56 protein-coding genes, 4 tRNA genes and 3 pseudogenes (2 of these 63 running past the window's edge) are annotated in these 56,112 nt (G+C 57.0%); 34 read left to right on the forward strand and 29 right to left on the reverse strand.

Annotated elements, in window-relative coordinates:
- A protein-coding gene (locus tag P5706_RS10520) for a LysR family transcriptional regulator (protein WP_200432917.1) crosses the window boundary here: on the reverse strand, positions 1-321 show its 5' portion. Its footprint begins 570 nt before the window's first position; only the first 321 of its 891 coding nucleotides appear in the window; the start codon lies at positions 319-321; its stop codon lies beyond the left edge, outside the window.
- Between the two features lie 140 nt (positions 322-461).
- Between P5706_RS10520 and leuC the strand changes: the two genes are divergently transcribed.
- The 19 genes from leuC (at position 462) to P5706_RS10615 (ending at position 19,561) form a co-directional block, all read left to right on the forward strand.
- On the forward strand, positions 462-1,880 hold the full coding sequence (leuC, locus tag P5706_RS10525; RefSeq protein ID WP_219268743.1) for a 3-isopropylmalate dehydratase large subunit: 1,419 nt from the start codon (positions 462-464) through the stop codon (positions 1,878-1,880).
- Positions 1,881-1,890: 10 nt separating this feature from the next.
- A complete protein-coding gene (gene leuD, locus P5706_RS10530) occupies positions 1,891-2,535 on the forward strand; it encodes a 3-isopropylmalate dehydratase small subunit (RefSeq protein WP_094953214.1) in 645 nt (214 codons plus the stop codon).
- 128 nt (positions 2,536-2,663) lie between these two features.
- The gene (locus P5706_RS10535; protein ID WP_285679196.1) at positions 2,664-3,428 is read left to right on the forward strand and encodes a class I SAM-dependent methyltransferase; all 765 of its coding nucleotides are present in this window, start codon (positions 2,664-2,666) and stop codon (positions 3,426-3,428) included.
- A gap of 53 nt (positions 3,429-3,481) precedes the next feature.
- Positions 3,482-4,564, forward strand: coding sequence for a 3-isopropylmalate dehydrogenase (gene leuB / locus P5706_RS10540; RefSeq protein ID WP_285679197.1), 1,083 nt, complete (start codon positions 3,482-3,484; stop codon positions 4,562-4,564).
- Positions 4,565-4,628: 64 nt separating this feature from the next.
- Positions 4,629-5,741 carry an aspartate-semialdehyde dehydrogenase gene (asd, locus tag P5706_RS10545; RefSeq protein ID WP_285679199.1) on the forward strand — a complete coding sequence of 371 codons (1,113 nt, stop codon included), beginning with the start codon at positions 4,629-4,631 and terminating at the stop codon, positions 5,739-5,741.
- A 328-nt stretch (positions 5,742-6,069) separates the two neighbouring features.
- Entirely contained in the window at positions 6,070-7,080 is a 1,011-nt protein-coding gene (locus tag P5706_RS10550; RefSeq protein ID WP_200432912.1) for an aspartate-semialdehyde dehydrogenase, read from the forward strand.
- Between the two features lie 161 nt (positions 7,081-7,241).
- Complete coding sequence (locus P5706_RS10555) at positions 7,242-9,815, forward strand: FimV/HubP family polar landmark protein (RefSeq protein ID WP_285679200.1); 2,574 nt, start codon at positions 7,242-7,244, stop codon at positions 9,813-9,815.
- Between the two features lie 224 nt (positions 9,816-10,039).
- Positions 10,040-10,864, forward strand: coding sequence for a tRNA pseudouridine(38-40) synthase TruA (truA, locus tag P5706_RS10560; protein WP_200432924.1), 825 nt, complete (start codon positions 10,040-10,042; stop codon positions 10,862-10,864).
- 64 nt (positions 10,865-10,928) lie between these two features.
- The gene (locus P5706_RS10565) at positions 10,929-11,561 is read left to right on the forward strand and encodes a phosphoribosylanthranilate isomerase (RefSeq protein ID WP_285679201.1); all 633 of its coding nucleotides are present in this window, start codon (positions 10,929-10,931) and stop codon (positions 11,559-11,561) included.
- A 245-nt stretch (positions 11,562-11,806) separates the two neighbouring features.
- Positions 11,807-12,727: an acetyl-CoA carboxylase, carboxyltransferase subunit beta gene (gene accD / locus P5706_RS10570; protein ID WP_200432909.1), complete on the forward strand. Its 921-nt coding sequence runs from the start codon at positions 11,807-11,809 to the stop codon at positions 12,725-12,727.
- Positions 12,724-14,031, forward strand: coding sequence for a bifunctional tetrahydrofolate synthase/dihydrofolate synthase (gene folC, locus P5706_RS10575; protein ID WP_285679202.1), 1,308 nt, complete (start codon positions 12,724-12,726; stop codon positions 14,029-14,031). Before accD ends, folC begins: the two co-directional genes overlap by 4 nt.
- Positions 14,015-14,680, forward strand: a complete 666-nt coding sequence (locus tag P5706_RS10580) for an SPOR domain-containing protein (RefSeq protein ID WP_285679203.1) — start codon at positions 14,015-14,017, stop codon at positions 14,678-14,680. Before folC ends, P5706_RS10580 begins: the two co-directional genes overlap by 17 nt.
- A 226-nt stretch (positions 14,681-14,906) precedes the next feature.
- On the forward strand, positions 14,907-15,464 hold the full coding sequence (locus tag P5706_RS10585; RefSeq protein WP_138814682.1) for a CvpA family protein: 558 nt from the start codon (positions 14,907-14,909) through the stop codon (positions 15,462-15,464).
- Between the two features lie 41 nt (positions 15,465-15,505).
- Positions 15,506-17,011 (forward strand): amidophosphoribosyltransferase, encoded by a 1,506-nt coding sequence (purF, locus tag P5706_RS10590; protein WP_017138746.1) that lies wholly within the window; start codon positions 15,506-15,508, stop codon positions 17,009-17,011.
- Positions 17,012-17,076: 65 nt separating this feature from the next.
- A complete protein-coding gene (locus tag P5706_RS10595; RefSeq protein WP_017138747.1) occupies positions 17,077-18,288 on the forward strand; it encodes an O-succinylhomoserine sulfhydrylase in 1,212 nt (403 codons plus the stop codon).
- An 11-nt stretch (positions 18,289-18,299) separates the two neighbouring features.
- The gene (locus P5706_RS10600) at positions 18,300-19,064 is read left to right on the forward strand and encodes an SDR family oxidoreductase (protein WP_065911790.1); all 765 of its coding nucleotides are present in this window, start codon (positions 18,300-18,302) and stop codon (positions 19,062-19,064) included.
- A 107-nt stretch (positions 19,065-19,171) separates the two neighbouring features.
- Positions 19,172-19,247 (forward strand) — tRNA-Val (locus P5706_RS10605).
- Positions 19,248-19,302: 55 nt separating this feature from the next.
- A tRNA-Asp gene (locus tag P5706_RS10610) sits at positions 19,303-19,379 on the forward strand.
- 105 nt (positions 19,380-19,484) lie between these two features.
- Positions 19,485-19,561 (forward strand) — tRNA-Asp (locus P5706_RS10615).
- 230 nt (positions 19,562-19,791) lie between these two features.
- Here P5706_RS10615 and P5706_RS10620 read toward each other — a convergent pair.
- Positions 19,792-21,075, reverse strand: coding sequence for an NAD(P)/FAD-dependent oxidoreductase (locus P5706_RS10620; protein ID WP_017138749.1), 1,284 nt, complete (start codon positions 21,073-21,075; stop codon positions 19,792-19,794).
- 184 nt (positions 21,076-21,259) lie between these two features.
- Here P5706_RS10620 and P5706_RS10625 point away from each other — a divergent pair.
- Positions 21,260-21,336 (forward strand) — tRNA-Val (locus tag P5706_RS10625).
- A 116-nt stretch (positions 21,337-21,452) separates the two neighbouring features.
- Here P5706_RS10625 and P5706_RS10630 read toward each other — a convergent pair.
- Entirely contained in the window at positions 21,453-21,869 is a 417-nt protein-coding gene (locus tag P5706_RS10630; protein WP_285679204.1) for a winged helix-turn-helix transcriptional regulator, read from the reverse strand.
- Positions 21,870-21,968: 99 nt separating this feature from the next.
- Between P5706_RS10630 and P5706_RS10635 the strand changes: the two genes are divergently transcribed.
- The 6 genes from P5706_RS10635 to pcp all read left to right on the forward strand — a co-directional run bounded on the left by P5706_RS10635 (position 21,969) and on the right by pcp (position 27,018).
- Positions 21,969-23,090, forward strand: a complete 1,122-nt coding sequence (locus tag P5706_RS10635; RefSeq protein WP_285679205.1) for an NADH:flavin oxidoreductase — start codon at positions 21,969-21,971, stop codon at positions 23,088-23,090.
- A gap of 583 nt (positions 23,091-23,673) precedes the next feature.
- Positions 23,674-23,979 carry a hypothetical protein gene (locus tag P5706_RS10640; protein WP_285679206.1) on the forward strand — a complete coding sequence of 102 codons (306 nt, stop codon included), beginning with the start codon at positions 23,674-23,676 and terminating at the stop codon, positions 23,977-23,979.
- 59 nt (positions 23,980-24,038) lie between these two features.
- Positions 24,039-24,464: a GNAT family N-acetyltransferase gene (locus P5706_RS10645; protein WP_219268814.1), complete on the forward strand. Its 426-nt coding sequence runs from the start codon at positions 24,039-24,041 to the stop codon at positions 24,462-24,464.
- Positions 24,465-24,705: 241 nt separating this feature from the next.
- A complete protein-coding gene (locus P5706_RS10650; protein ID WP_017138754.1) occupies positions 24,706-25,422 on the forward strand; it encodes a DUF969 domain-containing protein in 717 nt (238 codons plus the stop codon).
- Positions 25,419-26,369: a DUF979 domain-containing protein gene (locus P5706_RS10655; RefSeq protein WP_169988581.1), complete on the forward strand. Its 951-nt coding sequence runs from the start codon at positions 25,419-25,421 to the stop codon at positions 26,367-26,369. The genes P5706_RS10650 and P5706_RS10655 overlap by 4 nt, the downstream gene beginning before the upstream one ends.
- Positions 26,370-26,376: 7 nt before the next feature.
- Complete coding sequence (gene pcp / locus P5706_RS10660) at positions 26,377-27,018, forward strand: pyroglutamyl-peptidase I (RefSeq protein WP_285679209.1); 642 nt, start codon at positions 26,377-26,379, stop codon at positions 27,016-27,018.
- A 15-nt stretch (positions 27,019-27,033) separates the two neighbouring features.
- Here pcp and P5706_RS10665 read toward each other — a convergent pair whose 3' ends face one another.
- The 4 genes from P5706_RS10665 to P5706_RS10680 form a co-directional block, all read right to left on the reverse strand.
- Positions 27,034-28,434, reverse strand: coding sequence for a heavy metal sensor histidine kinase (locus P5706_RS10665; protein ID WP_200432891.1), 1,401 nt, complete (start codon positions 28,432-28,434; stop codon positions 27,034-27,036).
- Positions 28,431-29,102, reverse strand: coding sequence for a heavy metal response regulator transcription factor (locus P5706_RS10670; RefSeq protein WP_017138758.1), 672 nt, complete (start codon positions 29,100-29,102; stop codon positions 28,431-28,433). The genes P5706_RS10665 and P5706_RS10670 overlap by 4 nt, the downstream gene beginning before the upstream one ends.
- A 42-nt stretch (positions 29,103-29,144) precedes the next feature.
- The gene (locus tag P5706_RS10675) at positions 29,145-29,405 is read right to left on the reverse strand and encodes a DUF2790 domain-containing protein (protein ID WP_056861265.1); all 261 of its coding nucleotides are present in this window, start codon (positions 29,403-29,405) and stop codon (positions 29,145-29,147) included.
- 110 nt (positions 29,406-29,515) lie between these two features.
- Entirely contained in the window at positions 29,516-30,286 is a 771-nt protein-coding gene (locus tag P5706_RS10680; RefSeq protein WP_285679211.1) for an alpha/beta fold hydrolase, read from the reverse strand.
- Between the two features lie 218 nt (positions 30,287-30,504).
- Here P5706_RS10680 and P5706_RS10685 point away from each other — a divergent pair, with 218 nt between their 5' ends.
- Positions 30,505-31,182, forward strand: coding sequence for an HAD-IA family hydrolase (locus P5706_RS10685; RefSeq protein ID WP_200432888.1), 678 nt, complete (start codon positions 30,505-30,507; stop codon positions 31,180-31,182).
- Positions 31,183-31,216: 34 nt separating this feature from the next.
- Here the strand turns inward: P5706_RS10685 and P5706_RS10690 are convergent, their stop codons facing one another.
- The 3 genes from P5706_RS10690 to csrA all read right to left on the reverse strand — a co-directional run bounded on the left by P5706_RS10690 (position 31,217) and on the right by csrA (position 32,259).
- Complete coding sequence (locus P5706_RS10690) at positions 31,217-31,498, reverse strand: DUF1652 domain-containing protein (RefSeq protein ID WP_200432887.1); 282 nt, start codon at positions 31,496-31,498, stop codon at positions 31,217-31,219.
- Between the two features lie 93 nt (positions 31,499-31,591).
- Positions 31,592-31,855 carry a hypothetical protein gene (locus P5706_RS10695; RefSeq protein ID WP_200432886.1) on the reverse strand — a complete coding sequence of 88 codons (264 nt, stop codon included), beginning with the start codon at positions 31,853-31,855 and terminating at the stop codon, positions 31,592-31,594.
- 209 nt (positions 31,856-32,064) lie between these two features.
- Entirely contained in the window at positions 32,065-32,259 is a 195-nt protein-coding gene (csrA, locus tag P5706_RS10700) for a carbon storage regulator CsrA (protein WP_003192511.1), read from the reverse strand.
- Positions 32,260-32,521: 262 nt separating this feature from the next.
- On the opposite strand from csrA, the gene P5706_RS10705 reads away from it, so the two are divergent.
- The gene (locus P5706_RS10705) at positions 32,522-32,887 is read left to right on the forward strand and encodes an SPOR domain-containing protein (RefSeq protein WP_069786629.1); all 366 of its coding nucleotides are present in this window, start codon (positions 32,522-32,524) and stop codon (positions 32,885-32,887) included.
- Between the two features lie 31 nt (positions 32,888-32,918).
- Here the strand turns inward: P5706_RS10705 and P5706_RS10710 are convergent, their stop codons facing one another.
- A complete protein-coding gene (locus P5706_RS10710) occupies positions 32,919-33,263 on the reverse strand; it encodes an endonuclease (RefSeq protein ID WP_285679212.1) in 345 nt (114 codons plus the stop codon).
- Positions 33,264-33,988: 725 nt separating this feature from the next.
- Complete coding sequence (locus P5706_RS10715; RefSeq protein ID WP_285679213.1) at positions 33,989-34,450, reverse strand: helix-turn-helix domain-containing protein; 462 nt, start codon at positions 34,448-34,450, stop codon at positions 33,989-33,991.
- A 170-nt stretch (positions 34,451-34,620) separates the two neighbouring features.
- Here P5706_RS10715 and P5706_RS10720 point away from each other — a divergent pair, with 170 nt between their 5' ends.
- From P5706_RS10720 to P5706_RS10730, 3 genes are all read left to right on the forward strand, one after another.
- The gene (locus P5706_RS10720; RefSeq protein WP_285679214.1) at positions 34,621-35,016 is read left to right on the forward strand and encodes a DUF6957 family protein; all 396 of its coding nucleotides are present in this window, start codon (positions 34,621-34,623) and stop codon (positions 35,014-35,016) included.
- 47 nt (positions 35,017-35,063) lie between these two features.
- A complete protein-coding gene (locus tag P5706_RS10725; protein ID WP_285679215.1) occupies positions 35,064-35,507 on the forward strand; it encodes a hypothetical protein in 444 nt (147 codons plus the stop codon).
- 91 nt (positions 35,508-35,598) lie between these two features.
- Entirely contained in the window at positions 35,599-35,982 is a 384-nt protein-coding gene (locus P5706_RS10730) for a hypothetical protein (RefSeq protein ID WP_258232368.1), read from the forward strand.
- A gap of 76 nt (positions 35,983-36,058) precedes the next feature.
- On the opposite strand, the gene P5706_RS10735 is transcribed toward P5706_RS10730, so the two are convergent.
- The 4 genes from P5706_RS10735 to P5706_RS10750 all read right to left on the reverse strand — a co-directional run bounded on the left by P5706_RS10735 (position 36,059) and on the right by P5706_RS10750 (position 41,792).
- On the reverse strand, positions 36,059-37,090 hold the full coding sequence (locus P5706_RS10735; RefSeq protein ID WP_285679216.1) for a DEAD/DEAH box helicase: 1,032 nt from the start codon (positions 37,088-37,090) through the stop codon (positions 36,059-36,061).
- Positions 37,075-38,640: an ATP-dependent nuclease gene (locus P5706_RS10740; protein WP_285679217.1), complete on the reverse strand. Its 1,566-nt coding sequence runs from the start codon at positions 38,638-38,640 to the stop codon at positions 37,075-37,077. The genes P5706_RS10735 and P5706_RS10740 overlap by 16 nt, the downstream gene beginning before the upstream one ends.
- A 58-nt stretch (positions 38,641-38,698) precedes the next feature.
- The gene (locus tag P5706_RS10745) at positions 38,699-40,129 is read right to left on the reverse strand and encodes a hypothetical protein (protein ID WP_285679219.1); all 1,431 of its coding nucleotides are present in this window, start codon (positions 40,127-40,129) and stop codon (positions 38,699-38,701) included.
- A gap of 130 nt (positions 40,130-40,259) precedes the next feature.
- On the reverse strand, positions 40,260-41,792 hold the full coding sequence (locus P5706_RS10750) for an SIR2 family protein (protein WP_285679221.1): 1,533 nt from the start codon (positions 41,790-41,792) through the stop codon (positions 40,260-40,262).
- A 580-nt stretch (positions 41,793-42,372) separates the two neighbouring features.
- Between P5706_RS10750 and P5706_RS10755 the strand changes: the two genes are divergently transcribed.
- A complete protein-coding gene (locus P5706_RS10755) occupies positions 42,373-43,278 on the forward strand; it encodes an EcsC family protein (RefSeq protein ID WP_285679222.1) in 906 nt (301 codons plus the stop codon).
- A 157-nt stretch (positions 43,279-43,435) separates the two neighbouring features.
- Here P5706_RS10755 and P5706_RS10760 read toward each other — a convergent pair.
- Together P5706_RS10760 and P5706_RS10765 are read right to left on the reverse strand one after the other, a co-directional pair.
- Positions 43,436-44,602, reverse strand: a pseudogene (locus P5706_RS10760) (Y-family DNA polymerase); the annotation flags it as partial.
- A gap of 229 nt (positions 44,603-44,831) precedes the next feature.
- Positions 44,832-45,080: a DUF1330 domain-containing protein gene (locus P5706_RS10765; RefSeq protein WP_285682699.1), complete on the reverse strand. Its 249-nt coding sequence runs from the start codon at positions 45,078-45,080 to the stop codon at positions 44,832-44,834.
- Between P5706_RS10765 and P5706_RS37170 the strand changes: the two are divergent.
- A pseudogene (locus P5706_RS37170) lies at positions 45,037-45,173 on the forward strand (DNA polymerase V subunit UmuC); the annotation flags it as partial. The gene P5706_RS10765 and the pseudogene P5706_RS37170 sit on opposite strands and share 44 nt — an antisense overlap.
- Positions 45,174-45,455: 282 nt before the next feature.
- Here the strand turns inward: P5706_RS37170 and P5706_RS10770 are convergent.
- The 9 genes from P5706_RS10770 to P5706_RS10810 form a co-directional block, all read right to left on the reverse strand.
- Positions 45,456-46,784, reverse strand: a complete 1,329-nt coding sequence (locus P5706_RS10770; RefSeq protein WP_198721194.1) for an OprD family porin — start codon at positions 46,782-46,784, stop codon at positions 45,456-45,458.
- Positions 46,785-46,852: 68 nt separating this feature from the next.
- A complete protein-coding gene (locus P5706_RS10775; protein WP_198721193.1) occupies positions 46,853-47,809 on the reverse strand; it encodes an electron transfer flavoprotein subunit alpha/FixB family protein in 957 nt (318 codons plus the stop codon).
- Positions 47,810-48,559 carry an electron transfer flavoprotein subunit beta/FixA family protein gene (locus tag P5706_RS10780; protein WP_198721192.1) on the reverse strand — a complete coding sequence of 250 codons (750 nt, stop codon included), beginning with the start codon at positions 48,557-48,559 and terminating at the stop codon, positions 47,810-47,812.
- 130 nt (positions 48,560-48,689) lie between these two features.
- On the reverse strand, positions 48,690-49,550 hold the full coding sequence (locus P5706_RS10785) for an HpcH/HpaI aldolase/citrate lyase family protein (RefSeq protein WP_198721191.1): 861 nt from the start codon (positions 49,548-49,550) through the stop codon (positions 48,690-48,692).
- Positions 49,547-50,032 carry a MaoC family dehydratase gene (locus tag P5706_RS10790; RefSeq protein ID WP_198721190.1) on the reverse strand — a complete coding sequence of 162 codons (486 nt, stop codon included), beginning with the start codon at positions 50,030-50,032 and terminating at the stop codon, positions 49,547-49,549. Before P5706_RS10790 ends, P5706_RS10785 begins: the two co-directional genes overlap by 4 nt.
- 120 nt (positions 50,033-50,152) lie before the next feature.
- The gene (locus tag P5706_RS10795; protein ID WP_198721189.1) at positions 50,153-51,451 is read right to left on the reverse strand and encodes a CitMHS family transporter; all 1,299 of its coding nucleotides are present in this window, start codon (positions 51,449-51,451) and stop codon (positions 50,153-50,155) included.
- Positions 51,452-51,557: 106 nt separating this feature from the next.
- Positions 51,558-52,703, reverse strand: a complete 1,146-nt coding sequence (locus P5706_RS10800; protein WP_198721188.1) for a CaiB/BaiF CoA transferase family protein — start codon at positions 52,701-52,703, stop codon at positions 51,558-51,560.
- Positions 52,704-52,763: 60 nt separating this feature from the next.
- Complete coding sequence (locus tag P5706_RS10805; protein WP_198721187.1) at positions 52,764-53,930, reverse strand: acyl-CoA dehydrogenase family protein; 1,167 nt, start codon at positions 53,928-53,930, stop codon at positions 52,764-52,766.
- A gap of 372 nt (positions 53,931-54,302) precedes the next feature.
- Positions 54,303-55,046, reverse strand: coding sequence for an IclR family transcriptional regulator (locus tag P5706_RS10810; protein ID WP_198721186.1), 744 nt, complete (start codon positions 55,044-55,046; stop codon positions 54,303-54,305).
- 175 nt (positions 55,047-55,221) lie between these two features.
- Here P5706_RS10810 and P5706_RS37175 point away from each other — a divergent pair.
- Positions 55,222-55,500, forward strand: a pseudogene (locus tag P5706_RS37175) (DUF4113 domain-containing protein); the annotation flags it as partial.
- Between the two features lie 9 nt (positions 55,501-55,509).
- On the opposite strand, the gene P5706_RS10820 reads toward P5706_RS37175, so the two are convergent.
- Together P5706_RS10820 and P5706_RS10825 are read right to left on the reverse strand one after the other, a co-directional pair.
- Positions 55,510-55,923 carry a TetR family transcriptional regulator gene (locus P5706_RS10820; protein ID WP_198721185.1) on the reverse strand — a complete coding sequence of 138 codons (414 nt, stop codon included), beginning with the start codon at positions 55,921-55,923 and terminating at the stop codon, positions 55,510-55,512.
- Positions 55,913-56,112, reverse strand: the end of a protein-coding gene (locus P5706_RS10825; RefSeq protein ID WP_232923561.1) for a site-specific integrase. It continues 1,630 nt past the right edge of the window; 200 of the gene's 1,830 nt are visible here — the last part of the coding sequence; its start codon lies off the right edge, out of view; the stop codon is at positions 55,913-55,915. The genes P5706_RS10820 and P5706_RS10825 overlap by 11 nt, the downstream gene beginning before the upstream one ends.

Raw genomic sequence — 56,112 nt, forward strand, 5'->3', positions numbered from 1 at the left:
CGGCAGGCGGTGCAGCCCGATGTGATGGCTGGTGGCCAATGTGAGCCGACCGCTGACTTCGCCGGTCAGGTTGGTCAGCGCCCGACGCGTATCGTCCAGCACATTCAGAATCTGATAAGCGCGTGGCAGCAGGGCGCGTCCGGCTTCGGTCAGGCCGACTTCGCGGCCCAGGCGGTCGAACAGGCGCACCTTTAATTGTTGCTCCAGCCCGGCGATGCGTTTGCTGATGGCCGGCTGGGTCAGGTGCAGGCGTTCACCGGCGCCGGAGAAGCTACCGGTCTCGGCGATGGCGATAAAGGCGTTGAGGTTGGCCAGGTCCATGGTGGTATTCCAGTTGGTAATCCAAAGCATAAAAAATATGAATTTGAGTTATTTAATGTAGCGCCATACCATCAGCCTCACAAGCCAAAGGGTTATTGAAAAGCCCGGCGTATAGATGCACCTGTGATGAGGACCGACTGATGGCCGGCAAAACGCTTTACGACAAGCTTTGGGATTCCCATGAAGTGAAACGGCGCGACGATGGCTCGTCGCTGATCTATATCGACCGTCACATCATCCATGAAGTGACCTCGCCCCAAGCGTTCGAAGGCCTGCGACTGGCCGGGCGCAAGCCTTGGCGCGTCGACTCGATCATCGCCACCCCGGACCACAACGTGCCGACCACCCCGGAACGCAAGGGCGGGATCGACGCCATCGTCGACACCGTGTCGCGCCTTCAGGTGCAGACCCTCGACGACTACTGCGACGAATATGGCATCACCGAATTCAAGATGAATGATGTGCGTCAAGGCATCGTCCACGTGATCGGCCCGGAGCAGGGCGCCACCTTGCCGGGCATGACCGTGGTCTGCGGCGACTCCCACACGTCCACCCACGGTGCGTTCGGCGCCTTGGCCCATGGCATCGGCACCTCCGAGGTGGAACATGTGTTCGCCACCCAGTGCCTGGTCGCCAAAAAGATGAAGAATATGTTGGTGAAAGTCGAAGGCACCTTGCCGTTCGGCGTGACCGCCAAAGACATCGTGCTGGCCGTGATCGGCAAGATCGGCACCGCCGGCGGTAACGGCCACGCCATCGAGTTTGCCGGCAGCGCGATTCGCGATCTGTCCATCGAAGGCCGCATGACCATCTGCAACATGTCCATCGAAGCCGGTGCCCGCGTGGGCATGGTGGCGGCGGACGAAAAAACCGTTGAATACGTCAAAGGTCGCCCATTCGCACCAGCGGGCGCCGATTGGGATGCCGCGGTTGAAGCCTGGAAAGACCTGGTTTCCGACGCCGACGCGGTGTTCGACACCGTGGTCGAACTCGACGCTGCCCAGATCAAGCCGCAAGTCAGCTGGGGCACCTCGCCGGAAATGGTCCTGGCGGTTGACCAGAACGTGCCGGACCCGGCTAAAGAAGCCGATTTGGTCAAGCGTGGTTCCATCGAGCGCGCTTTGAAATACATGGGTTTGAAAGCCAACCAGGCGATCACCGACATCCAGTTGGACCGCGTATTTATCGGCTCCTGCACCAACTCGCGGATCGAAGATTTGCGCGCTGCGGCGGTGATCGCCAAGGGCCGTAAAGTCGCCTCGACCATCAAGCAAGCCATCGTGGTGCCGGGTTCAGGCCTGGTCAAAGCCCAGGCTGAAGCCGAAGGCCTCGACAAGATCTTCCTCGAAGCCGGTTTTGAATGGCGTGAGCCGGGCTGCTCGATGTGCCTGGCGATGAACCCGGACCGTCTGGAGTCGGGCGAGCATTGCGCGTCGACCTCCAACCGTAACTTCGAAGGGCGTCAGGGCGCCGGCGGGCGTACTCACCTGGTCAGCCCGGCCATGGCCGCTGCGGCTGCCGTCAACGGTCGTTTCATCGACGTTCGCGAATTGATCTGAGGAATACCCGATGAGAGCTTTTACCCAACACACCGGCCTTGTCGCCCCTTTGGATCGCGCCAACGTCGACACCGACCAGATCATCCCCAAGCAGTTCTTGAAGTCGATCAAGCGCACCGGTTTCGGCCCTAACCTGTTCGACGAGTGGCGCTACCTGGACGTGGGCTACGCCTACCAGGACAACTCCAAGCGCCCGCTGAACAAAGACTTTGTGCTCAACGCCGAGCGCTACCAAGGTGCCAGCGTGCTGTTGGCGCGGGAGAACTTCGGCTGCGGTTCCAGCCGTGAACACGCACCTTGGGCTTTGGAAGAATATGGCTTTCGCAGCATCATCGCGCCGAGCTACGCCGACATCTTCTTCAACAACAGCTTTAAGAACGGCTTGCTGCCGATCATCTTGAGCGATGCCGAAGTGGATGAGTTGTTCAAGCAGGTGGAAGCGGATGTGGGCTACCAACTGACCGTTGACCTGGCCGCGCAAACCGTGACCCGCCCGGACGGCAAGGTGTATCACTTCGAGGTGGATGCGTTCCGCAAGCACTGCCTGATCAATGGTCTGGACGACATCGGCCTGACCTTGCAGGACGGCGACGCGATTGCCGCGTTTGAAACCAAGCACCGGGCGAGCCAGCCCTGGCTGTTTCGCGATGCCTGATTGGCGGTAACCGTGCGGGCCCCATCGCGGGCAAGCCCGACTCCCACCTTGGAATGCATTCCACTGTGGGAGCTGGCTTGCCGGCGATAGCGCCAGTACAACCACCCCAAAACCCAAGGAAAGCCACCATGACCACCACCGCCCACACCCAAGTCGTGCAAAAACAATTCGGCGAGCAAGCCTCGGCCTATCTGAGCAGTGCCGTGCACGCCCAAGGCACCGAATTCGCGCTGCTCCAGGCCGAACTGGCCGGGCAGGGCGCTGCACGGCTGCTGGATCTGGGTTGCGGTGCCGGTCATGTGAGTTTTAACGTGGCTCCGCTGGTTAAAGAAGTGGTGGCCTACGACCTGTCCCAACAGATGCTCGACGTGGTTGCGTCTGCCGCCAAAGACCGCAACCTGGCCAATATCCGCACGGTACACGGCGCCGCCGAGCGCCTGCCATTCGCCGACGGCGAGTTCGACTTCGTGTTCAGCCGCTACTCGGCCCACCACTGGAGCGACCTGGGCCTGGCGCTGCGCGAAGTGCGCCGGGTGCTCAAGCCGGGTGGCGTGGCGGCCTTCGTCGATGTCTTGTCACCGGGCAGCCCGCTGTTGGACACTTACCTGCAAACCGTCGAAGTGCTGCGCGACACCAGCCACGTGCGCGATTACTCCGCCGCCGAATGGATGCAACAGCTCAGCGAATCCGGCTTGCATGTGCGCACCAGCAGCCGTCAGCGCCTGCACCTGGAATACACTTCGTGGGTCGAGCGCATGCGCACGCCAGAAGTATTGCGCGCCGCCATCCTTGAGCTTCAGCAGGCAATGGGCCAGGAAGTGCGGGATTACTACGAGATTCAAGCCGACGGCACCTTCAGCACCGACGTGCTGGTGGTTTTCGCTGAACGCTGATTGATTTTTCCCGACCTGCCCACGGGCGGGTCGCTTGATGAAATGAGGAACGCATGAGCAAGCAGATTCTGATTCTCCCTGGCGACGGCATTGGTCCGGAAATCATGGCCGAAGCGGTCAAGGTCCTGGAACTCGCCAACAGCAAGTACAACCTGGGCTTTGAGCTGAGCCACGACGTGATCGGCGGCGCGGCCATCGACAAGCACGGCGTGCCGCTGGCCGACGAAACCCTGGACCGCGCCCGTGCGGCCGACGCCGTGCTGCTCGGCGCCGTGGGTGGCCCGAAGTGGGACACGATTGAGCGTGACATCCGCCCGGAACGCGGCCTGCTGAAAATCCGCGCGCAACTGGGCTTGTTCGGCAACCTGCGCCCGGCCATCCTCTACCCGCAACTGGCTGACGCGTCGAGCCTCAAGCCGGAAGTGGTGGCGGGCCTGGACATCCTGATCGTGCGCGAACTGACCGGCGGTATCTATTTCGGCTCGCCGCGCGGCGTGCGCGAATTGGAAAATGGCGAGCGTCAGGCCTACGACACCCTGCCGTACAGCGAAAGCGAGATCCGCCGTATCGCCCGTGTCGGTTTCGACATGGCCCGTGTGCGCGGTAAAAAGGTCTGCTCGGTGGATAAAGCCAACGTACTGGCCTCCAGCCAACTGTGGCGCGAAATCGTCGGGGAAGTCGCCAAGGACTATCCGGACGTCGAGTTGAGCCACATGTACGTCGACAACGCGGCCATGCAACTGGTGCGTGCGCCCAAGCAGTTTGACGTGATCGTCACCGACAACCTGTTCGGCGACATCCTGTCCGACCAGGCCTCGATGCTCACCGGCTCCATCGGCATGCTGCCGTCGGCGTCCCTGGACACCAACAATAAAGGCATGTACGAGCCGTGCCACGGTTCGGCGCCGGACATCGCGGGCCAGGGCATTGCCAACCCGCTGGCGACCATTTTGTCGGTCTCGATGATGCTGCGTTACAGCTTCAACCTGAGCGAAGCGGCGGATGCCATCGAGAAGGCGGTCAGCCTGGTGCTGGATCAAGGTTTGCGCACCGGTGACATTTGGTCACAGGGTTGCAGCAAAATCGGCACGCAAGAAATGGGCGACGCAGTAGTCGCCGCGCTGCGGAATCTGTAATCTCTCGGGCCCGCTTGCAGTTGTTGCTGCAAGGCGGCCCACTTTTTAACAAGGTGTAGTTGCGATGAAACGTGTAGGTCTGATCGGTTGGCGCGGTATGGTCGGTTCCGTGCTCATGCAGCGGATGCTGGAAGAGCAGGATTTCGATCTTATTGAGCCGGTGTTTTTCACCACTTCGAACGTAGGTGGCCAAGGGCCGTCCGTGGGCAAGGATATCGCCCCGCTCAAGGACGCCTACAGCATTGAAGAGCTGAAAACCCTCGACGTGATTCTGACCTGCCAGGGTGGCGACTACACCAGCGAAGTCTTCCCCAAGCTGCGTGAAGCCGGCTGGCAGGGTTACTGGATCGACGCCGCATCGAGCCTGCGCATGCAGGATGACGCGGTGATCATCCTCGACCCGGTGAACCGCAAGGTCATCGACCAGCAGCTGGATGCCGGCACCAAGAACTACGTCGGCGGCAACTGCACCGTCAGCCTGATGCTGATGGGCCTGGGCGGCTTGTTCGAAGCCGGCCTGGTTGAGTGGATGAGCGCCATGACGTATCAGGCGGCGTCCGGCGCCGGCGCGCAGAACATGCGCGAACTGATCAAGCAGATGGGCGCGACCCACGCCGCTGTTGCCGATCAACTGTCCGACCCTGCCAGCGCGATCCTCGACATCGACCGTCGTGTGGCCGAAGCCATGCGCAGCGACGCTTACCCGACCGAGAACTTCGGTGTGCCATTGGCCGGCAGCCTGATCCCGTGGATCGACAAGGAGCTGCCGAACGGCCAGAGCCGCGAAGAGTGGAAGGCCCAGGCCGAGACCAACAAGATTTTGGGTCGCTTCAAGAACCCGATTCCGGTGGACGGCATCTGCGTGCGCATCGGCGCCATGCGCTGCCACAGCCAGGCGCTGACCATCAAGCTGAACAAAGACGTGCCGATCGCCGATATCGAAGGGCTGATCAGCCAGCACAACCCATGGGTCAAGCTGGTGCCGAACAACCGTGATATCAGCATGCAGGAGCTGAGCCCGACCAAGGTCACCGGCACCCTGAATGTACCGGTGGGCCGTCTGCGCAAGCTGAATATGGGCAGCCAGTTCCTCGGCGCTTTCACGGTCGGCGACCAACTGCTGTGGGGCGCGGCCGAGCCGCTGCGTCGCATGCTGCGGATCTTGCTCGAGCGTTGATCGCTGCCGGTAATGACCAACCCGCGCTCTGGTGACAGGCGCGGGTTTTTTATTACCCTTGAGGCCGCCATCGCAGGCAAGCCAGCTCCCACATGATCGTTCCCACGCTCTGCGTGGGAATGCAGCCAGGAACGCTCTGCGTCCCAAAAGCGGACGCAGAGCGTCCAGCGAGGCATTCCCACGTAGAGCGTGGGAACGATCATTCAAGTGTGGGAGCTGGCTTGCCTGCGATGAGGCCATCAGTTACACACCAAAGGCCAGCTTAATTGCCTCACCCCGAGCCACCCGGTAAAGTGCCGCTCCCCCCGCAATGCCCGAGGCAACCTCCATGACCCAGACCTTTGAAATCGCCGTGATCGGCGCCACCGGCACTGTCGGTGAAACCCTGGTGCAGATTCTCGAAGAACTGGATTTTCCGGTGGGCACTCTCTATCTGCTGGCCGGCAGCAATTCGGCCGGCGCCTCCGTGCCGTTTCGCGGCAAGAACGTGCGGGTCAAGGAAGTCGATGAGTTCGATTTCAAAAAAGCGCAGCTTGCATTCTTTGCGGCCGGCCCGGCCGTTACCTTGAGCTTCGCCCCGCGCGCCACCGCTGCAGGCTGTGCGGTGATCGACCTGTCTGGCGCCTTGCCCGCTGACCAGGCGCCTCACGTGGTGCCGGAAGCCAACGCCCATGTCTTGGACAGTTTGAAAAAGCCCTTCCAACTGAGCAGCCCAAGCCCATCGGCGACTAACCTGGCCGTGGTGCTGGCGCCGTTGCGTGAATTGTTGGAGATCCAGCGTGTCAGCGTCACCGCCAACCTGGCGGTATCCGCCCAGGGCCGTGAAGCCGTCAGCGAGTTGGCGCGACAGACCGCCGAACTGTTGAACGTACGCCCACTGGAGCCCAAGTTTTTTGATCGGCAGATGGCGTTCAACCTGTTGGCACAAGTCGGCACGCCAGATGCGAAAGGTCATACAGCCCTGGAGAAGCGTCTCGTACACGAACTGCGTGCGGTGTTGGAAACTCCATTGCTGAAGATTTCTGCAACCTGCGTTCAAGCCCCGGTGTTTTTTGGCGATAGCCTGACGGTGTCGCTGCAATTGGGCGCGCCGGTCGACCTGGCAGCGGTGAACCGCGCACTGGAAGCGGCGCCGGGCATTGAACTGGTCGAAGAGGGTGATTACCCCACAGCTGTGGGCGATGCGGTCGGCCAGGATGTGGTCTACGTCGGCCGTGTGCGTGCGGGTGTGGATGACCCGGCGGAACTAAATCTCTGGCTGACGTCAGATAACGTACGCAAGGGCGCGGCACTCAACGCCGTACAGCTGGCGCAGTTGTTGATAAAAGGCCTTGCGTAAAAGATACTTGGCGGCAATTTGTAGATTGATTCTAGCCAGGCGCTATGCTTGGCCCCAAGTGTTAAAGAAGCGCGTCGGTAACCTATCGGCTCGCCATGCCTTATGGCAGCGGTTACCAACCTTCTCGCAGGCCGGGGAGTGTTCAGACAAAGGATGAGGCTATGGTTCAAGTTCGCAAACTGGTGTTAGCAATAGCGGCCGCCTCGGCGCTGTCCTCCGGTATGGCGCAGGCGCTGCAACTTGGGGAGATGACCCTCAAGTCGAAGCTGAACCAGCCGTTGTCGGTGGAAATTGAATTGCTCGACGTGGGCGGCCTCACAGCTTCCGAGATCACTCCGAGCCTGGCTTCCGACCAGGCATTTGTCGATGCAGGCGTGGACCGCCAGGCCTTTCTCAATGACCTCACATTTACCCCGGTGGTCAATCCCAGCGGCCGCAGTGTGGTGCGTGTCACCTCCAGCAAGCCGCTGCCAGATTCCTACGTACGTTTCCTATTGCAGGTGCAGTGGCCCAATGGCCGCTTGATGCGCGACTACAGTGTGTTGCTCGACCCGGCCAAGTTCGAGCAACCGGCGACAGCGCCAGCCGCCAGTGCGCCCGCTCCTCGTTTAAGCGCGCCGACCAGCACCTCGCGAGCCAGCACGGCGAAGACCGCCAGCACGTCTGCTCAGCACACCACAACGTCTCGCGATACGTTGTGGGAAATTGCTGAAAAGAACCGCAACGGTGCATCGGTGCAGCAAACCATGCTGGCCATCCAGGCGCTTAACCCTGACGCCTTTGTCGACGGCAACATCAACCGCCTGAAAACCGGCCAGGTCCTGCGCCTGCCGGACCGTCAGCAAGCCACCAGCTTGCCGCAGCCCGAGGCGATTGCCGAAGTGACCGCGCAAAATGCTGCCTGGCGCGAAGGCCGTCGCACAGCGAGTAACCCGGTGGCGGGCAAGCAACAGCTTGACGCGACCAAACGCACCCAGGCCGGCAATGCGCCGTCGAGTACCACGGCAAAGGATAACTTGAGCCTGGTGTCGGCGGAGTCGGCCAAAAAAGGCGCGAAGGGCAAGGCCGGTGATAGCCGTGCGGTGAGCGATAAACTGGCGATGACCCAGGAGCAGTTGGACACCACCCGTCGCGACAATGAAGAGCTGAAAAGCCGTGCGGCGGACCTGCAAAGCCAGCTGGACAAGCTGCAAAAACTGATTCAACTGAAAAACGATCAACTCGCCAGGTTGCAGGCCGGCAACCCTGAGCCGGCGGCACAGGCGACAGCGGCGATGCCCGCTCAATTGGCGGCTGAACCTGCGGCCACGCCAGCACCGGCTGAGGCTGCGCCCGTTGCAGCCGCACCAGCGCCTGAGCCGATCAAGCCAGAAGCGGCGCCTGCCACCCGCGAAGGCAAGTTCAACGAGCTGCTGACCAACCCGATCGTCCTCAGTGTAATCGGCGGCGCGGCTGTCTTGCTGGCGTTGCTGCTTCTGCTGCTGTGGGTGCGCCATCGCAATGCGCGCCTCGAAGAGGAAAAGCACCTGCGCATGGCCCGGGCCCTGGCCGAAGAGCCGGTATTCACGCCAAATGTGGATCACGACCTGCCAGCGGACAGCTTTGAAGGCCTTGAAGTGGCAGCGCCGAACGTTAAATTGGCCGCCGCGCCAGCGCCAGCTGCTGTTGCTGAACCGGTGGTGGTGCCCTCGGTTGCCTCCGTACTGGCGCCTTTGGCCGTTGCCGTTGCCCCGGAAAACTCCAGTGATGCACTGGCGCAAGCTCAATCCCATATCGACCGTGGCCACCTGAACCAAGCCGCCGATGTGCTGGAGCAGGCGATCAAGCGCGAACCCAAGCGCAGCGACCTGCGCTTGAAGTTGATGGAAGTCTATGGCCTGCAAGGCGATAAGGACGGTTTTGTCACCCAAGAGCGTCAACTGGTGGCCAATGGTGAAAACCATGCCCAGGTCGAGCAACTGAAAAACCGCTTCCCGGCCATGGCCGTGTTGGCGGCGGGCGTCAGTGCTGCGGTGGCGGCGGCGGCCCTGGATGCTCAATACGTCAAGGATTTGCTCGAAGACAAGCCTGCGGCGCCTGCCCCGGGACCTGACGCATTCGACACCGATTTCGACCTGAGTCTGGATGACCTGGAAGCGGCATCACCCGCCGTAGTCAGCCCTAAAGACGAACCGAGCTTTGAATCGCTGCTGCAACAGCAGACTGAAGCCAAGGCCAGCCCTGACGACTTGTCGGACTTCGATCTGGATTTGCAACTCGAGGCGCCGTCTTCGCAGGCCGATGACGACTTCCTCTCGGGTCTGGAAGATCAAATGAAGGACGTGCCGGCCGTCGAGCCGCCGACCTTGGCGCCCACTGCGCTGGACGATTTTGACTTGCCGGAAGATTTCGACCTGTCCCTGGCCGATGAGCCACAAGCCCCGGCCACTGCCAAGCCGGATGCATTTGCCTCAGAGCTCGATGACGTCAACGCAGAACTCGATCGCCTGTCCCAGAGCCTCGAACATCCGCCGATCGAGCCTTCGTTCACTGCCGAAGATGCGGCGTTGGGTGCTGATGAGCCAGAGTTCGACTTCCTCTCCGGCACCGATGAAGTCGCCACCAAGCTGGACTTGGCCCAGGCCTACATCGACATGGGCGATGCGGACGGCGCCAAGGACATCCTCAATGAAGTGCTGACCGAGGGCAGTGAAGAGCAGCGCGGTGAAGCCAAGGAAATGCTCGGAAAAATCTAACGGTTGATACAAACCCCTGTGGGAGCTGGGTTGTGTGGGAGCTGGCTTGCCTGCGATGGCGTCAACCGGGTCTCAACTGTAGACCGAGGTGCCTGTATCGCAGGCAAGCCAGCGCCCACACAACAAAAGCGCCCCGCATAGCTCCAGCGCCTTTATAATGCCCGCCTTCGCGCAACTCATCGGGCTCTCAGTTCTTGGCAAATATAGATAACGCGGCCGCCGAAATGGCGGCCGCAGGCTTTAACCGCATCGCCTTGGGCGTGGAATACAAAGGCTCGCGCTATCGCGGCTGGCAGCGCCAGGCTTCAGGTGTGCTGACCGTGCAGGAAACCCTCGAAAACGCGTTGTCGAAGGTGGCGGATTCGCCGGTATCACTGATGTGTGCCGGGCGTACCGATGCCGGTGTGCATGCCTGCGGCCAGGTGGTGCACTTTGACACCCAGGCCGAGCGCACGCTGAAAGCCTGGGTGATGGGCGCCAATATCAATTTGCCCCATGACGTCAGCGTGACCTGGGCCAAGGTCATGCCGGCGCATTTTCATGCGCGTTTTAAAGCTATCGCCCGGCGCTACCGCTACGTGATCTACAACGATCAGATCCGCCCGGCGCACCTTAACCAGGAAATCACCTGGAACCACCGCCCGCTGGATGCCGAGCGCATGGCCGAAGCCGCCCAGCATCTGGTTGGCGTGCATGATTTCAGCGCCTTCCGTGCCGGGCAATGCCAGGCCAAGTCGCCGATCAAGGAAGTCCATCACCTGCGCGTGACCCGTCACGGCAAGATGATCGTGCTTGATATCCGCGCCGGCGCCTTCCTGCACCATATGGTGCGTAACATTGCCGGCGTGCTGATGACCATTGGCACCGGCGAGCGGCCGGTGGAGTGGGCGCGGGAGGTATTGGAGAGCCGTATTCGCCGTACCGGTGGTGTCACGGCGCACCCATTCGGGCTGTACCTGGTGGATGTGGAGTACCGCGACGAGTTTGAATTGCCGCAGCGCTTTATCGGTCCACATTTCCTCACAGGTTTCAGCGAACTTGACGGCTGACGCCTGCAAGCGCTTTTGTTACCATCCGGGACTTTCTCGGCCCAACCCCTGAGGTTTTTACGCCATGCCAGCCGTTCGCAGCAAGATTTGCGGAATTACCCGCATAGAAGACGCGCTGGCGGCAGTCGAAGCGGGGGCGGATGCCATCGGTTTCGTGTTCTATGCCAAGAGCCCGCGGGCGGTGAATGTGTTGCAGGCGCGGGCAATCATCGCTGCGTTGCCGCCATTCGTGACCACCGTGGGGCTGTTCGTCAACGCCAGCCGTTGCGAGCTCAACGAAACCCTGGATGCCGTGCCGCTGGATATGCTGCAATTTCACGGCGATGAAAGCCCCGACGAGTGCGACAGCTACCAGCGCCCGTATATCAAGGCGCTGCGCGTGAAGGCCGGGGATGACATCGCTGCTGCATGCGCCGCCTATACTGGCGCTCGCGGGGTTCTGTTGGATACCTATGTAGAAGGCGTGCCCGGCGGTACGGGTGAAGCGTTCGACTGGACGCTGATTCCCGAAGGCCTGAGCAAGCCGATTATCCTCGCCGGTGGGCTCAACCCCGCGAATGTCGCGGCAGCCATCGAGCAGGTCCGGCCTTATGCCGTGGACGTCAGCGGCGGAGTGGAGCAGGGCAAGGGCATCAAGGATCACCACAAGATTCGCGCATTCATGCAAGCCGTGCGCAACAGCAGTGGCGCGATGTGACGGCTGGCAGTCTGCCGCCGTCCATAACTACCACTGTGTAAAACAGCACCGGCGCCGCCTGCGGGAGGCCCGGAAATGAAGTGGCAACCCTGCGTTGGCAGGTTGTCTGGAAGGCTGAGGATACAGGCGGGAAATGGCCGGTCGAACGTCTGACCCCGTCCAGCCTGTGTCATCGCCACATATGAATTTAGCTCAAGGGCATACGCGGGGCTGTGTTCAAGCCACCGGTACTGGAGAAAGAAAGCATGAGCAACTGGTTAGTAGACAAACTGATCCCTTCGATCATGCGTTCCGAGGTGAAAAAAAGCTCGGTTCCTGAAGGTCTGTGGCACAAGTGCCCATCCTGCGACGCGGTGCTGTACCGCCCGGAGCTGGAAAAGACCCTGGACGTTTGCCCCAAGTGCAACCATCACATGCGTATCGGCGCGCGCGCGCGCATCGACATCTTCCTTGACGCCGATGGCCGTAACGAGCTGGGCGCAGACCTGGAGCCGGTAGACCGTCTCAAGTTCCGCGACGGCAAGAAGTACAAGGACCGCCTGACCGCTGCGCAGAAGCAAACCGGTGAAAAAGACGCGCTGATTTCGGTCAGCGGCAAGCTGTTGGGCATGCCGGTTGTGGTGTCCGCGTTCGAGTTCTCCTTCATGGGTGGTTCCATGGGGGCCATCGTTGGTGAGCGTTTTGTGCGTGCCGCCAACTACGCGCTGGAAAACCGTTGCCCGATGATCTGCTTCGCCGCCTCCGGTGGTGCGCGTATGCAAGAAGCGCTGATCTCCCTGATGCAAATGGCCAAGACCTCTGCGGTACTGGCGCGTCTGCGTGAAGAAGGCATCCCGTTCATCTCGGTACTGACCGACCCGGTCTACGGCGGCGTTTCCGCCAGCCTGGCAATGCTGGGTGATGTGATCGTCGGCGAGCCCAAGGCCCTGATCGGCTTTGCCGGCCCGCGTGTGATCGAGCAGACCGTGCGTGAAAAACTGCCGGAAGGTTTCCAGCGCAGTGAGTTCCTGCTGGAGCACGGCGCCATCGACCTGATCATCCCGCGCGGTGAATTGCGCCCACGCCTGGGTAACCTGCTGGCGCAAATGATGAACCTGCCGACGCCTGTGTACGTCGCGCCTAAAATCGAACCTATCGTTGTTCCACCGGTGCCAGCAAACCTATGACCCAACGTACCCTGGGCGAATGGCTCGCCTACCTTGAGCAGTTGCATCCGTCAGCCATCGACATGGGCCTGGAGCGCTCGCAACAGGTAGCAGCCCGCCTTGGGTTGGGCCGGCCGGCGCCGCGTGTGATCACGGTGACCGGCACCAACGGCAAAGGCTCTACCTGTGCCTTTGTCGCGGCGCTGCTGCAAGCCCAAGGGCTGAAAGTCGGCGTGTACAATTCTCCGCACCTGCTGCGTTATAACGAGCGGGTGCAGCTCAATGGCGTCGAAGCCACTGACGCGCAGCTCTGCGAAGCCTTCGCCGCACTGGATGCCGGGCGTGGCGAAATTTCCCTGACCTACTTCGAAATGGGCACCTTGGCGGCGTTCTGGCTGTTCGAGCGTGCGCAGTTGGATGTGGTCGTACTGGAGGTCGGGCTTGGCGGGCGTCTGGATACGGTCAACGTGGTGGATGCCGACATTGCGCTGGTGACCAGCATTGGCGTCGACCATGCGGACTATCTGGGCAACACCCGGGAGTCTGTCTCTTATGAAAAGGCCGGGATCTTCCGCCAGGGCAAGCCGGCGCTGTGTGGTGACCTGGATCCGCCGCAGCCTTTGCTGGACAAAGTGCGCGAGCTGGATTGCCCGTTTTACCTGCGGGGCCGCGAATTCAGTCTCGAGATTGGCGACCAGCATTGGCAGTGGCGCGGGCGTGATGCGCGCGCCCAGGCAGTGGAGCTGCGGGATTTGCCGCTGCTGAACCTGCCGATGGAAAACGCCGCAGTGGCGCTGCAAGCCTACCTGTTGATGGATCTGCCGTGGAATCCCGAGCAGATTGCTGCGACGTTGCTGGCTACCCGTGTGGTGGGGCGCCTGGATCGCCGCAGCTTCGAGTGGGAAGGCAAACGCCTCAACCTGTTGCTGGACGTGGGGCATAACCCCCATGCTGCCGAGTACCTGGCGCAACGCCTGTCGCGCACGCCGCCTGCCGGTCGGCGCCTGGCGGTGTTCGGGTTGTTGGCTGACAAGGACCTGGGCGGTGTGGTTGCACCGTTGCTGGGCAATGTTCAGGCTTGGGCAGTAGCGCCGCTGGACACGCCGCGCAGTCGCCCAGCAGCCGAACTGCAAGTGGCCTTGCAGAACCTTGGCGCGCCGGTGGCGTCGTATGCAAGCGTCACCGTCGCGCTTGAAGCGCAATGCGCGATGGCGACGGCCGAGGACGAGATTCTGTTGTTCGGATCATTTTATTGTGTTGCCGAGGCGCTTGAGTGGTTGGCCCGGCGCTCCACGGAGGAAGCTGCACATGGCATTACTGGATAGCGCATACAAGCAGCGAATGGTCGGAGCCCTGGTATTGGTGGCATTGGCGGTGATTTTTCTGCCGATGCTGTTTTCGCGCCAGGACGAGCAACGCCAGGTAGTGGTCGAGGCGCCGTCGGCACCACAGGCGCCAACGATGCCGCAGGTTCAGGTAGAGCCAGTGGTGGTGCCTGAGCCACAGGCGCTGCCTGAAGAACCTGTGCCGAGCGATGACGAGGTGGCTGCGCAGGCGGCGCCAGCGGCGCCGGTGCAGCAGAGTGTGCCGGTGGTCAAACCAGCGCCTGCTCCGGCCGCCCCGGTTGTGGCTGCCAAGCCCGCTGCACCAGCTCCTGCGCCCAAGCCGGTAGCGCCGCAACCTGCTGCGCCGGGCAAGCCGGATGTGGGGCAAAGCCGTATCGACCCGAATGGCCTGCCGATCAGTTGGTCGATCCAGCTCGCCAGCCTGGCCAACCGTGAAAGCGCCGATGCCTTGCAGAAAAAACTGCGTGCCCAGGGTTATAACGCCTATATCCGCAGTGCTGACGGCAAGAATCGCGTGTTTATCGGGCCGCTGATCGAGCGTGCCGAGGCGGATCGTTTACGTGACCTGCTGGGGCGTCAGCAGAACCTGAATGGCTTTGTGGTGCGGTTCCAGCCTGAGCGCGGCTGAGTAGCTGCCGACTTCTGATTGGAATGCAGGCCAAATGTGGGAGCTGGGCTTGTGTGGGAGCTGGCTCCTACACAAGCCAGGCTCCTGCACAAGCCCAGCTCTCCCAGCGTTTGGGTGGTCTTGAGATTGCACAACCCATTGATTTGCAAAGCACCCACAATCACAGCTTACCGATAGCCCAGCGCTCTGCTAAAATGCGCCGCCTTATCCGTCCGTAGGCTGCACTGTGCCATTTACCTGGGTTGATTGGGCGATCGTTGCAATCGTCGCCATCTCCGCTTTGATCAGTCTAAGCCGCGGCTTCGTAAAAGAAGCACTGTCGTTGCTGACCTGGATCATCGCAGGAGTCGTAGCCTGGATGTTCGGCGGTTCACTATCGGTTTACCTGGCCGGGTACATCGAAACGCCTTCGGCTCGCGTCATTGCGGGCTGCGCCATCATGTTCATCGCCACGCTGTTGGTGGGAGCAATGGTCAATTATCTTATTGGCGAGTTGATACGTGTTACCGGCCTCTCCGGGACCGATCGATTTCTCGGCATGGCCTTCGGCGCCGCACGTGGCGGCTTGCTGGTGGTTGTGGCGGTCGGGCTGTTGAGCCTGGGGCCGGTACAGCAGGATGCATGGTGGCAGGAGTCGGTACTCGTGCCAAAATTTCTATTGGTTGCAGACTGGTCCAAGAACCTCATATTGGGGTGGAGCAGTCAGTGGCTGGCCAGCGGAATCAGCGTACCCGCTGATCTTCCGTTCAAGGAACACCTCTTGCCGGCCAAAACGCCTCAGTAAGCAGTGTTCAGTCAAGATTCATTAAGTAGGGGTTGCGTCGCATGTGTGGCATCGTCGGTATCGTCGGTAAGTCGAACGTCAATCAGGCGCTGTATGACGCGCTAACCGTCCTCCAGCACCGCGGCCAGGACGCTGCCGGTATTGTGACCAGCCACGACGGCCGGTTATTCCTGCGCAAGGACAATGGCCTGGTGCGTGACGTGTTCCATCAGCGTCACATGCAGCGCCTCGTCGGGCACATGGGCATTGGCCATGTGCGTTACCCGACTGCCGGTAGCTCGACCTCGGCCGAAGCTCAACCGTTTTACGTCAACTCGCCTTACGGCATCACCCTGGCGCACAACGGTAACCTGACCAACGTTGAACAGCTGGCCAAGGAGATTTACGAATCTGACCTGCGCCACGTCAACACCAATTCCGACTCGGAAGTGCTGCTCAACGTGTTCGCCCACGAACTGGCCCAGCGCGGCAAGCTGCAGCCGACCGAAGAAGACGTGTTCGCTGCCGTGACCGACGTGCACAACCGTTGTGTCGGTGGTTATGCCGTCGTCGCAATGATCACTGGTTATGGCATCGTCGGTTTCCGTGACCCGCATGGCATTCGCCCAATCGTGTTCGGTCAGCGTCACACCGACGAAGGCGTCGAGTACATGATCGCCTCCGAAAGCGTGTCCCTGGACGTGCTGGGCTTCACCCTGATCCGCGACCTCGCGCCGGGCGAAGCGGTGTACATCACCGAGGACGGCAAGCTGCACACCCGTCAGTGCGCGATTGCGCCGAAACTCACGCCGTGCATCTTCGAACACGTCTACCTGGCGCGTCCGGACTCGATCATCGACGGTGTTTCGGTGTACAAGGCGCGCCTGCGCATGGGCGAAAAGCTGGCCGAGAAGATCCTGCGCGAGCGTCCTGAGCACGATATCGACGTGGTGATCCCGATCCCGGACACCAGCCGTACCGCTGCGCTGGAGCTGGCCAACCACTTGGGCGTCAAGTTCCGCGAAGGCTTCGTCAAGAACCGTTACATCGGCCGTACCTTCATCATGCCTGGCCAGGCGGCGCGCAAGAAGTCGGTGCGCCAGAAGCTCAACGCGATCGAGCTGGAGTTCCGCGGCAAAAACGTGATGCTGGTCGACGATTCCATCGTGCGCGGCACCACCTGCAAACAGATCATCCAGATGGCCCGCGAAGCCGGTGCGAAGAACGTGTACTTCTGTTCCGCCGCACCTGCCGTGCGTTACCCGAACGTGTACGGTATCGACATGCCGAGCGCCCACGAGCTGATCGCCCACAACCGTTCGACCCAGGACGTGGCCGACCTGATCGGTGCCGACTGGTTGATCTATCAGGACCTGCCGGACCTGATCGAGGCGGTCGGTGGCGGCAAGATCAAGATCGCCGAGTTCGACTGCGCCGTGTTCGACGGCAAGTACGTGACCGGTGATGTCGATGAGGCCTACCTGAACAAGATCGAGCAGGCGCGTAACGATTCATCGAAGATCAAGACCCAGGCGGTCAGCGCGATCATCGATCTGTACAACAACTGAGTAGACACCGGCCCTGAGGGGCCGGTTTTGTATCTTAAATAGAGTATTGAGTAAGGAGTCGCAGCATGAGTCAGGAATGGGATGCCGGTCGGTTGGACAGCGACCTCGATGGCGTAGCTTTCGATACCCTGGCTGTGCGCGCCGGTCAGCACCGCACCCCGGAAGGTGAGCACGGTGACCCGATGTTCTTCACCTCCAGCTATGTATTCCGCACCGCTGCCGACGCGGCTGCACGCTTTGCTGGCGAAGTGCCGGGCAACGTCTATTCGCGTTACACCAACCCGACCGTGCGTGCGTTCGAAGAACGTATCGCGGCCCTGGAAGGCGCTGAGCAGGCGGTGGCCACGGCGACCGGCATGGCCGCGATCCTGGCCGTGGTGATGAGCCTGTGCAGCGCTGGCGACCATGTGCTGGTGTCGCGCAGTGTGTTCGGCTCCACCATCAGCCTGTTCGAGAAGTACTTCAAGCGCTTCGGCATCGAAGTGGACTATGTGCCCCTGGCGGATCTGTCCGGCTGGGATGCGGCGATCAAGGCCAACACCAAGTTGCTGTTCGTCGAGTCGCCGTCCAACCCGCTGGCCGAACTGGTGGATATCGCTGCATTGTCCGAGGTGGCCCACGCCAAGGGCGCGATGCTGGTGGTCGACAACTGCTTCTGCACCCCGGCGCTGCAACAGCCGCTGAAGCTGGGCGCGGACATTGTTGTGCACTCGGCCACCAAGTTCATCGACGGCCAGGGCCGTTGCATGGGCGGTGTAGTCGCCGGCCGCAGCGAGCAGATGAAGGAAGTGGTGGGCTTCTTGCGCACCGCCGGCCCAACCCTGAGCCCGTTCAACGCGTGGATCTTCCTCAAAGGCCTGGAGACCCTCAGCCTGCGGATGAAGGCCCATTGCGCCAATGCCCAGGCCTTGGCCGAATGGTTGGAGCAACAGGACGGTATCGAGAAGGTGCACTACGCCGGTCTCAAGAGCCACCCGCAACACGCGTTGGCCCAGCGCCAGCAGCGTGGTTTCGGCGCGGTGGTGAGCTTTGAAGTAAAAGGCGGCAAAGACGGCGCCTGGCGCTTTATCGACGCAACGCGTCTGATCTCCATCACGGCCAACCTGGGTGACAGCAAAACCACCATCACCCACCCGAGCACCACCTCCCACGGGCGCCTGGCGCCACAGGAGCGTGAAGCAGCCGGCATCCGTGACAGCCTGATCCGCATTGCGGTGGGCCTGGAAGACGTCGCTGACCTGCAAGCTGACCTGGCTCGCGGGCTGGCTGCCTTGTGATCGAGTGGTCCATGGAAACAGCAGCGGCCGGTAACGGCCGTGTTGCGCTGGTGACGGGCGCCGCCCGGGGCATTGGCCTCGGAATCGCGGCGTGGCTGATCAGCGAAGGCTGGCAGGTGGTGTTGACCGACCTGGACCGCGAGCGCGGCTCCAAGGTGTCCAAGGTGCTGGGTGACAACGCCTGGTTTATCACCATGGACGTGGCAGACGAGAAGCAGGTCGCCCAGGGCGTTGCCGAAGTGCTCGGCCAGTTTGGTCGCCTGGACGCGTTGGTGTGCAACGCCGCAGTGGCCGACCCGCGCAATATCACCCTCGAAAGCCTCGACCTGGCGTACTGGAACCGCGTGCTGGCGGTGAACCTCAGTGGGCCGATGTTGCTGGCCAAGCACTGTGCGCCGTACCTGCGTGCCCATGGCGGTGCGATCGTCAACCTGGCCTCGACCCGCGCGCGTCAATCGGAGCCCGACACCGAGGCTTACGCGGCGAGCAAGGGCGGGCTGCTGGCCCTGACTCACGCGCTGGCCATGAGTCTTGGGCCAGAGGTGCGGGTCAATGCCGTCAGCCCTGGCTGGATCGATGCGCGTGATCCTGCGGCGCGGCGTGCCGAGCCTTTGACCGATGCCGATCATGCCCAGCATCCGGCGGGCAGGGTGGGCACAGTTGAGGACGTGGCGGCGATGGTGGCGTGGCTGCTGTCGCGTCAGGCAGGGTTTGTCACCGGGCAGGAGTTTGTGGTCGACGGCGGCATGAGCAAGAAGATGATTTACAGCGAGTAGGGCGGGTAGCCGTCTTGAAGCAATTTTGTCTTTTTCAGAAAAACTTCAAGCAGGCTATTGACTTAGGTCCGCTACCTGCGTAAATTTCGCGGCCTCAACGGAGCAAAGGGTGATTAGCTCAGCTGGGAGAGCATCTGCCTTACAAGCAGAGGGTCGGCGGTTCGATCCCGTCATCACCCACCACTTCTTGAGAGTTTTGCCTTAGGGCAAGACGCAACGTTAAAGGTTGCACCGACGCGCAGCGGTAGTTCAGTCGGTTAGAATACCGGCCTGTCACGCCGGGGGTCGCGGGTTCGAGTCCCGTCCGCTGCGCCATATTTTCCAGGTCCGATTTGTCGGGTTTGAGATTGAAACGCTTAGGCTGATCAGTCAGATGTTTAAAGGCAGTTGAGGGTTTACGCTCAACTGGTCAAGCGATACGCAGCGGTAGTTCAGTCGGTTAGAATACCGGCCTGTCACGCCGGGGGTCGCGGGTTCGAGTCCCGTCCGCTGCGCCATATCTGCTTCAAGGCCCACTGAACGCCTTGGAGCACAAAGCAAGCGTTAAGCTGCTTTGACCCGATAGCAAAGACCCTGGTCGAAAGACCGGGGTTTTTTGTGTCTGCGATTTGATATTTTGGCTTGAGCTTCTTCTGCAGCTGCCACTGGTCAATGTGGGAGCTGGCTTGCCTGCGATAGCTTCACCTCGGTCCAAGGTAAGGCCATCGTCGGCAGCCAGCTATCGCAATCAGAACCCCAGCTTATCCCGCAGCCCGTAATACCACGCGCCCAGCGCCGCAAACGGTGTGCGCAACAGCTGCCCGCCCGGGAATGGGTAGTGCGGCAGGTCGGCAAACGCGTCAAAACGCTCTGCCTGGCCTCTCAACGCTTCTGCCAGCACCTTGCCAGCCAGGTGCGTGTAGGTCACGCCGTGGCCACTGCAGCCCTGGGAGTAATAGATGTTGTCGCCCAGGCGACCCACCTGTGGCAGGCGCGACAGGGTCAGCAGGAAATTGCCGGTCCAGGCGTAATCGATCTTCACGTCCTTGAGCTGCGGGAAGGCCTTGAGCATCTTCGGGCGAATGATCGCTTCGATGTTGGCCGGGTCGCGTGCGCCATACACCACGCCGCCGCCGAAAATCAGGCGTTTGTCGCTGGTCAGGCGGTAGTAGTCGAGCAGGTAGTTGCAGTCTTCGACGCAGTAATCCTGCGGCAGCAAAGTCTTGGCCAATTCATCGCCCAGCGGGGCGGTAGTGATGACCTGGGTGCCGCACGGCATCGACTTGGCCGCCAACTCCGGCACCAGGTTGCCCAGGTAGGCATTGCCCGCGACGATGATGAACTTGGCCCTGACCTTGCCCTCGGCGGTGTGTACCACAGGGTTGGCGCCGCGCTCGATGCGCACCGCCGCCGACTGCTCGTAGATGGTGCCGCCCAGCGACTCCACGGCAGCCGCCTCACCCAGTGCCAGGTTGAGCGGGTGAATATGGCCGCCGCTCATGTCCAGCAGGCCGCCGACATAGTTGTCACAGGCCACCACTTCGCGGATACGGCGCTCATCCAGCAACTCAAGCTGCGTATGGCCGTAGCGCTCCCACAGGCGCTGCTGCGACTCCAGGTGGCCCATGTGCTTGCTGTTGAGTGCAGCGAACACGCCGCCGTCCTTCAAGTCGCACTGGATCTGATACTTGGCCACGCGCTCACGAATGATCCTGCCGCCCTCAAACGCCATCTGCCCCAGCAGTTGCGCCTGCTTGGGGCCGACGCTGCGTTCGATCACGTCGATGTCGCGGCTATAGCTGTTGACGATCTGCCCGCCATTACGGCCCGAGGCGCCAAAGCCGACCTTGGCGGCTTCCAGTACCGTCACGCGAAAACCGTTCTCCAGCAGAAACAGCGCGCTGGACAGGCCGGTGTAACCGGCGCCAATCACGCAGACATCGGTTTCGACTTCACCTTGCAGCACCGGGCGTGGCGGAACCGCATTCGCGGACGCGGCGTAATACGACTGGGGGTAGGGGGTGTTCGCCATCCTGGAACCTCTGTTTTATATTTTTTACGAGTGCGCCGATCCTACCTGAGTTGAAATTTGCCTGCCAGCCACCCGAAAATCCCGGACGCATCCGGCTCCGGTAAAAAATTCGCATATTCATAGGGTTAGCTGCAAAAAAGATGTTGACACACCTTCGGAATTCCGTAGAATGCCGCCTCACAGCAGGCACGTAGCTCAGTTGGTTAGAGCACCACCTTGACATGGTGGGGGTCGTTGGTTCGAGTCCAATCGCGCCTACCAAACAAAATCCGCTCTGCTGGGCGGTCTGGAAGGGCTCACCGAAAGGTGGGCCCTTTTTTGTTGCCTGCGATTTGTAAACCTCCCTTCTCAAGACTCCCGCCGCCATTGTTGTGCTTTTACCCGTCGTGCTGCTGCTCTTCTGCAAGCTTATCGAATGCCGCCTGGGCGTTCATCACCGCCTCAGAGTGTTGGACCGTCCACCTGTATAGCGCGCGAAATGGCTCTTCCAACGTATGCCCCAGGTCGGTAACGCTGTACTCGACGGCGACTTGAGAAGAGGGGATGACGCGGCGCGACAAAATGCCATTGCGCTCCAGGCGACGCAGGCTTTGCGTGAGCGCTTTTTGCGTAATGCCATCGAGTCGACGCCTGATTTCATTGAACCGCAGCGGGCTTTTACACAGCGTTGCCAGTATCAATACGGACCACTTGTCCGCGATCTGGTCGAGCAATATCCGGCTTGAGCAATCAGCGGCGTAGACGTCGGGAGGGCTCTTGTTTTGCTCCAACGCCTGAAGACTTTGTTCCTGCATGTAGTTTCCTCGGCTATACCTGAGCACTTTTAAGTGCCTTATTGATATTAGGTATACAACTTATACCATGTGATCTCCTTTTGCTCGGAGCATCTTTTCATGAGTTCTACGAATCTCGACTCGCTGTTTCAGCCATTCACGATCAAGTCTTTGACCCTGAAGAATCGAATTGTAATGGCCCCTATGACGCGCGCTTTCGCCAAAGGCGGTGTTCCTGACGAACAAATCGCCGCGTATTACCGCAAGCGTGCGGAAAACCAAGTCGGGTTGATTCTGTCTGAGGGGACCGTGGTGGATCGTCCTGGCGCACGCAATATGTCGGGGATCCCGTTTTTCCATGGCGATGAATCACTCGCAGGCTGGAAGGCAGTCATCGACGGTGTTCACAGTGCCGGTGGCAAAATGGGCCCACAGATTTGGCACGTTGGGGCTGCGCCCAGTTTCCAGGAAGACTGGGCACCCGCCGGTGGGTTCGAGAGCCCGTCCGGGCTTGCCGGCCCGCAGAAACCCCTGGGGCAAGCCATGAATGATGAGGCGATTGCCGATACCATTGCGGCATTCGCCAAGGCCGCCGCTGACTCCAAGCGGCTGGGGTTTGATACGGTCGAAATACACGGTGCCCACGGATACCTGCTCGACCAGTTTTTCTGGACAGGTACGAATGAACGCGCCGACCGCTTCAACGGCGCAACGATCAAGGAGCGCTCACGGTTCGCAGCAGAAGTGGTCAAGGCCATACGTGTAGCCGTTGGGCCGGATTTCCCGGTGATTCTGCGGCTGAGTCAGTGGAAGCAACAGGATTACAGCGCCCGTTTGGCGACAACGCCTGAAAGCATGTCCGATTGGCTGGTGCCACTGGTGGAAGCCGGCGTGGACGTTTTGCATTGCTCTCAACGGCGCTTCTGGGAAGCCGAGTTCCCGGAACTGGACGGCGAGCAGGGACTGAATTTTGCCGGCTGGGCCAAAAAGCTGACGGGCGCTGCAACGATCAGTGTCGGCTCTGTGGGGTTGTCCGGCGACTTCCTCGGCGCCTTCAGCGGCGAAAGCTCCCAACCGGCAGCGATCGACAACTTGGTGCAGCGGTTGGAGAAAGAGGAGTTCGACTTGATCGCGGTTGGGCGAGCACTGCTGAGTGACGCGCAATGGGTCAAGAAAATCCAATCGGGCAACTCGGCCGACTTGAAGCCTTTTGACGTGAAAGACCTGGCCGAACTGGCCTGATTTTTACACCTCTGGCACGTGCAAAACCTTGAGTGTTGAAGGGCTCACCGGAAGGTGGGCTCTTTTTTTTGGCTGGAATTTTGGCAATACCTGCCCATACCGCTTTGCGGTTTACTGCGCTCAGAAGTGGTTTAGCAGAAAAGCGTAGCCACCGATAACAGGCAGATAATCTGTGCAAACATCTGGCACCGTATCTCACCATTTGTTGTCGCCATACTCGTTTGTCCGGCGTACATAGCGGCTGTCTCCATCGGCAATACTGCGCTGAGCGCTGCGCAGGACCGCGCAGCACTTCAATGAGTATAGGCCCGGAATCGGATTCCCCACGGTCAAGCCGCTCCTATGCGACTGAGTGCAGTTATCCCTACCATTGCGGGCTGTAACTGTGGCGAGCAGGCTTGCCCTGCGTTGGGCTGCGAAGCAGCCCCGGCAACCTTGAAACGTATGACATTGAACGCCCTAACTAAATGCTGCGGGCACACGCGCAAATCGTCTGCTTTTAGCATTTTGCGAGTAATGCTGAAGTGCCATCTTCTAGGTACACTCGCCATCGACCGGTCCCGGTCGTACCGTTTCCCAGTTGGTGAATGAGTCGGTTGCCGCTGCGTACAAGCAGGCGGGTTACCAAGTAGTCACCGAACCGGGCACTGCGGATGCGGCACCTGTAAAGGTGCATATCGTTGAGTTCTGGTCTTGGTTTAGCCCAGGATTCTTCTCCGTAGACGTCACCAACAAATCCCATCTGCGTATTGAAACTCCCGGCCAAACCACGTTGAACGTGGTGACGCGAAAAAGTGAAAGCACGCAGGCTGTGACTGAAAGCGATTGGAAAAAAATCACTGAGGCTGGCTTGCAGGAGGTGCAGCGGGAAACGCTCAAGCAGCTCTGACTGTCTGCCGCGCTGAAGGCATACTGTACGGCGATTGAATTCAACCCAGGGAGTCTGTGATGGAATTGGCAATGGAAGTATCGTTCGACGTAACGGCGCAGGAGCGTGAGGCCATTCTCAAACCGCTGAGGGCCTACAACCGCAGCCACACCGGCAAAATGGCGTTTGAAACAGTCGGCATTTTGCTGCGTGATCCTACCTCCCAAGAGGTAGTGGGTGGTCTTTACGGGGAGATTTCCTATGGATGGTTGTTCATCGAGCTCTTGAGCATTCCCGAGCAGATGCGCACCCAAGGCACGGGCACGCGATTGATGCGCGCGGCTGAAGACTTGGCCCGTGAGCGCGGATGCGAGGGCATCTGGCTGGACACTTTCAGCTTCCAGGCGCCCGGGTTTTATCGCAAGCAGGGCTTTACTGAATTTGGCCACATTGCCGATTTCCCACCGGGCCATCAGCGGCATTTTTTCCACAAACGCTTGAGTTAAACGCCCGCAGGGCACCGTGTCATCCGGCGCCCATCACCGACAAAATTTATTGGTCTGCAGCAACAATTTTTCTTGTTGGACACCTCCCGCCCCCAAGCAGCACAGTTGCCGCCACTGACGCTCGACCTTCCAGGTCAACAATAAAAACCACGTCGGGCTGCACGCCACTTTCATGCTGTGAACCCTTTGTTCACATCCTGCCGTCATGGCGCCGCAGCGCGCATTCTAGGACTTCATCGTCATGCAAACTGTTGTGAACCTATGGCCGTTGATCGGCGTACTTGTCATCGTGGTTGGCTTTGTCTTGCGCTTCAATCCGTTGCTGGTGGTGACCGCCGCCGCTATCGCCACCGGGCTTGCCGCCCACTTCCCGCTGGAAAAGATCCTCGCCAGCATGGGCGAAGGTTTCCTTCAGACCCGCGCCCTGCAATTGATCCTGTTGCTGCCCCTGGCCGTTATCGGCCTGCTGGAGCGCCATGGCCTGCGCCTGCATGCACAGAACTGGATCGCCCGCTTTGAGCGCGCCACTGTCGGGCGCTTGTTGATCATCTACCTGTTCGTGCGCGAGTCCACCGCAGCCATGGGCCTCACCAGCCTGGGCGGGCATCCGCAGATGGTGCGCCCGTTGTTGGCGCCGATGGCCGAAGGTGCAGCGGAAAAACGCTACGGCAAGCTGCCGGACAAGCTGCGCCACAAGGTGCTGGCCATGTGTGCGGCGACCGATAACGTCGGGCTGTTTTTCGGCGAAGACATCTTTGTTGCCTTTGGTGCGATTGCGCTGATGCACACCTTCCTGCTCGGCTCTGGGATTGATGTGGAGCCGTTGCACATTGCGGTGTGGGGCATTCCGACGGCGATCTGTGCGTTTATCATCCATGCGATTCGCCTGCACCGGTTCGACCGAAGGCTTACCCGCGAGATGACGCCCGTCGCCACGCCGGTGGAGTCTGCGCAATGATTATCTCGATTGAGTACCTGTACTGGCTTGCCGGCATTCTGCTGTTGATTACCGCAGGTATGATCCTGCTGGATCGTACCCATCCCAAGCGCTGGTCCAGCGCGGTATTCTGGTTGCTGTTTGCCATTCCGTTCCTGGTCGGGGAGCGTTTGCCGCCGGTGGTTATTGGCGTTGGCGTGGTGGTGATGGCGTTGATCGCAGGTTTGGGCGGCGTGGGGCGAGGCGTGCATGCCCAGTTGCATGACAAGTCTGCCCGCGCCAGTGCCGGTCGGCTTGGCCACAAGCTGTTTATCCCGGCGTTGGCCATTCCGCTGACCACCGTGATTGGCTCGGTATTGCTCAAGCACACCGAAATCGGTGGCGTGCCATTGCTGGACCCGAAAAACACCACTTTTGTCTCCTTGGGCATCGGCTGCCTGATCGCCCTCGGCCTGGCCTGTTGGTTGACCCGCGACACGCCTGTGCAAGCCTTGCGCGAGTCCCGGCGCCTGACCGAAGCCTTGGGCTGGGCCATGGTGCTCCCGCAGATGCTCGCCATGCTCGGCTTGCTGTTCAATGAAGCCGGGGTGGGCACCGCGGTTGCCCATGTCACTACCACCTACATCAACCTGGACTTCAAGCTGGTGGCGGTGATGGTGTATGTATTGGGCATGGCGCTGTTTACCGTGATCATGGGCAATGGTTTTGCGGCGTTCCCGGTGATGACCGGTGGTGTCGGCGTGCCGGTGCTGGTGGGCATCTATGGCGGCAACCCGGCGGTAATGGCGGCGATTGGCATGTTCTCCGGCTATTGCGGCACGTTGATGACGCCGATGGCGGCCAACTTCAATATTGTCCCGGCGGCCTTGCTGGAGTTGCCGGACAAGAACGCGGTTATCAAGGCGCAACTGCCCACGGCACTGATGATGCTGGTGGTCAATATTGTGCTGCTCTATCTGTTGATGTGAGGCGAGGATGCAAACCTTATTGTTGCTGGGCTTCGAGCCCTTTGATCAAGACCCGGTCAACCCATCGTGGGAGGCTGTACGCCAGTTGGATGGGATGCTACTGGGCGAGGATGTGCAGATTGTTGCGCGTCGACTGCCCTGTGCATTTGCCTTGGTGGGGGAGTGCCTGGCTGAGTGGATCACGCAATTGCGCCCGGCGATGGTGATCGCTACGGGCCTCGGGCCTGGGCGCAGTAGCATTTCCATGGAGAGGGTGGCGATCAACGTTAACGACGCGCGCATCCCCGACAACCTGGGTGCACAACCCGTCGATACGCCTGTGGTGTTCGACGGGCCGGTGGCGTATTTCAGCACACTGCCGATCAAGGCCATGGTCAAGGCGTTGCGCGAGGCCGGGGTGCCTGCGGCGGTTTCGCAGACGGCGGGCACCTTTGTGTGTAATCAGGTGTTTTATCTGTTGCAGCACGCGCTGGCCGGCACAGATGTTCGCAGTGGGTTCATCCATGTGCCGAACCTGCCGGAGCAGGTGGTGGGGACTGGGCTGGCATCGATGCCATTGGCGACAACCGTTGAAGGCTTGCGCCTGGCGGTGCAGGTGGCATGGAACACACGGGTGGATGTGGTGCAGGCCGGTGGCCAGGTCAGTTGACCCGGCTCGCGGTGTTCAGGCTTCGCGGCTGGGAAAGAACAATTCAAAACACGTCACCCCAGCCTCACTGGTGACCCGGTAGCGGCCGTTATGCAACTGCATGATGGTCGCCACAATCGACAGCCCCAGCCCATTGGATTGGGCCGAGCGTTCCCGTGACTCATCCACCCGGTAAAAACGCTCGAACAGGCGCGGCAAATGCTCGGCGGGAATGGTCTGCCCCTGGTTGCTGACGCGCAGGTTGATGCCTTCGGCATCTGGAATGGCCTGAATCAGCAACTGCGAACTGGGTGCGCCGTACTTGATGGCGTTTGCACACAAATTTGCCAAGGCGCGGCGTAACAGCATCGGTTCGGCCCAGATCAGGCCTTCGCCCTCGGCCTGAATGTGAATATCCACATCGCTCGCCAACCCTTCGAAGTAGTCCGCTATGCGCTCCACTTCATCCGCCGCACTCAGTTCCTGGCGTTGGCGCAGTGCGCTGGCCGGGTCGGTACGGGCGAGGAACAGCATGTTGTCGAGCATTCGCGCCAGGCGTTCGAGTTCCTCCACATTGGAGGCCAGCAGTTGCTGGTAGCTCTCCACATTACGGCTCTGTTGCAGGGCGACCTGGGTTTCCCCCAGCAAGTTGTTGATCGGCGTGCGCAGTTCATGGGCCATGTCGGTGGATACCTGGCCCAGCTGTACAAAACCCTTGGCCAACCGTTCAAGCATGGTGTTGAAGGCGTCGATCATCGGCAGCAGTTCTTTGGGCGCGCCGTGGCTGTCGAGGCGTTCGGCCAGGTTGCCCACGCCGATACCTTGGGTATGCACCGCCAGGCGTCGCAGCGGCACCAGCCCACGATGTACCAGCAGGTAGCTGACGATGGCGAGAATAACCGCAGCGATACTGGCGAGGATAAATACGCTCAAGCGATAGCTGGCGAGCATCGCCGTGCGTTCGGTCATCAAGCGCCCGGTGGTGACTTGCAGGCTGCCCAGGTCGCCCGAGTCGATGGACGCCGCCACCGTGGCGAAGGGCACGCCATTCACGCCGGGTAGATGGTGCACATCGGCAAACCCCAGCTCACGGTTGGTGGGCACAGGCGACACGTTCGGCATTGAAATATTGCCCGGGTTTACCAGCAGCAACGGCTTTTGCCCCGGCGCCGCGATGCTCAGCACCGACTCGCTGTTGCCCAGCATGTTCTTGAACAGCTCCGGCTTGGTCTTGATCAGGTCCAGGGTATTACTGTCGTTGAGCAGGTTGCGCAACTGGTCGGCGCGATAGATCAGCGCGGCGTCGTCACGCTTGATCAGTTCACGCTCAAGCTCGCGGTACAACGCAACGCCCAGGGTGGCGAGCAGGGCGAAGGCGAGCAGGGCGAAGATCAACGCCAGGCGCAGGGTCAGCGAATAATGGCGGCGAGGGTTCATGGCTGGGTGTCGAAGCGGTAGCCGATGCCCCGCACGCTGTGGATCAATTTGAGCTGGAATGGGTCGTCGATTTTCAGGCGCAGGCGCCGCACGGCGACGTCGACCACATTGGTGTCGCTGTCAAAGTTCATGTCCCAGACCCGCGAGGCAATCATCGAGCGTGATAACACCTGGTCCTGGTGCGTGGCGAACAGGTGCAGCAGGGCGAATTCCTTGTTGGTCAAGGTAATGCGCGTGCCGCCGCGGGTGACGCGGCGTTTGAGCACGTCGATCTGCAGGTCGGCGATGTGCAGTTGCTCTTCTTCGCGACTCGGGCCGCGACGCGTCAGGGTGCGCAAGCGTGCGACCAGTTCGGCGAAGGAGAAGGGTTTGATCAGGTAATCGTCGGCGCCCAGCTCCAGGCCCTTGATGCGGTCGGCGATGTCATCGCGGGCGGTGAGGAACAGCACCGGCGTGTCGGCCTCTTTGCGCAGGCGGCGCAGCACTTCCCAGCCGTCCATTTTCGGCATCATCACATCCAGCACGATCACGTCGAACGGCGTTTCCAGCGCCTGGTGCAAGCCGTCTACGCCGTCGCGGGCGAGGCTCACCGAGTAACCCAGTTCCTGCAGGCCATTGAGCAGGTAATTGCCGGCCTTGGGTTCGTCTTCGACTACGAGGATGTTCATGGGAAGTGCCCTGGTTCGCTGCGTTGCGCAAGTGTAGCCGGATCAATTGTCACTGGCGCAACCAATGCCTTGCACCTGGTAGTCCAGCACATGTTCGCGGTCCTGGGAGTCGAGGTATTTGAGTTGCGCCGGGACGATCCCGCATTGGCCGTAGGTGTCGGTGCTCGACAGCACTTTGGCGACGTCCAGGTGCACGAAGAAGCCGGTTTTGTCGTGGATCACGTTAGCGTCCGGGGCGGTGTCGGCAGCGAACGCAGAACCGGTGGCAAGCAAAGCGGCAAAGCCCAAGATAAACAGTTTCATGGCAGTAGCTCTCTTTAAGGGTTGGCTGCCGGGGTTGGCAGTGAGTTCACAGTAACCAGGCACCCCAAACAGCCAACCAACAGGATGATGACAAGTTTGTAATGCGTGGCTTAAGGCTGGCGGCCGGACGCTTCAAGGATCAGGTCGGTGATTTCCTTGGCGTGGGACACCAGCGACAAGTGGCTCGACGGCAGTTCGATGGTGGTGGCGTTCATGCGCTTGGCCAGAAAACGCTCCAGGTCCGGATTGATGGTCTGGTCATTGCTCGACACGGCGTACCAGGACGGCTTGGTGTGCCAGGCGGCATTCACCGTGCGGCCGCTGAACAGGGTCTTGGCGATGGGCTGTTGTACGGCGAACAGCTCCAGGGCTTTGGCGCGCGGTACGTCAGCGGCGAAGTACTTGAGGAAGGCGTCCTGGTTCAGCGTCAGGTAACCGTCGTGCTCGACGACACCGGCGCGCACCGGCGTGCTGGGGTACTTGGCAGACAGGGCGACGAAGTCTTCGTTGGCGTCCGGCGCGCGCGCGGCCACATACACCAGCGAGCTGACCTTGGGGTTCGCCCCGGCGTCGCTGACCACGGTGCCGGCGTAGGAGTGACCGACCAGCACGGTAGGGCCGTCCTGCTGATCCAGTACGCGGTTGGTGGCGGCGACGTCATCGGCCACCGAAGTCAGTGGGTTCTGTACGGCGGTCACATGCAGCCCGGCGGCCTGCAGGCGCGTGATCACCTCGGACCAGCTCGAGCCGTCAGCCCAGGAACCGTGCACCAGCACCACGTTGTTGGCTTTGACCGGCGCGACGGTGCCGGCCATGGCGGCGCCGGTACCCAGCATCAACAGGCTGGCGGCGATCAGGCAGAGTTTGCTAGCAGGTTTCATCGTGCGGCCCTTCATCAGTGGGAAGTTGTGCCACCCGGTGTGGGTGACTGACGACGCCACTGTATGAAGCGAGGGTGCTGACAAGGCTTACAGGTTCATTACAAACCTGTAATCCAAACGCCAGGTTCGCCAGGTGCTACTGGCGTTTACAAGCGAGAAGGTGACCCGTAGATTGCATCGGGCCGATTATTTGTTACCGCCTATGAGGAAGCCACGCAGTGTCCATCCGAGGTCCAGCCGTATTTACCCAACGTTACCGCGCCTTCCTGTTCGATATGGACGGCACCCTGCTCAACTCCATCGCCGCCGCCGAGCGTGTATGGAGCATTTGGGCCGAACGCCACGGCCTGGAGGTGGCGGCGTTCCTCGCCACCATTCATGGCGCACGCGCCATTGACACTATTACCCGTCAAGCGCTGCCGGGTGTGGATCCCGAAGTTGAAGCACAGTGGATTACCGAGGCGGAAATCAACGATGTCGAGGGCGTGGTGGCGATTCGCGGCGCTGGCGAGTTTCTAAATGGCTTGCCTGGCGATCAATGGGCACTGGTCACGTCTGCGCCCAGGGAACTGGCGTTACGGCGCCTGGCTGCGGCAGGCATTGCACCCCCAGCCGTGCTGGTGACCGCCGAGGACGTTGCCAGCGGCAAGCCGGATCCTGCCTGCTACGTGCTGGGCGCCCAGCGTCTGGGTGTGCCGGTGCAAGAGTGCCTGGTGTTCGAAGACGCTGCGGTAGGCATTCGCGCCGGGGAGGCGGCCGGCGCGGACGTGCTGGTCGTCACCGCAACACACCTGACGCCCATCGTCACGGCGCATGCCTGCATTGACGACTATCAGCGGCTGCAGGTTATGCGCGACGCAGAAGGTAAATTGCGCTTACAGCGTGTGGAGGACTGAAACGAAAAAGCCGAGCCCGTTATCGGTCTCGGCTTTATGCGCAGGCAGGTGGATCGTTCGGCGCCTGCAGTCGGCTGCTCTTGATGCCTCGGCGCGATAGCACCATTTCTTTGAGAATCTCATTGGCAAGCCGGGCAATCGCCTCTGCACCCCGGTAGTGCGCGCGCACGATGCCGGTAATCGCGAAATGGTCGGTTTCCGGGCCACTGAGGATGGCGGAAAGGGTGCCGTCAGCGTGTAACGTACAGGTGATCGCATAGCTGGGCAAACGTGCCGCCAGGGCCGCTTCGATTTGGGATTTGCTGAGGGTATCCATCTGCTTAATGCCTTTCAGAGACCGTGCAGGCCCAAGCATAGATCCTGCCGCGGGCCTGTAAATACCGGCGATTTGATATCGGATTAGCGACCATCAACGTGCAGTCTTGGGGTGCTCGCGTTGCTCGGCACGCTGGCATAATTTGCGCAGAATGGCTTTCTGGATAGGCTGCAGACAGAACACGAACAGATAGCCGCACAGGAAGAGTGTCAGGTCCAGCGACGAGCGTTTAACGGGGTCACTGACTGTTTCAATCTCAAACCTCACGCCATATCCCAGCACCACGAAGGCCAGCCCTATGAGCAGGGCGATCCCCCAGGACTTGGAGACGAGCGGCTGTTTTGCAATCGGCCTCATCGACGTGCTCCTGAACGCACACTGATGGTAGGGTTATAGTCAGGAGATTCGGCCGCAAATTACGCAACAAGTTCCAGTCGCCGAGACAGTTTCATCTTGCAGCGTAGCTGAAAGCATAAAGCACGCCGATCATGCGGAAAGCGCGAGCGGGCGGAAGGGTTTTCGCCAGCCATCACAGTGAACGAAAAGGCTGGCTACTGAGTGAAGCGTCAAGGAGTCTGGTTTTTGTCCGGAGCTGTCAGGCCAGCCTGAATGCGCTGGTAGATCTCCTCGCGATGCACGGCAACGTCCTTGGGTGCGTTGATGCCGATTCGTACTTGCTGGCCGCTGACGCCCAGGATGGTGATCGTAATGTCATCACCGATGTTTATGCTTTCACCAACTTTGCGGGTGAGTATCAGCATGGACTTCTCCTTGATTACTTTTAAGGACACATGTTTCAGACAGGGCAGGTGTCGGATGTGTGTAGCTTACTGCTAAGCGCTTCCCTGTGACTGCCTCTTTTAGGACGCATAGAGGCGACATTAATTCCCATGGCGGCATCATACAGGTCTGCGATACATCATTCGCATTGTTTAAGCCAACGTTTATGACGGCCAGAATAGACAGTGAATGATAAAGTTGCCTCTTTATCCTTAAAGGAGCAGGGCAGTGCGTAAAGTAGCGATGGCAATTGCGGTGTTGGCGTTGGCCGGTTGCGGTGAAGGTAAACCGGTCGATGCCCCCAAGGCCAAGCCTGCCGTGACCGAGAGCCAGCCACAAACCGGGGCGATTGCCGCTCAGGAATGGGACGTGTGGGTAGGCCCGCCGGGCCATAAGCTGCAAGCAATCACCGACCTGACTGCCTGGTTGCTCGAACATGGTTTCAACTTCTATATCGTCAAAACAGACGGCAAGGACGAGGTGTACCTGGGCCCGTTCGCGAGCAAGGCCGAGGCTGAAGCCAAGCAGGCGCTGCTGACCGAAAAGCTCGCACGTGCCAAGAAAAACGATACCGAATCAGAGGTAATCGAGCACAAGGCTGCGCAATAACACGCAGCGTGGGCGGCAACCCCGCCCACGCTCAACCGCAAGTCTTAAGGTTTACCGGGCCGACGAACTCGTTACCGCGCCCCATCACACACGCCACCGTCTGGTTGCGCTGGCGTTCCCAGGGTTGCACCGGGTAGGTCTTGTTCCAGGCTTCATACAACTGGCGGTCCTGTTTAGACAGGCGCAAGCCGTATTGTTTACTCATGTAAAAATACGTTCGAGCGATCATTCCGCGAATGGACGGGCGCGGCATGACTTTTTTGGCCTTGAAGTCCACCTGGGTCAGGCATGAACCGTACTGCCCACGTTGCGCCGGCAGCCAGCCAAAACTGAAGTTGTTACGGTCGCCATTGATGTTGTTATCTGTAGTGACCAAACGTTGACAAAAGGTTCGATCTTCCCTGAGAGGCCCTTGAAATGGGGGGTTGAGCTAAGTCATCGTGGCCCGCATGCGTTGTCAACGTTGACAGATAACAGCCATCCCGTCGTCCTAAAATGAGATCACCATTGATCTCTTGTATTATTGCGTTCCACCCCAGCTCAGCTAGGCGTACCAGCATTTTCGCTAGCTCACACTGCCGTATTCAGAAGTTGGCTCACTCTCATTCTGAAACTCAGTTGTCGGAGTGCTACATTGCAGCAGGCGTTCACACGATCTACCGTTCGTCGGATATCGGCGCGATTTGCCACTAGCTCACTTTTCCGAACTGGTCAGGCAAATTCGTTTTCACGAGATTTGGCCGCATCCTGATCTTGATCAGATACTAAGATTGCCCTGAACACAGAGAAATCGTAGCTTCCGCTTCTGATGTATCTACTCCGGAATCGCTTGGCTCGTCCGCAAATGCATATCGGCTGTCTGGTTTGGCCCTCGACATCTCTGTGGGTGAGTTTTAATCCTCAATTCGCGACAAGCGGCCCGAGCCGGTTGCATAGGGCTGGCTAGCGGTAAAACGGCTCCATCCCCCACTCATCCGTACAGGATCTGTAGCGTTATTCTTTTTCCAGTATCGATGGAGAGCCGATAGAGCCATGGATATGCCTACGCAAAAGCCTTGGCAATTTGCGTAATGGTTCGATTTCATAGGCGACATTAGTACATCAGTCGTTCATTTCCCTATGCCAGAGACGCCTTACGGTGGTCTCTGGCAGGCCAAGGCTCTTACGGACTTCGGTGAGGCTAAGTCCTTTTGCTTTTAGCTCCTGTACAGCTCCCCACTTGCTCCTGGCCTCAATCATAGCGGGCGTCATTTTCGGTTGCGGCTCAGTTGGTAGAAGCCTGTCCGCCAAATCCAACTCTTCTAGTTCAGCCAAGCACCCTAGTAGAACTTCACGGGCCGTACGTTGCTCATGAGCGGCCAGCGTTAGTGTGAATAATGTCGATGGCTGTACGCCCAAGGCGGTAGCAAGCTCGTAGCTTACGTCGACCGTAGCGGTGGTAATCGCAGTCTCGAGCTGACTCACATGGGACTGTACAACGGACTTTGAAATCTCTACCTGAGACAACCCACGTAATGTGCGAAGCAGCTTAAGCGCTGCTGCGAAGGATTTGCGCAGCGACATTTTCCATTCCTACAAAAGGAGACGGTATGCCGTGTTTGCCTATCGCCACACAAATCTATATATTGATAGTTGTGGCGGTTTGCTTGGGTAGCCACGTAATGCAGTCAACTGAAAAATTCTTCTCTTGCGGGTTTTGATGTTGTCAATTAAAGCCAATTAAGGAATAGCGAATGAGTGGTGTCGAGGGTAATGGTCTGTTAGAAGGCGCAGGAATCGGCCTAGATGGCTCCGAACTCTCCGTTGACGAAGCCATCGCTGAGGCCAGAAAGCGCTACAAATGGATGCCCCTATGCGCCGTCGAGGAGTGGACAATCCTAGACGCCATAGTCACTGACGCGGAGCGAGCCAAAGTAGTCGCTGCCGGTTGCCAGCCAATGTTTATGTTTGCCCACAAAGTCGTGGACGATGAGCAGCGCCGTTTCGAGCCTGGCCACTGGGTCAGGTCGAGTATGGGCACTGCGTTCAACGACGGCTTTCTTTTCGAAACTCGGAATAGCGTCTATGTGCTGCTCGGGCCGGGTCATCGCAAATCAGCAGCCATCAAAGAGATCTTCTCTCTATTTTGAATTAACCAAACGGGCTGCTTTGCGTCCGCAGAAAACTGAGGCACCTGATGTTCAGAACTGAAGACTCAGACGCTATTGGCGTTCCAGGATTGTTCGGCGAAGGCTTGATGCACTGGCAGAGTGTGTCACGGGTGCTTAGATCGCACTGGTATCACCTGACCGTCCGAATCACCGAGCAAGGTCGCAGCACCGAGTTCACACGGATGATTGAAGGTGAGCACAGATTGCAGCAAATGCTTGTGCAGCAAGGTGCAGGGGAAGTGATAGTCGACGTGCAAGTGGTCACCCCGCCCTGGATGAATAACTGCGATGGCTGGCGTATGGATCGTGTCGTTAAGGTGACCGTCGGTGATGATAACGACTTTGAAGTCAGTCTGATGGAGGTGGACAGTGGAGCTGTTTACCACAACTCACACCGTCCAGGTTTTCAAATTCAGTTGCTACAGAACTGCCGGCCAATTTTTCTCGAAACCATGATTCGATCAGCCTGAAATTTACCAATAATCCCCCACGATACCAGCGCCACTGGTTGCGTGTGAAATTCTTGGTAACGCCATATGGACTGCATTTCGGAGCGCAAAAATGCTAGACACCCTCGATGTAAATTTTCACGGAAAACGCCATACAGATTTTGATCTGAAGCGAATCATAAGGGCTCAAGAGCAAGGCTTCGACATACCGGTCACTGCGTACCTTTGCGGAGTATCCATCAGGTGTCGCGCAGGCATCGGTGTGGTGTTTGGTCACAAGCGAAAAGACCAGTATGGGCGGTTTGGTGATGGCCACCTGATCAGGACTTCTGACGTGATGAAGGTCGAACGTGAGGGGAGGTTTTGGGTGATGACGACGGAGAACTCGCGGTACGTACTAGCGACGTTTCAGAGGGGTAATGGGCGAGCGTCCCTGCGTGACTATTTGCGGGTCTCGAAAGGGCAGCACCATTTATCTCCGCGTGTGCTGCAGTAGGGGGCACACAAGCAAGGAGGGCGTTGCATTGCGTGCTCGGGAGGTTAAAGACATCGAAACTCTGCTGTTGAGTGTCTCAAGGTTTTTTGTATGCTGCAAATAGATACCCTGGCGCGAAATAAACTTTACCGCGAGCACGAGTGCACGCTACATAAAGCTTATTTTTTGTCCTTGATTTCATCTTGTGTAGCTGCACGTTTTGGTACTGTTGCCACTGTGATTTGCTGAGGATTATACAAACGTCCTCGTAGTGATCTAGACCCTTGCATGCCCCCCAGTTATTTGAATGGCATTCGTAGCGGTGATGCGTGTCGTAGAATAGCTTCACGATATTATTATCACGATGGATCACGTCAGCTTGAGCCTGATCCTCAATGTTGATTATCGCGGTGTGTCGTTCATTTACTGGGAATATCTCTATCTTCAGGTTGGCTCTGATAAAGTCGCAAACCGTCGTTCCGCATCTCCAGCTTTTTTGGAGAGTTATCTTGTCAATGAAATACCCGGAATTGCGGAACCTATTTTCGTATTTCTCAATATTACTGTGAAGGTTCGAGTTGATGTTGCCATCCCTGCTTGTGTCAAACGTGTGCTGGTAGAAGTCGCCCACTAAGAGAACGTCTGCCCTCACCGGGGATAACGCCATCAGCAAGTTAAAGTCGTTTGCTGCAAAATCTTGGACTTCATCAATAAATATTTGATCATAAAATCGCTCTAGGCGCCGTATAACATCAGGGTGCGATTTTGTCTCCTCGAGAAATTTTGCCAATCTGTTGTAGTAGAGGCGCCCGCTGGGATGACGATAGTGAGACATCTTATCCCGAGCGCGTGTTACTTTATCGGAGGGTAGCTTTAGGTAGAGACCTTTTGTTTTCATTTTCTGCTGAAGAAGCGGGCGGTAGCAGAAACCATGTAGAAATGAAAAATAGGTCATCACGGTAATGTGTTTGGGCATGTACCCAAACTTACCAATCACCTTGCTTCGGAGGTGATTAAAATTATTTTCAGTGTACGTGATTATGATCGCGCGTTTGTTTTCCGCTAATCTGCTTATGATTTCGCTGGTTTTTCCAGAGCCAGCTACCGCGAATATTACTTTCTTATCCATGTCACGGCCTCCTGGATGTAGCCAGGTACATAGAGGTTCTCGTGGTTGGCCTCTAGAAGCTCATACGCCGCTTCAGCTTTGTTCTTCAGCATGTATTCCTGCACGGTCAGAGTCTTCCTTTCCTCACTGAACAGTTCATTGCAAACCTTCTGGTTGTCGAGGTACATCCCGACTTCGAATGTATAGCGATTAGGGTCTTTATCTGCAAAGATCTTGGCGCTATCGGTTATATACTCTGAATAGTTGTCAATGCAATTTTGTTGGTAATTCTTGTCATTGTCCCTGATCGCGGCAACCTTGATGCTCAAGAGTCTAGATAGCTCCAAGTAGCGCTTGAAGCTAGTGCCGCCAATCGAAATTATGTGTACGTGATCAGCCTGGGGGGTTGTACCTCCGGAAACTCGCTTATAAAGCTCCTCCATGAGAATGAACTCTGCATCACCTTCGACCAGGATGACCTTCTTGGATAGGGCGAACTCCAAGACGTTGTTGTCAGGGGCCTTCATAAAAAAGCCAGCAGTTTTTTCGGAGAGTGCTTTGAGCGTGCCTGTGCTTTGAGATGTCCCCAGAAGCAGCGCATGTCGGAGATCGAGCCTGGAGCAGATGTGGCTGCTATGAGTCGCTACGAAGAGCTGGGTCGATTCAGTACGTGCGAGGCGTTCAACCAGTCTCTTCGTGTTGGTGTGGCTGAGATGGTTCTCAGGTTCCTCAAGCAGGAGAACATCAAGGCCCCCTCGGGCATCGTGACGACCTAGCGCAAATTCGGTTTTAATGAAGCATTGCTCGCCCTTGCCGCGATTTTCGATTGAAATACCATCTTTGGTAATTACCAAATCTGTTTCTAGATTGGCTCGAGTGCTTGTACGAATTCCAAATTCATACGGCGGCAACTTTTTGTTTAAATCTCCTAGTTGGCTATCGCGGAAACCTTCTTTACCTCTTCGATATAAATTTTCAAGTCGATGCCGCTCTGGAATCTCTGCACTAAGTCCGAACACTGTTCGGGTGTATTCCCTAGCAGCATACTCGCTGTCTATGCGAGAACTGTCCAAGTGGAGGTGCCTTAGAGGGCGTCGATAGCTATTGAATCCCTCGCCTGCGAAGGTGTGGAAGGTGACGGTATAGTATTCGAAGGGGAAATTTTGTGGATCGTGCTCCAGCATCTGCTTGATAGCCAAGTGGTAGTCATCTGGAACGGCTATCCTCATTCGTATACCGTCGTAGTTATCACCAAGTTGATTTTGTTTGCCGTGGAAGTACGGGTTATCACCATCCTCAAGGAACAGATCAACCAGCACTTCAGGTAGGCCAGAAATTTTTTTCTCTCCGCTGAGGAAGTCCATTACAGCTTGGCGGTTTATAAGTGCTTCTAGGCCGAGAGTTTCCACGCGGCTCCGGCTTGCGCTGTTCACGAGGTCAATGGCGAGTAGGACTGTACTTTTGCCTGTTTCATTGTCCCCAATGAGCACATTTTTTGTTGGGTTGAAATCCATTGCCAGTTCAGGGAACTGCTTGAAGTTGCGAAGCATTAGTTTGGTGATGGCCGGCATTTTTTATCCTTATTAAACCTTGTATTTCTTCAGCGTCAGCTGTCGGCAGCGGTGCTGCTTAGACCTTCGGTTCTTGGTGCTTGTAGAAATCCTGTGCTTCTGCCCAACCATCCATAGGCTTAGCGATGATTTCCTCTGGGCTTATCTCTGTGAAAACTGGTCTGCAACTTTCATCAAAGATGCTTGAGCGCTCTTGGACAAACCATGATAGAGACAGGAACTCTTTTGATACGCGGTCAAACAGACACTCACTTACCCTGTAGGCGCCTTTCATGAGGTCGTTGGAGTCGCGGCAGATTTGCATGGAGTGAGTGCCATCCATTAGCCAAACACAATGAACATCCAGATTTTTGAAAAGCTCTTTGGTTAGCTCGAGATCGATGAGTACGAAAATGCCGAACGCTTCCTGCATGAAGAGGGTGGCATTTTGAGGGGACATTGACAGTGTGAATGGGTACGCAGGCAGCCAGGATAGTTCAGGGCCCAACGGCGTAACCCACGTAGAGGTTGTGGCCCACTTATCAATCTCTAAGTACACCAAATCGCGATTCTCTAGGATCGCGTTTTGATAGCAGACATAGCGCAGTCCCGGCTCGGGGGCTCCACTCCAAAGGCCAGTCCGGAGCGCTTGCTGAATTCCTTGGTTTAAAAATTCCCGATGATCGATCTCTTTGCTCGCCATCTCCGTGCGAATGATTCGGATAGATCCCCTAAAATTACAGGTCTCATCCTGTTCGAAAAAGGTTGTGATTTTACCGAGCTGTTCAGCTTGTCTTGCTACGCGCCCACCTGTGACCATGGACGATTTCAATTCCAGTGGGACTGGATCTGGGCCGGCGAGCGCGCATAAATCTCCATGACGAATGATGTTAGTGAGGTCTGACATCACCACGGGTACGCCCATTTCGATGCCTTGCTTCAGTTTGGCGTACTCGTGGCCGAAACCTTCCTTGCCATATATGGCACCTGCTGTCTGCTTCACCTGATATCTATCGTCGTAAAGCAGATGTCTCAGGGCATGCTGGCTTTGGTAAATCGCAGCAATTCCGTCCCCAAAGCATCGCCACAGGTAGGCGAGTTGGCGGATCTCGTCCAGTCTCGCCATGATGCCTTTGCGAAGATCCTTGAGCATTTTGGAGCGTGCTTTCACAGCAGCGCCACCGCTGCGGTACTTCGGTTGGGCGAGGATACGAGGAACGCGATTTTGCGCCTTCCGCAACCGAGATATTCGAATGTCGCACGTGGCGATTTTGAGGATCAGTAGGTTCTGCAGCCCCAGTACGACGTCTAATCTATCGGGATCTGCAGCAATGGAGTGGAGCAGGGTAGACGCGAGTCTAAAACCCACTTCCTCGCGAGGAAAGCGCTGGTAGAGCGGATGAGCCAGTTCAAGCTTTGGGAATGCTTTGATGGCTAGCTTTTCTATGGCAGGAAATTCTATTCCGTAATGATTCTTCACTCCTACCTCCATGGCGATGAAACCAGTCACAACGAGGACTTCCAAGCAGCACAGGTTAATCCTTTCTAGGAGATTGTGAGCCAAACCTCAAGGCGGATACTTCTGGCCTTGGAGCCGTCTCTGTTCTGCGCTTGTAGTAATGTCCAATGCGGCTATTTAGTCAGCTGCCACGTGTGCGGCTGATGGTGTGCAGAATTTTTGGAATCTCACCGTAATTTTCGTACCATATGATGTTGACTCCCAGCTCCAACATTAACTCTTCATTCAGTGCGTGATGAGTGTCCAGAAACTTTTGAGCGCCCTTGGTGTTTTTTACAATTGTGCTTTGCTCCCCGTTCGTAACTTCATAGCAAAACTCATGAAGGTCTAGCCGCTTCATAAATGCAAAATGTTTGTTCTGTTCAACGCTTCTTGCAGAAATATCAAGGAGTCTTCTCAAATTTGGGTCTGTCATTGATAGGCCGATCATTAAGCAGTTGTTCTCTCGCAAGCAATTGAGTTGGACAAGATTTGACCAGTGATATGCGTTTGTATAAATGTGGTGATACCCTTCCTCGGAAAAGACTAATGTAGACTTCTCTAGGGAGTTGTAGTTTTTTCTATTTTCAGGAAGGAAGCCGTGAACATGGTATACGGGTAGTTCTTCAGGGTCGTATGCCTCACTTTCGGTGTAAATGCTACGATGAGAAATGCCTGATGTTGTTAGCTGTCTTTCTAGTAGATCGTCAAAGTTATAATTTACTACGGACTTCACTTTGGCGCCTGTGCGTCTAGGCATGCACATTATGGCGATTTCTTGGATGAGCGGTGAGCTGATGTTAAAGCTTTTATTTCTGAGTTCATAAAGGCTTTCGGTGATTGCATTTACAAAGTTATCAGTTGCAGGGGTTTTTCCAGTAAGCCCCTTCCTAATATATCTCGCACCCATCAGTGGGGAAGATTCAGAAACTTTATTTAGGCGATCAACCATTTCTGGGATTTCAGATATGTTTATTGTTTTGTCGGTGTCAAATTCTTGAGTTAGATATGATATGAACAGCGAGTTGAGCAGGTTTCCCCAACCTGGCATTCCTGCACTGCTTGATACTCCAGCGCCTAAAAATAATGAAAGTTGTCCTCTGTCGAAACTGTCTTTCAGATTCTGTACAGTAGTGTCTCGTTTTTTGCGCCAGTCTTGCTCTGCTGGATTTACTGCGGCCTCTAATCTCAGGGCGAATAGGTTGTTGCTTATCTCGTTAGCTTTTGCTGGATGCTTTGTTACTAATTTATTTAATTCGTCTGGCCCCCAAAAAACTATGCGACAAGTGCTTTTGGAATTAGAGTTCCCAACTCTCTGAACAAAAACTTTTACTTGGTCTTGGATGTTCGTTGCAGATATTATTATTAGTGTCGTGGGGCGAGCGTCAAAGGGTATTGATTCGAGTTGTGCTAAAAATTTCGATAAGAATGATGATGTTGCTTTATTAAGTAGACTATTAGCGTCGTATTTTACTTCGAAGCAGACTTTTTCTCGGTAATCATCAAAACCGTCGGGCGCAATGGCATCGAAAAATGTTAGTGTGTTTCCTATCTCAAGTTCTTTGTTTTGAGTTGATAAATGATGTTTTAATAAGTTTAGTACAAATGTTTCAAACGAATATCCCCTTCTCGTGCCTTGTTCGTCAATATTCTTTAGTATACTTTCAATGCGCATGTTTCATCCTTGGCGTGAACCTCAAGCGCGTATCTTAGCACGCTAGTGGCTGATGGCTATCTCGTGATAGGTGCAGTAGCGTGGACTTAGCTACCAGAGCCAAATTGTGACCTCTCGTCCGCTATTGTGGCCTGCACAGGGGTAAGCGCTGTGAAATGCTTTCTTCGTATGGGGAGATTGAAAGCTGGTCAGTCTTCGTTAGATTCGGCGAGGTCTAGCAACGAAAATCTTGTAGTCGTTCCTGAAAACCGCTGCTCCCAGCGATGGCAATCCTTTTAACACCGTTTGTTACCGCGACGCATTGTCGTATAGGTTTTACAGATAGTGAGCGTAATCTCCCTAGGTTTTCTTGGGCAATCAGTCCACTGGTGCTTGAGAGGTGTAGGCGCTTCGCGAAGGAACCATGCCCGCTTAAAAAAACTACTGAAGCGGGCAGCCTGCGACCAAGTCGATTACCCAAGAACGTGTCATGGCTGTTCGCCATATAGTGTGCAATGATCTCACGGAAACAAAGCAGGATCGCCAATAGTCGCTAATCGGCGCCCCCGCTCCAGCTAGCTACAACTTAAGGAGATCAACCTTGCTTTCAGAATATGAAAAGCGTGCACTCGCGCAGATCCATGCTTGGAAGAATCCGGAACAGACGTGGTTCGATGCAGCAATGACCTACGTGAACAAGCCGTTGGCGATAGCAGGTCAAGCCATAGACAAGATTCCTGGTTTCACGGAGACATGCTCAAAGGCCATGAGTGGCATCGTTGGTTTAGTTAACGATGCCTCGCAGTGGTCGGTTAGGCCATCTGCAATTTTCAAAGACCTCTCTGAAGTATCTCAACAAGTAATTACTCGGCTGGATCAGATTCCGCTCCTAGATCTTCAAGTAATTGATAGATCAATCGGATGGCTAGATACAAAATATGAGGGAATTGCTTTAGTTGAAGGAGCCGCTGCGGGCGGCTTGGCTGTAATTAACCCAATGGTGGCTCTAGCGGCAATCCCTGCCGACCTCACAGCTCTTTTAGCAATGAATCTTCGAGCAATCGGCGAGTATGGCACCTATTGCGGCTTTGATATGTCCTCCCAAGAAGAAAGGATCTTTTCATTAAATATTCTCGCGCTCGCGTCGAGCACCACGGATGGCGGAAAGCAAGCTGCCCTGTCTCACCTTGTAAAAATTGCACAAGAAGTGGCCAAGAAAAAGACCTGGGAGCAGCTCGAAAAAAGTGTATTTGTTCAAGCCGTTTCGTCCATAGCGAAAGCCCTAAGCATCAATTTGACGAAAGCCAAATTGGCCAATGTGATCCCTGTTGCTGGTGCTGCAATTAACGGTGGATTCAACGCCTACTACACCGATAAAGTATGTAAGGCTGCGTTTTATCTGTACCGAGAACGATTACTCGCCATAAAGAGCGATGCACAATCGATTGAGGTAACAGTCGATCCAGCAAAAAGTGATATCTGGAACGATCAAGAGGTCAATGATTAGAAAATTATTTAGGCCGACGCCGCATTGCGGTACGACTAAGGTTCATGCGTAGTAACCACTTCTGATTTGATTGCTGCCCTTGGCAAGAGGCAGCAATAAGTCGTAGGCAGCCGGTCACGGTGTTTCGCTTACCTAGAGTGCCTTCGGCTTATGCCTGCTACCTAGCCTTGACCGTCCACAACTGATCTACCTTCGTTGTGAAGCTCTGACTCATCAGCTCGCGGCGCATTGCCCAATTCGGCGCCGCCGGCACGCTGGCCAGCCGCAGAACTCCCTTCCCCCAGCGGCAATTGATCTCATCCAAAACAGTCATCACCTTGTCAGCAATCGCTGGCTGCGAATGCGCAAACAGGTCATCAGTGAATTCGCCGGGCTGGCGCAAGTCCATCAGCAGAACTTCCGCCTTGCTGTATTTGAAGCCTGGTCGGAAGAGGCGATTGACCGCTTCGTTCGCAGCCTTGGTCATGAGTCGAACGTCGTTTGTCGGGTAGGGTAGTTCAACGAGTGCGCCGTTCGCGTACTTCGCTTCTTCGGGATTGAACATGCCTGTCCTGATACTCACGCGGATCTTCTTGCACAGCGAGTTTTGCGCTCTGAGCTTTTCCGCCGCGCGTTGGGTATAGGTGGCGACGGCCTCCTTGATCGGCTCGATCTGCGTCAGCCTGCTGCCGAACATCCTGCTACAGCAAATCTCTTGCTTGGGTGGGTCAGCTTCGCCCAGTTCCAGACATGGGGTGCCAGCGAGCTCCCGTGCCGTCTTTTCGATCACGAGGCTGAATTTCTGGCGAAGCATCCACGGATCGGCTTTTGCCAAGTCCATTGCGGTCTCGATGCCCATCGTTTCCAGGTGTACCTTCATGCGTCTACCAATGCCCCAGACCTCGCCGACATCGGTGTTGCGCAGCGTCCAGTCCCGTTTGAACGGGTCGCACAGATCTACCACGCCACCAGTGATATCTAACAGGCGCTTGGCGGTATGGTTTGCGAGCTTCGCTAGGGTCTTGGTGCGGGCAATACCCACCCCGACTGGAATTCCCGTGCGCTTGAGAAGGGTGGAGCGCACGTGCCGTCCAAAAGCAGACACATCACCTGGAAGGCCCGTGAGATCGGCGAACGCCTCATCGATGCTGTAAACCTCTAACGCTGGCACCATCGATTCGATGATCGTCATGACGCGTTCGCTCATGTCGCCGTATAAAGCGTAATTACTGCTGAAGGCCACAATTCCATGCCGGCGTAGATGGTCTTTAATCTGGAAGTACGGCTGGCCCATTTTCACAAAAGGCTTGGCGTCGTAGCTGCGCGCAATCACACAGCCATCATTGTATCTGAATGACCCTAACAGTTAGAAGAACATAAACCATTGATTTAAATAGAATCTTTCCTGCTAACATTTTTCCGATTTTTGCCATCGAAGATGGGGATGATGTTGGGCGTTTTGCCGTGTTGAAATCACTCGGGCGACTCTATTTAGGGAGTCCTTCTACGATAAAGACGCGATACTCAGCCCCCTTCAATCGATGCTTTAGGGCTTCTTGATATAGGGGGCTGTCTTACGCCGCTCTGGCGTCGGCAAGCGTTGGAAACTCAAGAATAACGGCGCCATCCACAGGTGCGCCTTCAAGTGTTTCCACCGCGCCATAAAACGCCAGCGGCGTGACCGGATGGCCTACCGATGCGGCTGGCGCGCTTTCCTCGTACTTCCTGAATTCTTCAAGGTCGGTAATCCGATCTCGAACGTAAACAACGTAAGCGGTCAGCTGTGAAAGAGTCTTCCGGCCTGACTTAGCCCATACGCCTATCGTCGTGACGGAACTGTGATTGCCCGCAGTGCGGAAGCCAAGCCCCACGTGAAAATGGGAGAGCCGTACTTCCGATGCAGCAGAGGTCATGGGCGATTCCCCAGAACGTCGACAGAATCAGACTAGCTCAAAAGTATTCCACCTAACTTACATGCGAAGGCCGATCTAAAGGCGTTCTATCAGAAGCTTGATCTATGCAATGCCTTCAACCCAGAAGTGGGAAAGACACTCAACGTGGGCATTGGCAGGCAAAAGCCTGAAACGGCCCAGCAAAGAAGCTGCGGTGCCGTTATCGAGAGCTCGCCGCCGCGGATGGTTCAACTTCAATTGATCCACATAAAGCAAGGGCTCCCCACAACGGAGCCCCCTCGGTGATCAGAACAACGCCAGCGTGTAGCTGATAGCTACGCGGTTCTGATCCTGGGCGTATTCGCTTGGCAAGCCGCTACGCAACGTACCGTTACGCCAACTGAATCCTACGCCCTTGAAGGTGCCACTCTGCACCACATAGGCCAGCGCGATGTCGCGTTCCCATTCCTTCTCATCGCTATCGGTGGCCATGCGAATGTTGGTGCCTTTGAGGTATGCGACAGATGCAATTAGCCCAGGAACACCCATTGCGGCGAAGTCGTAGGTGTATTGCCCGAATGCTGTGCGTTCGCCGGCCCGAGTAAAGCTGGTGATCAGTCGGTCGGTGAACAGGTAAATACTGCTGCCCCCCGCACCTTCGTTCGTGTTGGCTTGGTTGAGCTGCACGAAGTTGCCGCTGTCGGAAACGCTCTGGTATCCGAGGAGGAAGGAGTTGCCTCCCAGGGCATAGGTAAACATCGCGCTCCAGGTGTCGTTGTCGATTTTGCCAACGGTATCACCTAGGCCACCCACGCGATATCCGGCAGCGCGGCCTGAGGCGGAGTTGTTGCGGCCATCGGCGTCGGTCTTGAAGTAACGCAGGTCGGTGGTCAGTGACTGGCCCTCGCTCAAGGGCAGCACATGCACCAAGCCGCCGAAATGCTGCACGTAATAGTCTTCCAGCTGGGCCGCGTAATACTGCAGCGTGAGCTGTTTGGTCAGTTTGTAGTCGGCACCGGCAAAAAGGAATTCATTGCTTTGCTGAGAGCCGCCGGCGACCGCGAGCCCGGAGCGGTTGGTCGAGCCACGACCGGTGGTGTGTTCCAGGCGACCGCCGACCAGGGTCAGGTTCTCCACTTCCTTGGAGGTGATCATGCCGCCTTCGAAGGTTTGCGGCAAGACGCGACCATCGTTGGCCACCAGAATCGGCAACTTGGGCTGGAGGGTCCCGTAGCGCGCCTCGGTCTGGGAAAAACGCATTTTTCCGGTCAGCCCCAGCCGGCTCCATTCGTCCACGGCGCTGCCATCGCGGTCATCAGGAACCATCGAGCTGCCGCGGTGGTTGCCTTTGCCGCCGTCCAGTCGCACCCCCAGCAAACCGAGCGCATCGACACCAAAGCCGACGGTGCCATCGGTAAAGCCGGATTTGTAATCGAGGAAGAATCCCTGCGCCCATTCTGCTGTCCTGCTTTGCCCGGCGGGACCGGCGCGATCACGGTAGTCGTTGTTAAAGTAGTAGTTGCGAAAACCCAGGTTGGCCTTGCTGTCCTTGACGAAGTCCGCATGCGCCAGGGGTGCCAGGGCGACACCTGTGGTGGCGAGCAAAGACAGTCGAACGAAAGGAATTTTTTTCATTGTTGTTTTCCTGATGGACGTGGCAATAAGGCACAAGCCCCCTAATTACGGACACTTAATAGATTTCTTCATAACTGTTGCTCAAACTCTGGAATGATTTCGAACAGATCTCCTACCAGCCCATAATCAGCTACCTGGAAGATCGGCGCGTCTTCATCCTTGTTGATCGCCACAATCACTTTGGAGTCTTTCATACCGGCCAGATGCTGGATCGCACCGGAAATACCGACGGCGATGTACAGCTGTGGCGCAACGATTTTTCCGGTCTGACCGACCTGCATGTCGTTAGGGACGAAACCGGCGTCGACCGCGGCGCGAGAAGCCCCGACGGCGGCGCCCAGCTTGTCAGCCAGAGCGTACAGGTGTTTGAAGTTGTCGCCGTTTTGCATGCCGCGACCGCCGGAAACGACGATCTTGGCAGCGGTCAGTTCCGGACGATCGGACTTGGCCAGCGCTTCACCGATGAAGCGCGAGGTGCCGGCATCGTGAGCCGCTGCAACCGCTTCAATAACCGCCGAACCACCAACAGCTGCCGCCGGGTCAAAACCGGTGGCACGCACGGTGATGACCTTGACAGCAGCGTTCGATTGAACGGTAGCGATGGCGTTACCGGCGTAGATCGGGCGCTTAAAGGTGTCAGCGCTTTCGACCGAAATGATCTCGGAGATCTGGTCAACGTCCAGTTGAGCGGCCACGCGCGGCAGGATGTTTTTGCCGTTGGACGTGGCCGAGGCCAGGACATGGCTATAAATCGTGTGTTGTTCGAGCACCAGACTGGCTACCAGCGGCGAAACGTTTTCCGGCAGTTGGTGAGCGTAGGCGGCGTTATCGGCCACCAGCACTTTAGCCACACCAGCGATTTTCGCCGCAGCTTCAGCCACGGCGCCAACGCACAGACCGGCCACCAGCACGTGGATCTCACCACAGATTTTGACGCCAGCCGCCACAGTGTTCAGCGTGGCCGGGGCCAGTACTTTGTTGCCCTGCGGGTCGGTTGAATAGTCAGCAATCACCAAGATAGTCATTCAAATCACCTTCGCTTCGTTCTTGAGTTTTTCCAACAATTCAGCCACCGACTTGACCTTGATACCCGCGCTGCGTGCAGCCGGCGCTTCGACTTTCACGGTCTTGTTGGTGGTGGCGGTGGAAACACCCAAAGCGTCCGGAGTCAGCACTTCGAGAGGCTTCTTCTTGGCTTTCATGATGTTTGGCAGGGACGCGTAGCGCGGCTCGTTCAAACGCAGGTCGGTGGTGACAATGGCCGGCAGTTTCAGGGAAACCGTCTGCGCGCCGCCGTCGATTTCGCGAGTCACCGCAACGGTGTCGCCGCTGATTTCAACTTTCGAAGCGAACGTGCCCTGACCGTAGCCGCTCAATGCAGCGAGCATCTGGCCAGTCTGGTTGTTGTCGCTGTCGATGGCTTGTTTGCCGAGGATCACCAGCTGAGGCTGTTCCTTGTCGACCACCACTTTCAACAGTTTGGCCACGGCCAGTGACGTCAGATCTTCTGCGGATTCGACGAGGATTGCACGATCGGCACCCAGCGCCAGGGCGGTACGCAGCTGCTCTTGAGCAGTGGTCGGACCGATGGAGACGACGACGATTTCAGTCGCAACACCTTGCTCTTTCAGGCGTACGGCTTCTTCCACGGCGATTTCGCAGAAAGGGTTCATCGACATCTTGACGTTAGCGAGGTCGACGCCGGAGTTGTCCGCTTTGACGCGAATCTTGACGTTATAGTCGACCACTCGTTTGATGGGCACCAAAATTTTCATGGCTTACCTTTTATTGTTTGTGAAGATGCCACCGCTGCTGGCGGGATTGCGTCGAAATTTCTGTGTGCGAGCTCTATTAACTTATTCGTTACAACAGCCTCCATAATCAGGCTTAGTCGTGGCGTCTAAGTCAGGGCGCGCCGGCTAACTGTCGTTGAGAGTTACAGGGAGGCACTTCGAGTACTCGAAGTGCTTGTCTAAGGAGAGGCTCATCGATCATGCGTCCATTTAGGCTTACTACGCCGCCTGCAGCAGATTGCATCGCCGCAACCACTTCTTCAGCCCAAAGGCGTTGCTCTTTGCTGGGGCTGAAGGCGCTACGAATAACGTTTACATGGGAAGGGTGGATGCACGCCTTGGCTGTAAAGCCCACGTCAACCGCTTGCTTCAATTCGCGGGCCAACCCGTCCACATCTGCTATATCAATATGCACGGCATCAATGGCTGGCTTACCGCACTGGCCAGCAGCGAGGAGTATCGTGGTTCGCGCGTGCTCGACCACAGGGTAGTAGTTTCCGAAGGAGTCCCGGCTACTGCGCCCTCCCAGGTCGGCGATTAGATCTTCGCCTCCCCAGAACAGCGCAATACAGTTCTGAGCCATCGCTAACTGATAAGCGTTGATCACTCCTTTCGCGGTTTCACAGAGCGCGATGACGTGGAAGTCATCCAAAGCCGCCAGTTGCTGTGTTTCCTCTGCCTTCGGAAGAAGGATCAGCGGAGAAAAACCGCTCCGTTCACGCAGGTCCCGCAAGGCTTGCACATCCTCTTTGTACCAAGGGGATGTAGATGCGTTGATACGGACAATTATGTCCTTACCTGATTCCGGCACGGCATTAATTACGCAGCGACGGGCCGCCTCCTTGCGTTGTGGAGCGACGCTGTCTTCCAAGTCAAAAATAACGCGGTCGGCACGATGCAATGCTTTTTCAAAGCGGTCAGGACGATCGCCAGGGCAAAATAAGATGGCCTCTCCGAGGCGGATTTCTTTCATACAACCTCCGGCTTGCGCAACATGAGCGCGTGACGCCGGGCGACGGCCACTAAAACACCTTTCTGGTTATACCCACGATGCTCCAGCAGAACTATTCCGGCGTCCGGGCGGGACTTTGATAGACGCTTCTCCATGACTTCTGTCTTCGCATAGAGGGTATCGCCAGAAAACACCGGTGCAGGAAAACTTATGTCAGTAAAACCTAGGTTTGCTACAAGCGTTTTTTGTGTCAAATGACCTACGCTCAATCCAACCAGAGTTGAAACTGTCAACATGCTATTAACTAAGCGCGTCCCGAACTCGTTGCTAGCACTGTCATGTGCATCGAAATGAATGCTCGCTGGGTTCATGGTCAGCGAAGAAAATAACGTACTGTCTCCGTCATCCAGCGTTCTCCCGGGCGCGTGACTGTAAAGCACCCCTATTTCGAGTTCCTCGTAATACAAGCCTCGTTGTTGGACAACCGAAGTAATTGCATTCATTTACAGACTCCCGCTCTTCTAATTATTAATGAGTTCGCAACGGCTAAGAAGCAATTCCGCGTCAACAGCCGGCCGCGATACCAACTCCATTCGAACTTGCCTATCTGCGTTATATTTCAATCAAAATGGGAACACCCCAAACGCTGCCGCTGCGATGGTCATAATCACGCTTGCCGCAAACAGAAACGGAATGGTGAATTTCTGATGATCGGCCAGATCTATTTTGGTCAGGCCCACAATCAAGAAGGTTGCTGGAGTCAGAGGACTGACCGGAAACCCTGTTGTCATTTGCCCGAGGAGCGCTGCCTGGCCCATCTGAATTGGCGGTACTCCGAGCATCTCTGCACTGTGGGCCAACACAGGCAATACACCGAAGTAGAAGGAGTCCGGATCAAACAAAAGGCTCAATGGCATGGAAAGCAGGCCAAGTACAAATGGCATATGCTCAGCGTGTTCACGGGGCACATGTTGTACCAACATTTCGGCCATGGCCCTGAGCATGCCTGATTCGCCCATAATTCCGGTAAATACACCGGCAGCCAGCAATACACTCGCCATCATAAGCGCAGCTTTGGCGTGAGCGTCTACTCGGGCGCGTTGCTCGTGCACATTGGGATAATTGACCAATAATGCGGCGACAGTGCCGAGCATAAACATCAGCACCGGTGGAACCCACCCAGCCACGAGAATGGTCAAAACCGTCAATGTGATCACACAATTGACGCCGAAACGCTTGGGACGACGTATTTCTTGTTCTGCAAGAGATACTTCAGGCACGTGTGCCGAAACGTCGACACCCATAGCCGTGATACCCAGACGCCGCTCCTCCCGAAGCCCGAGCCAATAGCACACAGCAAAAACGAATATCAGACCAATTAATTGCACTGGGATGAGCGGATAAAACATTTCCGTTGTCGGTATTCCCAGTGCCGCCGAGGCACGCAGCATCGGTCCGACCCAAGGCAGAAAATTCACCCCTGCGGCCAGCGATACCGCACAGGCTAGAACTCTCTTATCCATTCCTAAGCGTTCATAAAGCGGAAGCATTGCTGGAATAGTCACCAGGAAAGTTACCGCTCCTGATCCGTCCAGGTGAATGAGCAGCGCTAACATGGCGGTGCCCATAACGATATAGCGTGGTCGTCCACCGACAATCTTCAATACGCGCTTGATGATCGGATCGAGCAACCCTGCATCGGTCATCACGCCGAAAAAGATAATGGCGAAAATAAACATTCCAGCCACAGGAGCAATATTTTTTATACCAGTGAGAACAAAGCCTGAAGTCTGCAAGCCGAAGCCAGCTAATAGCGATGCAACCACTGGCACTAAAATCAATGCCACTAGCGGCGAAAGGCGCTTCGTCAGGATAAGCAAGAACAAGCTGACAATGGCCAGCAAACCAATACTCGCAAGCATTTTTCTTTCCTCACCGAACGACCCAAGATGCTGCCCGTGTATCTAAAGACAGTCCCCGACTAGCCGGCTTATGTAAGAGAGGCCCATAACTTTGGGCCTGGCCTAGTCAGTCCGCGGTCGTGCCGAAAATTTCTGCGGCATGTTCATTCAGCAATGGGGGACGGAGCCGATAGCTGGCCGGTGTACGACTCAGGCGAATCGGAGAGGCTATGCCGCTGTAGTCCTCTCCGATCTTCACCAGCATGTTGCGAGCAGCGACTTGAGGTAGGGCAAGCGCCTGCGGAATATCAAGTACCGCCCCGCAGGGTACGCCTTGGTGGATCAGTTGCTCGCACAGCGCCTCGCCGGAAAGCTTCAGCAGTTTTGTAGCCAATGCTTGCCGCAGTGCTTCGCGGTGCTCATTACGCAATTGGTTGCTGGAGAAACGTGAATCATCGATCAACTCGGGCAAAGCGAGGTGACGGCACAGAGCGGAAAATTGTGCATCGTTGCCAACGGCGAGGAATATGTCGCCGGTGGCGGTGGTGAATTTGTCGTAAGGCGTAATGTTGGGATGGGCATTGCCGCTGCGCTGGGGTGTTTGCCCTGCGTAGAGATAGTTCGCCGAATGCGGATGCAGGATGGACAGCGCACAATCGAACAATGCGGCTTCGACAAATTGCCCCTCACCACTGCGCTCGCGCTCGAAAAGCGCCATGAGGATACCGAGAGTGGCATTCATACCCGTGACCATGTCGACTATAGGCACACCAACCCTGAGCGAATCACCGTCTTGCTCACCATTCACGCTCATGAGCCCGCTCATGGCTTGGATAGCAGCATCGTAGCCAGGCATGCCAGCGTAAGGGCCTTGATCGCCGTAGCCAGAAATGCGGCAATGAATCAGCCTGGGGAAGCGTGATTTCAACGCTTCATAGTTCAAGTCCCAGCGCTCCAAGGTACCTGGTTTGTAGTTTTCCACTAACACATCGGCCCCTTCGAGTAGGTCGAATAAACGCTGGCGGTCGACGGCATCGCTGAGGTTTAAACTTACTCCACGTTTGTTCCTATTGACTCCCATAAAGTACGCGGAGGTACGTTCGCGGACAGGCGCACCCCAGCCACGAGTTTCGTCGCCTGAAGGAGGCTCGATCTTGATCACTTGCGCACCGTGATCAGCGAGGATCTGGGTGCAATAGGGGCCACCCAGGACTTTCGATAGGTCTACTATTTTGAGCCCCGACAGCGCGCTCAAGTTTGCTTGTACGTTCATCGGCGTTACCTTTTTATTGTTCTTGTAGAATCCGCCTCGGCGTCTACGCCGGAGACTTGTTTAGTAGGACTTGGGAAGGCCCAAAACCTTTTCGGCGATATGGCACATGATTAGTTGCGGGCTCACCGGTGCCAGGCGCGGAATCCAGCTCTCACGCAGATAACGCTCGACGTGATACTCCTTCGCAAAGCCCATACCGCCAAGCGTCGCCACTGCGGTTTGACACGCCTGACTACAAGCTTCAGCCGCCAGATATTTCGCGGTGTTTGCTTCGGCGCCACAGGGTTGTCCGGCGTCATAAAGGCTGGCGGCTTTGTAAACCATTAACTGCGCGGCCTCCAAGGCCATCCAGGCTTGAGCTAAAGGATGCTGTATGCCCTGGTTTTGCCCAATCGGTCGGCCAAATACCACTCGATCCCGCGCATACTCAACCGCGCGCCACAGCGCCGCTTGACCTAGCCCCACGGCTTCTGCCGCAATAAGGATACGTTCGGGATTGAGGCCGTGCAGCAGGTACTCGAAACCCTTTCCTTCCTCGCCGATAAGATCTTCTTCGGGCACTTCAAGGCCATCGATGAAGAGCATGTTGGAATCCACCGACTTGCGGCCCATTTTTTCTATCTCGCGAACTTCGACTTTTTCGCGGTCCAGGCGGGTGTAGAACAGGGAAAGACCATGAGTCGACTTGCTGACCTGATCGCGAGGTGTGGTCCTGGCAATGATCAGCATTCGGTCGGCTACTTGCGCGGTGGAAATCCAGATTTTTCGGCCATCAATCACATACCCACCGGGGACCTTGCGTGCAAAAGTCTTAAGGTTTGTTGTGTCCAGACCTGTGTTGGGTTCTGTAACTGCGAAGCAAGCCTTCTCCTTGCCTTGAATCAACGAGGGTAAAAAGCGCTGCTTTTGCTCTTCGCTGCCGAATACCTGCACCGGGTTCAACCCGAAAATGTTCATGTGTACGGCTGATGCACCGGAAAGACCTGCTCCCGAGCCGCTGATGGTTTGCATCATCACCGCTGCTTCGAAAATGCCAAGACCGGCACCGCCATATTTCGCGTCCATGGCTATACCCAACCATCCCTGATCCGCTAAAGCGCGGTACAGCTCGTGGGGAAACCGGCCGTCGGAGTCGCGCTCAAGCCAGTAATCATCACCAAATTCCTTGCAAATTCGTTGAATGGAATCGCGGATGGCCAGTTGGTCTTCATTGAGCTGAAAATTCATCGCTTTCTCCGTTGTTTTTATTTGAGGGCCGCGGGGTACGCGCGCTTAATTCACCCTGGGAAAATTTAATTTACGCTTGTGAATTAAATCGCGCAATCATTTTCGTGATCGCGCTTTGTTCGAGGATTCAAGGACCACGGAGCAGTGGAATGCCGAGAACTGAGCAGCGTGCGAGCTCAGTGGGCTATTTCGGTGGGAGTGACGTCAAACCCGATGGACATCGGAAAAAGGAAGGCAATTAGAGGCCGCTAAGCGGTATGCGCTTTTCATGGCCCCTAAGGTGAGCGCCATACGCTGACCGCGGGTTTGATTACGTGGCCGGATGCAGAGTCCTGCATCCCGGCGATTGAGTCTGATCGAGAAAGCGTCGATTCAACCAAGATCTATGTCGGCAGCGATTGACGCGATGCACGCCACAAGCGGTGCTGAAAGGGTTTGCCAATGTTGACGCATGCGTGGCAGCGGACCTGCGATTGAGACCGCATACCATTCCCCGGCGAAATTGAAGGCACACGAGAGCGCCGCCAGATCATTGGAGCTTTCACCAATATTCTCACTCCAGCCACGCTCGCGAACTTCTGACAGTGCGGCCAGATAATCGTCTTCGGAGGTGAGAGTGTGATCAGTGAAGCGCGGCATTTCTAAACCTTCCAGTCGCTTCCGTACCTCCGCCTCGGGTAATTGCGCCAATATCGCCTTACCGATGGAGTTGGCATGTAAAGGCCGAAGCTCGCCAGCGTGAGGGGAGTAGCGGATTGGCTGGGATGAATCGAGCACGTGCAGATAGAGCACCTGAGAACCTTCCAATTTGCCCAATACTACAGTTTCATCGACCTCGTGCTGAAGAGCCTGCAAATGCTCATCTATGATATTAACCAGTGAGTCACCGCTATCGATCTGCATTGCTATGGACAGTAAGCGCTTTGTCGGGTAGTAGCCCCCCCGCTTGCGGACTTCATAAAGATACCCACGTGTCGACAACGTACGAATTAGCCCAAGGCAACTAGACATTGGGACATCCAGCAGCCGGGCTAACTCGGTCAGCGACATCGCGCGACGCTCGCGGGCAAAGACCTCTAAAAGGTCAAGTGTGCGGGCAACCAGTTTTACTTCCATAAGTTACTACCAACCTAGAACCAAAGGCAGAGGGTAGCTTCAAGGCCGTACACCTCACAAGTCTATGCTTGATTCAACGGTGGGCCGGGCTACTTCTCAACCTACCTCCTTTACGGAAAACACAACTAGGTGCTGGTGCAGTTTGACGTAGGCATAACCAAGGCTGCGATCCAAACTGGAATTGATTTACTCACCTGGATTTGCCTTCAGCAAAGCGGAAATTCTGCTGTTGGAGATTTGCCATCCAAGCGAGTACACACCTGACCTGTTCGCCAATGAGCAGCCCGCCGCGTCCCAGAAAGTCATGCAAGTGATGGATCAAATCAATGCGAAATGGGGTCGGGGCACGATGCGACCCGGACGTGTCCCTGTGAGCCCAGACTGGGGAATGAAGCGCGAGATGCTTAGTCCCAGCTACGTCCCCCGGCTTGATCAGCTTTGGACGGTCAAATGCCAACAGGGGCTATTTGCCGGGTTTCGGAGTCATAGCGACAACTTTTCCGCTGGAGACTGCTTTCAACTCAGCCATTTCGAACAGCAGGCGCTGGTTTACAGAAGCAATCCGGGCCACCTCCTCTAAAAGTCGGTCGTTTTCCGCACGGAGCAATTTGTTTTTCTCCTTCTCACTCATTAGCGCCTGGTGCTTCGAATCTCGCTGGGCGCGTACCGACTTGCCCATGAGGTTGCGAATTTTCTCAGCCACCGCTGGGTAGGTATTGTGGATGAGACCGGGCGTAACACCTGCTGCTCGGGCAACTGACGCGATGGAGAGCTTCTCATTGCCTGCGACGAGACTATCAATCACCTTATCCAGCGCGTCGAGGGTCTTAAATCTTGAACGACCTGGGGTGTGATCCTGGGTGGACTTATTCGCCATTTGCAGCCTCGTCCGCATCATCATTTATGGGAGAGAGACCCAAGCTCGTGATGACGGCGAGCGCGACTTGCAAGTCGCGCTCTGCTCGCTGCCTCACGGCAGGTCCAGCGTCTTCGATTTTGATAAGCTCTTTCTGCTGGATGTAAATGTCCTGCCAGGTGCCGGCGAATAATTCATCGATCACCGAAT

Source organism: Pseudomonas sp. ChxA (assembly GCF_030263855.1).
GTDB classification, from domain to species: domain Bacteria; phylum Pseudomonadota; class Gammaproteobacteria; order Pseudomonadales; family Pseudomonadaceae; genus Aquipseudomonas; species Aquipseudomonas fluorescens_CB.

Bases quoted from the DNA above. Each gene is read 5' to 3' on its own strand.
- P5706_RS10680 (WP_285679211.1), bottom strand. From the start codon at position 30,286: ATGAAACCTGCTAGCAAACTCTGCCTGATCGCCGCCAGCCTGTTGATG.
- P5706_RS10630 (WP_285679204.1), bottom strand. From the start codon at position 21,869: ATGCAGGAACAAAGTCTTCAGGCGTTGGAGCAAAACAAGAGCCCTCCC.
- P5706_RS10780 (WP_198721192.1), bottom strand. From the start codon at position 48,559: ATGAAAATTTTGGTGCCCATCAAACGAGTGGTCGACTATAACGTCAAG.
- P5706_RS10770 (WP_198721194.1), bottom strand. From the start codon at position 46,784: ATGAAAAAAATTCCTTTCGTTCGACTGTCTTTGCTCGCCACCACAGGT.
- P5706_RS10580 (WP_285679203.1), top strand. From the start codon at position 14,015: ATGGCATTACTGGATAGCGCATACAAGCAGCGAATGGTCGGAGCCCTG.
- pcp (WP_285679209.1), top strand. From the start codon at position 26,377: ATGCAAACCTTATTGTTGCTGGGCTTCGAGCCCTTTGATCAAGACCCG.
- P5706_RS10535 (WP_285679196.1), top strand. From the start codon at position 2,664: ATGACCACCACCGCCCACACCCAAGTCGTGCAAAAACAATTCGGCGAG.
- P5706_RS10695 (WP_200432886.1), bottom strand. From the start codon at position 31,855: ATGAGGCCGATTGCAAAACAGCCGCTCGTCTCCAAGTCCTGGGGGATC.
- P5706_RS10740 (WP_285679217.1), bottom strand. From the start codon at position 38,640: ATGCCGGCCATCACCAAACTAATGCTTCGCAACTTCAAGCAGTTCCCT.
- P5706_RS10635 (WP_285679205.1), top strand. From the start codon at position 21,969: ATGAGTTCTACGAATCTCGACTCGCTGTTTCAGCCATTCACGATCAAG.
- P5706_RS10565 (WP_285679201.1), top strand. From the start codon at position 10,929: ATGCCAGCCGTTCGCAGCAAGATTTGCGGAATTACCCGCATAGAAGAC.
- P5706_RS10650 (WP_017138754.1), top strand. From the start codon at position 24,706: ATGCAAACTGTTGTGAACCTATGGCCGTTGATCGGCGTACTTGTCATC.
- P5706_RS10600 (WP_065911790.1), top strand. From the start codon at position 18,300: ATGGAAACAGCAGCGGCCGGTAACGGCCGTGTTGCGCTGGTGACGGGC.
- truA (WP_200432924.1), top strand. From the start codon at position 10,040: ATGGCGGCCGCAGGCTTTAACCGCATCGCCTTGGGCGTGGAATACAAA.
- P5706_RS10715 (WP_285679213.1), bottom strand. From the start codon at position 34,450: ATGTCGCTGCGCAAATCCTTCGCAGCAGCGCTTAAGCTGCTTCGCACA.
- leuD (WP_094953214.1), top strand. From the start codon at position 1,891: ATGAGAGCTTTTACCCAACACACCGGCCTTGTCGCCCCTTTGGATCGC.
- P5706_RS10750 (WP_285679221.1), bottom strand. From the start codon at position 41,792: ATGCGCATTGAAAGTATACTAAAGAATATTGACGAACAAGGCACGAGA.
- folC (WP_285679202.1), top strand. From the start codon at position 12,724: ATGACCCAACGTACCCTGGGCGAATGGCTCGCCTACCTTGAGCAGTTG.
- P5706_RS10555 (WP_285679200.1), top strand. From the start codon at position 7,242: ATGGTTCAAGTTCGCAAACTGGTGTTAGCAATAGCGGCCGCCTCGGCG.
- P5706_RS10655 (WP_169988581.1), top strand. From the start codon at position 25,419: ATGATTATCTCGATTGAGTACCTGTACTGGCTTGCCGGCATTCTGCTG.
- P5706_RS10800 (WP_198721188.1), bottom strand. From the start codon at position 52,703: ATGAACGTACAAGCAAACTTGAGCGCGCTGTCGGGGCTCAAAATAGTA.
- P5706_RS10730 (WP_258232368.1), top strand. From the start codon at position 35,599: ATGCTAGACACCCTCGATGTAAATTTTCACGGAAAACGCCATACAGAT.
- leuC (WP_219268743.1), top strand. From the start codon at position 462: ATGGCCGGCAAAACGCTTTACGACAAGCTTTGGGATTCCCATGAAGTG.
- P5706_RS10775 (WP_198721193.1), bottom strand. From the start codon at position 47,809: ATGACTATCTTGGTGATTGCTGACTATTCAACCGACCCGCAGGGCAAC.
- P5706_RS10670 (WP_017138758.1), bottom strand. From the start codon at position 29,102: ATGAACATCCTCGTAGTCGAAGACGAACCCAAGGCCGGCAATTACCTG.
- P5706_RS10665 (WP_200432891.1), bottom strand. From the start codon at position 28,434: ATGAACCCTCGCCGCCATTATTCGCTGACCCTGCGCCTGGCGTTGATC.
- P5706_RS10705 (WP_069786629.1), top strand. From the start codon at position 32,522: ATGGCAATTGCGGTGTTGGCGTTGGCCGGTTGCGGTGAAGGTAAACCG.
- P5706_RS10620 (WP_017138749.1), bottom strand. From the start codon at position 21,075: ATGGCGAACACCCCCTACCCCCAGTCGTATTACGCCGCGTCCGCGAAT.
- P5706_RS10785 (WP_198721191.1), bottom strand. From the start codon at position 49,550: ATGAAAGAAATCCGCCTCGGAGAGGCCATCTTATTTTGCCCTGGCGAT.
- P5706_RS10645 (WP_219268814.1), top strand. From the start codon at position 24,039: ATGGAATTGGCAATGGAAGTATCGTTCGACGTAACGGCGCAGGAGCGT.
- P5706_RS10595 (WP_017138747.1), top strand. From the start codon at position 17,077: ATGAGTCAGGAATGGGATGCCGGTCGGTTGGACAGCGACCTCGATGGC.
- P5706_RS10675 (WP_056861265.1), bottom strand. From the start codon at position 29,405: ATGAAACTGTTTATCTTGGGCTTTGCCGCTTTGCTTGCCACCGGTTCT.
- P5706_RS10805 (WP_198721187.1), bottom strand. From the start codon at position 53,930: ATGAATTTTCAGCTCAATGAAGACCAACTGGCCATCCGCGATTCCATT.
- P5706_RS10720 (WP_285679214.1), top strand. From the start codon at position 34,621: ATGAGTGGTGTCGAGGGTAATGGTCTGTTAGAAGGCGCAGGAATCGGC.
- P5706_RS10790 (WP_198721190.1), bottom strand. From the start codon at position 50,032: ATGAATGCAATTACTTCGGTTGTCCAACAACGAGGCTTGTATTACGAG.
- leuB (WP_285679197.1), top strand. From the start codon at position 3,482: ATGAGCAAGCAGATTCTGATTCTCCCTGGCGACGGCATTGGTCCGGAA.
- P5706_RS10550 (WP_200432912.1), top strand. From the start codon at position 6,070: ATGACCCAGACCTTTGAAATCGCCGTGATCGGCGCCACCGGCACTGTC.
- purF (WP_017138746.1), top strand. From the start codon at position 15,506: ATGTGTGGCATCGTCGGTATCGTCGGTAAGTCGAACGTCAATCAGGCG.
- P5706_RS10725 (WP_285679215.1), top strand. From the start codon at position 35,064: ATGTTCAGAACTGAAGACTCAGACGCTATTGGCGTTCCAGGATTGTTC.
- P5706_RS10795 (WP_198721189.1), bottom strand. From the start codon at position 51,451: ATGCTTGCGAGTATTGGTTTGCTGGCCATTGTCAGCTTGTTCTTGCTT.
- P5706_RS10690 (WP_200432887.1), bottom strand. From the start codon at position 31,498: ATGGATACCCTCAGCAAATCCCAAATCGAAGCGGCCCTGGCGGCACGT.
- P5706_RS10735 (WP_285679216.1), bottom strand. From the start codon at position 37,090: ATGGATAAGAAAGTAATATTCGCGGTAGCTGGCTCTGGAAAAACCAGC.
- asd (WP_285679199.1), top strand. From the start codon at position 4,629: ATGAAACGTGTAGGTCTGATCGGTTGGCGCGGTATGGTCGGTTCCGTG.
- accD (WP_200432909.1), top strand. From the start codon at position 11,807: ATGAGCAACTGGTTAGTAGACAAACTGATCCCTTCGATCATGCGTTCC.
- P5706_RS10820 (WP_198721185.1), bottom strand. From the start codon at position 55,923: ATGGCGAATAAGTCCACCCAGGATCACACCCCAGGTCGTTCAAGATTT.
- csrA (WP_003192511.1), bottom strand. From the start codon at position 32,259: ATGCTGATACTCACCCGCAAAGTTGGTGAAAGCATAAACATCGGTGAT.
- P5706_RS10810 (WP_198721186.1), bottom strand. From the start codon at position 55,046: ATGGAAGTAAAACTGGTTGCCCGCACACTTGACCTTTTAGAGGTCTTT.